Here is a 56,267-nt window from a genome sequence, read left to right as displayed (position 1 = left end):
TTTCAGCTTCGTCGGTCGTCAACGCGGCATGTTCTCCTACTCCGGCCTGACCGTTGAGCAAGTCACCCGCCTGCGCACCGAGTTCGGTATCTACGCCCTGGACACCGGCCGCATCTGCGTGGCGGCGTTGAACCAGAGCAACATCGACGCGGTGACCAAGGCCATCGTTGCGGTGATCTGAGTCGTTGCGTGATACGAAAAACGGGAAGCCTTTTGGCTTCCCGTTTTTATTTGTCGCAGATAAGTGTCAAAGCGCTATCGGCGCCCTCTAAACTCCACACAACGATGCACCTGTAGGAGCGAGGCTTGCCCGCGAAGCTTTGAGCGTCAGAGAGGACGCCTTCGCGGGCAAGCCTCGCTCCTACAGATTATGTGTACACCTGAGAATTCTGAAGAGAGCCCACATGAAAAACGATGACCTGCGCGCTGAGCGCGATGACTTGGACGACTTGAATGATTTCACCCCCCGCGCCCCGGCCAAACGCGGTAACAACCTGGTACTACAAGTGGCTGCTGGCGTATTCCTCGGCGGCCTGGCCTTGTGGCTGGTGCAACTGGCCGCCACGATGCTGTACGCCAAACTGATGCTCGCCACGGTCACGTTCGGCGGTTAAGCCAGTTCGGTGGCACGTTGAGTGGCGGCGTCGTCATAGGCGACGTAGAGCGATTCGGCGACCTGACTCTTGATCGCTTTGGCGCTTTCCAGACCGAGGACGAAACCTTCAGCCTTGCCGCCCGCGCGGTTCAAATCGTCAGCGGTGCTGGCCTGAGTGATTGCGTCGAACAGCTTCTCGGCGTGCGGGCCGACACCTTTGGGCAGGCTGATCTGAGCGATGCTCATGCGAACACCCCATTGTCTTTAGGGGTGAAGATTGGGTGATTCATGGCACGTACCTTTTCGGCGAATGGCCGGCAGCGCGTGTAACCACTTCCGGGCGGCCATGGTAGACCTCTGAGGCGATTCTGGTAACCGCCCATGGCCGATAAACCACCGTCCGTCTCGATGAATCCATCAAGTTGTTAACAGACGCTTGACTTCTCTTTTTGAATCAGTAACATACGCGCTATTCCGCGATAGCTCAGTTGGTAGAGCAAGTGACTGTTAATCACTGGGTCCCTGGTTCGAGTCCAGGTCGTGGAGCCAGACAAGGTTCCAGAGAAGGCTTTCAAAATCTCTGAAACCCCCGAAAAACCCGCCTTCTGGCGGGTTTTTTTCGTTTTGACGTTCCGTCAGAGCATCATTCGCGAGGCGAAGCGCCTCCGGCTTATCACAAACACCGAAGTCACCAGCAAACGATCCAGGCACGCAGGTATCAAGCAACATGAGTGTTCGCGGCAAGCTCATTCGCGGGCACAGGCTTGATCTTGAACCAGAGGGCGTACATCGCTGGCAGGAACACCAGGGTCAGCACGGTGCCGGCAAACGTACCGCCAATCAAGGTGTAGGCCAACGTTCCCCAGAACACCGAATGGGTCAGCGGAATGAACGCCAACATCGCCGCCAACGCAGTGAGAATCACGGGCCTCGCACGCTGCACAGTGGCTTCGACCACGGCGTTGTAAGGTGACAGGCCGGCCTGCTTATTGGAGTGAATCTGTCCGATGAGAATCAGCGTGTTGCGCATCAGAATCCCTGACAAGGCAATCAGCCCCACCAAGGCGTTGATCCCGAACGGCTGCTGGAACAGCAGCAGAATTGGCACCACACCAATCAGGCCCAAAGGCGCGGTGGCGAACACCATCATCATTGCCGACATCGAGCGCACCTGAATAATGATGGTCAGCAACATCAGCGCGATCATGATCGGGAACAACGGCAGCAATGCCTTGTTCGCTTTACCCGACTCCTCGATCGAGCCGGCAAACTCAATCCGGTAGCCCGCCGGCAGTTTTTCGATGATGGGCTGCAACTGCGTTATCAAGGCGTTGGAGACATCGGGAGGTTGAAGACCTTCAGCCACGTCACCGCGCACAGTTATCGTCGGCGTACGATCACGACGTCGCAGAATGGGCTCTTCCATGCGCACATCCACCGCCCCTACCTGGGACAGCGACACGCGCTGCCCTTGGGCGCCGGTCAGCGTGAAGGCGGCAATTTTCGACGGATCCAGACGCGTCTCTCCCGCCGAGCGAGCGACCACCTGAACCGAACGAATGTCCTCACGCACCTCGGTGACAGGCACCCCCGTGAGCAGGAATTGCAGTTGTTGTGCGACATCGTTCGAGGTCAAGCCGAATGCTTGCAGGCGATCCTGATCCAGCGTGAGATGAAGTGCCGGTGTGCGCTCGCCCAAGTCGGTGTTGACGGTCCTCATCATGGGGCTGGCGGTCATGACCTCACGCACCTGCGCGGCGATATCTCGCAACACCGCGGGGTCGGCGCCCATCACCCGAAAGGCCACCGGATACGGTGAATAAGGGCCAAATACCAACTGCGTCACCCGCACCCGGGCTTCAGGCGCCAAGCCATCGGCCGCGGCTTGCCTGAGGCGGATCTTGAGCGCCTCACGCTCTTGCTGATTTGCCGTCAGGACGACGATTTTTGCGAAGGATGGATCGGGTAGCTCAGGTGCCATCGCCAAATAGAAGCGCGGCGCGCCCTGGCCAATGTAAGCGGTGACGATCTTGGCCTCCGGCTGCTGAGCCAACCACACCTCGACCTTGGCCGCGGCCACATCAGTCTGTTCGATCGACGTGCCGTAAGGCATCTGCACCTCAACCAGCACCTCCGGCCGGTCGGACGTTGGAAAGAACTGCTTCTTGACCACGCCCATGCCCAGAATCGCAACAACAAACAAGCCAACGACGGATGTAGCCACCAGGCCTTTGCGGCGGATCACACTGCCCAGCAGGCGCCTGAAACGCTGGTAGTTCGGTGTACCGTAAATCGCCGTATGCCCGCCTTCAGGCACTTTGATCTGCGGAAGCAGCTTGACGCCCAGGTAAGGGGTGAACACCACGGCCACCACCCAGGAAGTGATCAGCGCAATACCAACGATCCAGAACATATTTGCGGTGTACTCACCGGCGGTCGACTTGGCAAAACCGTTGGGCATAAAACCGATCGCCGTCACCAACGTACCCGACAACATCGGCGCGGCTGTGTGGCTCCAGGCATAAGCGGAGGCCTTGATTCGGTCGTAGCCCTCCTCCATCTTCACCACCATCATTTCAATGGCGATAATTGCATCGTCCACCAGCAGCCCCAGCGCCAGAATCAACGAGCCCAAGGTAATTCGATCGAAGTCCTTGCCCGTGGCCGCCATGACAATGAACACGGCGGCCAGGGTCAGCGGTACCGCCGCGGCAACCACGACGCCGACACGCCAGCCCATGCTGAGAAAACACACCAGCAGCACCACGCCCAGGGCAGCGAAAAACTTCACCATGAACTCGTTGACGGAGGCACCAATGTTCACCGCCTGATCCGTGACCTTGATCAGGCTCATGCCCAAAGGCATCTGCTCGTTGATCGCTGTCGCCTCGGCCTCCAGCGACTTCCCCAGATCCAGACCGTTCCAGCCATCGCGCATGACCACGCCGAGCAACAATGCGGGCTCACCATTGTTGCGTACCAGGAACGTCGCAGGGTCCTCATAACCGCGCTTGACCTCAGCCACATCGGACAACTTGAGGGTTCTGCCCTGCACCGTCAGTGGGGTATTACGAATCTTCTGCAGGTCATCAAACGCGCCATCCAGGCGGATGAAAACCTGTGGGCCCTTCGCTTCAACTGAGCCGGCCGGCGTTATCATGTTCTGCGTGTTCAACGCACTGAAGATGTCTCGAGCGGAAATGCCCAGTGTCGCCAGACGCTCGTAGGACAGCTCGACAAAAATGCGCTCGGCCTGCTCACCGATGATGTTGACCTTCTTCACACCCGCCACATGCAGCAGACGCTGGCGCAAACTCTCGGCTTCGCGCACCAACAGACGTTGCGGCTCGCCCTTGGCCTTGAGCGCATAGAGCGCGAAAGTGACATCCGAATACTCATCATTGACCATCGGGCCGATCACCCCAGACGGCAACCCCTTCTGTTCATCCAGGATTTTCTTGCGCGCCTGGTAAAACTCCTCCTGGACGGCTGAGGGCGGCGTGCTATCGAGCAGATAAACCGTGGTGAATGCCAAGCCGGGCCGGGTAAAGGTCTCGGTCCGGTCGTACCAACGCAGTTCCTGCATGCGTTTTTCCAGCTTTTCTACTACCTGGTCCTGTATCTCCTGGGCCGTCGCCCCAGGCCAGGCGGTGACCACCGTCATTTGTTTAATGGTGAATGCGGGGTCTTCCGCACGCCCCAGTTTGAAGAAGGCGTACAACCCACCCACAGAAATCAGCAGGATCAAAAACAGGGTAATTGAGCGCTCGCGTACTGCCAGCGCCGACAGATTGAAGCCGCTCATCGACTCACCTCAACCACCGTTTTTTGCGTGGCGGCAAGTTCAGTCCTGACCTTCTCTCCCTCATTCAATAAGTGCGCACCCAATGCGACGACACGATCACCCACCTGGAGATCACCCGTCACGCGCACGCTGGCCTCGTTATTCAGGCTGAGAACCTTGATCGGGCGCCACACCACATGCTGCGGTTCTCCCTCAACTACCCAGACACCCGGGCCTTTACCCGCGTCGTAGAGGGCCCCGATGGGCACCTGCAATTCCTTGGCATCAGCAACATCCGTGTCAGCGATAACCACTGAGATCGTCGAACCCAGGGTGGCGTTGGAGAGCGCCCCCTCCAGTACATAACGCGCTTCAAACGTTCGGGTCTGTCGGTCGGCAGAGTCGGACAACTGGCGTAAACGCGCTTTACCTGCAGTCTGGTGCTGGCCGTATAGCTCAACCGTCCCCGAAGATCCCAAAGCAGGGCGTAACGTCTCGGGCAACTGGATCACCGCCTCGCGCTGCCCTGAGTGAGCAACACGCACCACCACCTGACCTGCGCCAATCACCTGCCCCGGCTCAGCCAAGGTGTCCACCACAACCCCATCAGCATCCGCCAATAACGTCGAGTAACCGGTCGCGTTTTTCGCCACATCAGCCTGGGCTTGGGCAGCGTTGAGTTGGGCCTTCGCCGAGTCGGCAGCCGCTTTGAACCCTGCGTAAGCTGAGGCAGATACCGCTCCGACGGACACCAGATCACGGTAGCGAAGCTCATCATCGGAGGCCTGTCGGGCTCGGGCCATAGCGGCCAGCACCGCTTCCTGCTGCGCCCTCGCGGTCAGCGTCAGGTCGTTGGCATCGATGCGCATGAGTGGCTGCCCACGTTTGACACTCTGCCCAGCGTCCACCAAGCGCTCCAGGACTTTCCCTGGCACCCGAAAACCGAGATCGCTCTGAACTCGAGCCGCGACGATACCGGTGAATACCCGTGCCGCAGGCGCGGAGGGTTGAACCACGCCGGTGCGCACCAAGGGCACTTGAAGACGAGGATCGGCAGGCGTGGCCTCGTTGCAGGCCGCCAGGGCAAACGGCAACAAGACAATGAAAATGAGTGACATGCGGCGGCACTGGATCATAAAGACCTCTCGGTAGCGGATGCGCCATGCTTAATCAAGTGACTAATTCTGTCAATAGTCACCACCAGGGCAAATGAACATCGCTCACTCGATCAGAGCAAAGCAGAGAGGCTTGTTATCTAGTTTTTCAGGCGCACACGCTGATACGGATGCGCAGCGCATCCGTCAGCAGAGGTTTAAGGCATCAGGCTGCGCAGAACAAGATTGGAGATGAGAGAAGGGGCTTCTTCAACGAAATCGAGGTTGTACTGCAATAGCAGAGGATTGATGAAGGGCCGCAGAGCGAGATGAATCGACTCCACCGTCTCATCCAGCGGTGTCTTGCGTTCAAATTCACCAAGCTCTCGCCCCTCACGCACGATTTGCAACACGAAGTTCTTGATCTGAGCGTCATAGACTTGCGAGCTGGGCCAGCGCTCCGACGCGGAGAACGCTGCGATGTCATAGAGTTTACGGTCGTTAAAGAACAGGCTCACACCTGTAGCGATCAAGGTTTTGACCAGGCGCCGAAAACGTTCAGTCGGCGAGATGCCGTCTACATTGATGGCCTGCTCCACTGCCGCAACGATTTCAGTCAGGCAATTTGTACAAATTGCGTTACCAATCGCCTGCTTGGATTCAAAGAACTTGTAGATGTAAGCCTTGGAAAAACCAATGGCCTTGGCTAGGTCAGAAACCGTTGTTTTGCCATAACCATACTGACTGAAATGCTCGTTGGCCGCCGCGACAATCTGGTCTCGAATGTCGTGATCGACTGGGCCTCGGGCGCTGGGCGAAGAAACTGATGGCTGATTCATGCGAGCAGCTTACTCATCCCAAAGGTGGTTGACAACTCGTGACCAAATCGTAATATCGTCACAAAACGACCCTTTCGCAGGTATCACATGCACCCTCCTCCTCGTTTCGCCGTCTTACTGTATTTGGGTATGGTTGCAGGTTGCGCAGTGGGCCCCGACTACTCAGAACCCAGTGTGGAATTGCCCGAGCATTTCTCGGCGCAAACGTCCAAGGCACGACAAGTTGGCGCCGCAAATGCCGATCTCGCCGCTTGGTGGAACGCATTTAATGACCCGATACTCAATCAGCTGATAAATCGAGCACTTGAACAGAACCTCGATTTAGCCCAGGCAGGCGCAAGGATTGAGCAGGCTCGCGCCGGTTTGGGCGCAGCTAACGCAGCCCTCCTGCCGTCGGCTACCGTCAATGGTCAAGCGGCCCGAGCCCGTCAGTCATTGGAGACTCCGTTGGGCCAAGTGCTGAATTCAGACCCTTCCTACAATCGCTACGGCAGTGCCTATGAGGCGAATTTGAATGCCGGCTGGGAGTTGGATGTGTTTGGCGGGCTGCGCCGCAGCCAAGAGGCGGCCTTCGCCGATTATCAGGCCTCACAAGCCGGGGCGATTGCCACACGCCTGGCGGTGGTCGCGCAAACAGCCGACCTTTACATCAGCATCCGTGGCCTGCAAGCACGCCTGGAAATTGCCCGGCAGCAAGTAGACACACGACAACAACTGCTCACCACCATCGAACATCTCTACGCAAGAGGCCTGGCGGCTGAACTGCAGTTGAATCAGACCCAAGGCGCGCTGAATCAAGCGCAGGCCACCGTTCCAGTACTGCAAGCAGGCATTGACGCGGCTATGAATGCGCTGGATGTCATGTTGGGCAAGGCGCCCGGCACTTATAGCGCGCAGTTGACTAAGCCGGCGCCCATCCCTGATGTGCCAGGCCTCTCGGACATGGGCGCTCCGGCCGACCTGCTGCGGCGGCGTCCAGACTTGATCGTCGCTGAGCGCCGGCTTGCGGCATCCAACGCACGCATCGGCGAAGCCATGTCCGAGTACTACCCCAAACTGTCTGTGGGGGCGCTGCTCGGCAGTGCTACCTCGGTATCCAGCGCAAACCTGTTCAGCAACGGCGCCAGTCAGGCTTCGGCGGCACTGGGATTACGCTGGAGGCTGTTCGATTTTGGCCGCATCAACGCTCAAATTGATGTGGCGAAAGGTCAAGAAGCCGAAGCCTTAGCCGCTTACCGCCAGTCCGTTCTGCGGGCCTGCGAAGATGTCGAAAGCGCTTTTTCGGCGCTAATCAACCGCGAGCAACAGTCGACACAACTCGCCCAAGGGGAGTCGGCGTATGCGAAAGCCCGAGCGACGTCGTTTGTCGCCTATGAAAAAGGCGTGGTCAGCCTGATCGAAGTACTGGATGCCGATGAACACCTTTTAGCGGCATCTGATGGCAGAGCTCAGGCACAAACTGAATCGGCTCGCGCTGCGGTGGCCACGTTCAAAGCATTGGGCGGCGGTTGGCAGCGAGACGACTCAGATGCTCGCGTTGCCTCAAAGACACGGTAGAGCTGTGACCTGTGTCATCCCTCTTAACGGGCTTCACCCTGTCCTTGAAATACAAAACGCCCGATGCGGTGCATCGGGCGTTGGGGTGAAACAGGTGTAAACCTATTTCAGGACTAGACACTGTCAGAAAATCAAAAGGCCGATCTGTCTAATCTACAGATCGGCCTTTTTTAACCCATTTACCTATCAGACATGCTCACTGCTTTTAGCATGAGCCGCTCGATGCTCGCTCGAATCATGAGCCGCTTCCTCCACCGGGATCTCATTCCCGTCGCAGTCACGCAGTTTGCCTTCGCTGAAGTAATCCCCTTCACGCAACGCTGCCAGGTCCTGGTAACGCAGAACCCGCTCAGTACCGGCCGCAAACACCGATTGCTGATCCGAGTTACCGGCGGTGAGGTGGTTGAAGGTCAGGTTGAGCACGATGGCCATGATCGCCGAGGAGCTGATGCCCGAGTGGAAGATGGTCGCGAACCAGCTGGGGAAGTGGTCGTAGAAGTTCGGTGCGGCGATCGGGATCATGCCGAACCCGATGGAGGTGGCGACGATGATCAGGTTGACGTTGTTGCGGTAATCAACCTTGGACAACGTGCGAATGCCACTGGCCGCCACGGTGCCGAACAGCACGATGCCAGCACCACCCAGTACCGAAGTCGGTACCGCGGCGATGACCCGGCCCATGAACGGCAGCAAACCGAGTATCACCAGGAACAAACCGCCGGTGGCAACCACGAAACGACTCTTGATGCCGGTCACGGCCACCAGCCCGACGTTCTGGGCGAAGGCGCTTTGGGTGAAGGAGCCGAAGATCGGCGCGATCATGCTCGACAGCATGTCGGCGCGCAGGCCGTTGCCCAAACGTTTCGAGTCAACCTTGGTGTCGATGATTTCACCGACGGCGAGGATGTCCGCCGAGGTTTCCACCAGGGTCACCATGACCACGATGCACATCGACAGGATCGCGGCAAAGTGGAACGTCGGCATGCCGAAGTGGAACGGCGTCGGGAAGCCGAACATCGGGCCTTGCGTGACCGACGAGAAGTCCGCCATGCCGAGGAACACCGCGATGATCGTGCCGATGACCATCGCCAGCAGGATCGACAATCGGGAGATGGTCGCGCTGCCGATTTTGCTCAGCAGCAGGACCAGCACCAGAGTCACCGCCGCCAGGCCGATGTTTGCCATGCTGCCGAAGTCCGGGGCATGACTGTTGCCGCCCATGGCCCAGCGTGCGGCCACTGGCATCAGCGTCAGGCCGATGGTGGTGATCACGATACCCGTCACCAGCGGCGGGAAGAACTTGGTAATTCGCGAGAACACCGGCGTGATCAGCAAACCGATCAACGATGCGGCGATCACCGCCCCGAGAATCGACTGAAAGCCGCCCTCCCCGCCGCTGCTGACAATCGCCACCATCGTCGCAACGCCCGAGAACGACACGCCCTGTACCAGCGGCAACTGACACCCGAAAAACGGTAAACCGAGGGTTTGCAGTAATGTCGCCAAGCCCCCCGCAAACAATGAAGCAGCAATCAACAAACCGATGTCCGCCGGCGAGAGCCCGGCCGCCTGGCCGATGATCAAAGGCACCGCGACGATGCCGCCGTACATGGTCAGAACATGTTGCAGGCCGTAAGCCATATTCGCGCCGACCCCGAGGCTTTCGTCCTCAGGCCGTTGGTGTGAAACATGGGGCGTTTTCATGGTTGGGGGGTTCCCTGGTTTTTTGTTATGCGCACACTGTATGCAAGACTCAGGACAAATGTCTATAGAGTTGTATACAACCAGTCAGTCAGATTATGGACATATGTCCATGCTGCCCTTTACCCGCGCGGTTTCCCCCTCAAAAAAATCTTGAAATACAACCGACCTTCGCCTTCTCCCCTGCCCGCTAGTCTTTTCCATTCCAAGCGACCGCCGGCACGGACGCCTCTCGCTTATACATATAAAGTATGCATAATGAAGTCATTCGAAATTCAGTATCACAAGGCAAAAAACGCGGCCAACAAATTAAAGCACCAAGGCATCAGCCTCGCCGAAACAGAAGCTGTGTTTTATGACGAACGAGCACTGACGATTCAGGACGACCATCATGATGAGCAGCGGTGGATCATCATGGGGATGGATGCCAAGGCTCGTTTGCTGGTCGTTGTGTACACCTATCGCGATCCGAATTTCGTTCGAATCATTTCCGCGCGTATCGCTAACAAAAACGAGCGTCGCCGCTATATGGAGGATTGACCGATGAAAGACGAATACGACTTCAGCAATGCCAAGCGTGGAGCGGTTGCCTCCAGCAAGGGTAAAACCCGAATTACCATCATGCTCGATGATGTCGTCATCGAAGCGGCACGCGCCGTGGCTGAGAGCGAGGGGTATGGCTATCAAACGGTGATCAACAACACTCTGCGCCAGGCGTTACTCAGAGAGAGAGACAAAACCGCAACAGCCGATCAGTACACCGCAGTTGCTAATGCAGGACATTTCAAAGACGGGATAACGGCTTCCGAGCTTAAAAGTCTGGAGAAAAAACTGTCAGAGGTGCTCAGCGAAATCCATCGCGTGATGAAGCCTTGAGTTTCGCCCCAGAGAAAAAAGGCAAAGCTATCAAGCCTGCCCCTTTTCTCTTTGTGTGCGACAAGACGCCTACGTCGACTCGATCAACCGCCCAAGCACTCGCCTCAACCCCGCATGCTCCGGCACCCGAATCCCGAACTCACCCTCCAGCAATCCAATCAATTCCTCCACATCGGTCACTTGCCGCCGTTCGCTCTCGGCACCCACCCGATGAATCGCAAAACTGCCGTTGTTCAACGTGCGCCTCCAGCCATCCCCGGTGCGCGCGACCATCAGTTGCTTGGCAAACGACGATTCGGGATAGGTCGAGACGTACCAGTTGCCGACGGCGTAATCGATGTCTTCCTGGCGTTGCAGGTCGAAGATGTACATCGGCCGCCACTCGCCGCTTACGTTGGCGCGCAGCGTGTAGCCGTCTCCATGCTGCTCAATCCGATACGGTTCGTGGGGCGTGAGCTGTGCGGTATCGGTGTCGAGCATGAGCGGTGCGGTGGGCACCATGCCGCCGAAGCCGACGTCGGTGATGTAGCGCACGCCGTCCAGAGTGACCAGGCTCAAGCGGTGCGTGCGGGCGGTCCATGCGCCTTCGGGATGGCCCATGACCACTCGGCCGGTGATGCCCCGTGCGTCGAAGCCCAACTCCTGGAGCAACGCCAGAAACGCGCAGTTGAGTTCGTAGCAGTAACCGCCGCGCCCCTCGTGCAGAATTTTCTGTTCGATGGAGGGCAGGTCGATGAGTACCGGTTCGCCGGACAGCGTGGTGAGGTTTTCGAACGGGAAGGCCCCGGTGTGGCGTAGCTGAAGTTGGCGCAGGGTGTCCAGGGTCGGCGCCGGGGGCGCGTCGAAACCCAGGCGTTGCAGGTATAACGCACGGTTTGTCAGGCGTGGCTCGCTCATTGCTCGGTCCTTATGCATGGGGCCGCGGATCTCTCCGCCGATGGGCGCCATGTATAAGGGATAAAGCGGTCCGACTGACAATTGATTTAGCCAATCGCCCACCCTCTGAACATCAACGCCGTTTGCGCGAACTCAGGCGAATCCACGTCGGCGCGTGATCGCTGGCATGCGGTTCATTGCGAACCCAAGCATCGACCCCGGCCTCATGCAGATATGGACTCAACGCCGGGTTGAGCAACAGATGATCGATGCGTAACCCCGAGTTTTTCTGCCAGTGCTGCCGGAAATAGTCCCAGAAGGTGTAGAGCCGATCCTCCGGGTACAGATGACGCAGGGAATCGGTCCAGCCCTGATCCAGCAAGCGTTGGTAACACTCGCGACTTTCCGGTTGCAGCAAGGCATCCTTGAGCCACGAGCGCGGGTTGTAGATGTCCAGGTCGGTGGGCACGACGTTGTAGTCGCCGGCCAGCACCACCGGGTGTTCGCTGCCTTGGAGGTCCTTGGCATAAGCAATCAGCCGCTCGAACCACGCCAGTTTGTAGTCGAACTTCGGCCCGGGCTGCGGATTGCCGTTGGGCAAATACAGGCAGCCCACCAGAACCCCGTGTACCGCGGCCTCCAAATAGCGGCTATGCGTGTCGGCGTCGTCACCCGGCAAACCGCGCCGGCTCTCCAACGGTTGCGCATCACGCGCCAGAATCGCCACCCCGTTCCACGACGACTGACCTTGCCAGATTGCGCCGTAGCCAACGGCCTCAAGCTCGGCGGCGGGGAATGCGCTGTCGACCGACTTGAGCTCCTGCAAACAGGCAATGTCCGGTTTTTCTCGCTCAAGCCACGCCAGCAAATTAGGCAGTCGGGCACGCATGCCGTTGACGTTGAAGGTGGCGATTTTCAGATTTTTCATAGGCCGAGGCTCGCAACGGATGGACGTTATCCAGTTGTGACCGGAGGGACGTCATTGCAGTTGCCACGACAGACGAAACAGGCGACTAAAGGTCCACTCCTTACACCGGATGCTCGTCATGCGATGCCTTGAGCAATGGCAACAGCGCCTGATTTTCCATGGGCCGGCTGAGGTAGAAACCCTGCACCTCATGACACTCGTCAGAGATCAGGAAATCCAGTTGCTCCAGCGTCTCGACGCCTTCTGCGGTCACGGTCAGGCCCATGGCCTTGCCCAGATTGATGATCGCCTGCACCACCGCGCGATCGTTACCGGCGCCGCTCATGGACGAGATGAAACGCTTGTCGATCTTGATCCCGTCGAACGGATACGTGCGCAGGTAACCCAGCGATGAATAACCGGTGCCGAAGTCGTCCATGTTCAGCCGCACACCCAGCTCCTTCAGTGCGTTCATGGTCGCGAGAGCGCCGTCGACGTCGTTGAGCATCACGTTCTCGGTGATCTCCAGTTCCAGACGACTGGCCGGCAAACGGCTCAGGATCAAAGCTTCCCTGACATCTTCGACCACGTCACTGCGCACGAACTGCACGGGAGACAGGTTGACCGACACCATCAGCTCACCCGGCCAGGTCAGCGCCGTCTCGCAAGCTTCACGTAAAACCCAGCGCCCCAAGGGCACGATCAGGTCGGTCTGCTCGGCCAACGGAATAAACGCATCGGGGCTCAGCAGTCCCTGCACTGGATGCTGCCAGCGCAGCAACGCTTCGACCGAGACGATCTGCTTGCCATCGACGTGATAACGGGGCTGATAGTGCATCACGAACTCGTTGTTCTTGATCGCCTGGCGCAGGTCGTTTTCGAGTTTGCGGCGATGCTGGATCTGATCGTTCATGTGCGGCGCAAAATAGCACCAGGTCTTCTTGCCATCGGATTTGGCCTGATACAGCGCGATGTCGGCACACCGAATCAGCTCCTCCGGCATGTGCCCCTGACGCCGGCTCAAGGCGATACCGATGCTCGCGCCGATGTGCAGGGTGTGATGGTCATAGTGGATCGGCTGGTGCAGGCTTTCGAGGATACGTTCGCAAATCCGGTCGATTTCCGTGTGGATGTCCATGCCATTGAGCACCAGCACAAACTCGTCGCCGCCCAGTCGTGCGACCAGATCGATGTCCCGCGTGCACTCACGCAAACGGGTGGCCACCTCCAGCAGTACCGCATCGCCGGCCGGGTGGCCGAGGGAATCATTGATCGGCTTGAAGTTGTCCAGATCGATCATCAATAACGTCAGCGGCGCCGAATGTTCCTTCAGCACCAAAGCGTCTTCGAGGTAACGCGCCAGTTTGTTGCGATTGGGCAGGCCGGTCAGCGCGTCGTGCAACGACAGATGCTGGATCTGGGCATGTGCGGCGACTTCGTCGGTGATGTCACTGGCCGTTCCACGGTAACCCAGCACCGCGCCTTTGCTGTGGATCGGTCGGGCCGACACCCGGCAGACACGTTGCTGCCCCGACTGGTCGCGATAGGAACAACGCAGATGACTGACGCTGTGTTCTTCGTCGAGCTTGTTCAGCCACAGTGACAACGGCGTGGTGTCGCAATACAACAACTGCTCGATGTCCTGCCCCAGCCATTGCTGATCGGAAAAACCGGTCACTGCACCGAAGCGCCCTGACAGGTACGTAATGCGATGCTTGTCATCGATTTCCCAGATCCAGTCGGAAGCGGCCTCGGCCACCGCACGAAAACGCTCTTCACTGGCCTCCAGCGCCTGATTCGATAAATCCAGGTTGATGTAACTGGCATCCACATGCCCCGACGTGCGCAACACATAACGAAAGAACCAAGCCGTCAACAACGCCAGAATCAACAGCGCGCCACCCAGTGGCGGCAGCAGTGACCAGAGAAGCTGATGGCCTGGCTGTTGGAGCCGCGAGACCAGGCTATAACCGGTGCCCGTGAGGGCCACCGCGGGCTGACCTGGCGCGAGGGTGTTGTCAGGCGCGAGGCTCAAGTCATGCAAACCATAATCGGCACTCAAGGCGCTGAGCTTTTCCGGGCTCAATTGATCGATGAACACCAGCACCGAGGTGCTTAGGGGATCGACCGCAGGCCTTTCGTCATTGGGCACGATCGCGGCAGCCGTCAACAGCGCGGGCTGGCCCTCGAACAGCGTGAAGCGGCTGACGGGGACGAGCAGGCTTTCCTGACCCTGAACCTCCTTGATCAATTCCGTCATCGATATCGTAAGACGGGCCGCCGCATCATCCTGCACCTGCAGGCCACGCACCGTGGCGTATTTGGTTCGCAGGTGATCGACCACAAAGACACTGTCGTAGTGGTCCATGGTGTACAAGGTTTTACCCATGTTCTGCTCGACGTAAGCCCACTGCACATCGACTTCACCGTTGAGACGGTCGTAGGCGGTGGTCCAGGTGGCATAACTGGCGACGTAATTTTTCGAGGCTGTAATGCGGTTTTCCAGCGCGCGCTGGGTGTAGAACGTGGTCTTGGCCAGATCCTGGGCGTCGAGCCGGCCAGCAATATTGAACAAGGCAACCAGGGCGATCACTACCCCCAGTACAAATACCAGCCCGACGGACCAGACCAGGCTCCGTGTAATCGGCGTATGGCGCCCGGGGGCAGCGGTGGTCGTGGCGGTCAATTCCATGCATGGGATCCTGTAATCGATTGCCTGATCGGGGGGGCATGACAGGCAAGCGTCCATTGACCATAGCAGCCATGGTCCGTCATCGCGCCACGACTATTGCCAATCGACGGCCGCTACCCTGTAATGGCGCGCATTGCCCGCGAACCTTTTTACGCCGAGAACGCCTCGCTCATGGACACCCTGGAAGGTCAACGAATCACCCTGCGCGCCCTGCAAACCGGCGATGCCGATGCGCTGGTCAACGCCGCGCGGGATGGCGAATTGTGGAACCTGACGGTCACCGTCGTGCCCTCCCCGACGACGGTCGATGGCTACTTGAAGAAAGCCCTCGACGGCCGCGATGCAGGAACGGTCATGCCCTTCGTGATCGTGCTCAAGGACACCGGCGAGGTCATTGGTTCGACACGCTTCTGGAAAATCGACCGCCTCAATCGCAAGCTTGAAATCGGCAGCAGCTGGATCTCTGCGCGCTGGCAGAAAACGTTCGTCAACACCGAGGCCAAATACCTGATGTTGCGTTACGCCTTCGACGTGCTGGACTGCGTTCGGGTGCAATTCACCACCGATGAAAACAACCAGAAGTCACGCGATGCGATCCTGCGGCTCGGCGCGCAACAGGAAGGCATCGTGCGCCACGAACGGATCATGCCGGACGGACGCAAGCGCAACTCGGTGCGGTTCAGCATCATTGATGAGGAGTGGCCGCTGGTGCGGGAGAATCTTGAGAAAAAACTGACTGAATACAGCACTCGTTAACACCACATACCACTGTGGGAGCGAGCTTGCTCGCGATGGCGGTGTGTCAGGCGACATCAATGTTGACCGATCCGCCGCCATCGCGAGCAGGCTCGCTCCCACAGTGATGGAATTGCACACACTTTCTGTGACCGGCCTAGCGACCTCGAGACCTCGAGACCAGCGCGCCATCGACCATTCGTCATCCCGCCAACACCCACCGCCCTCCCCGTCACACCATCAGCAGGTAACGACTCATCTTAGGAGACGTGCGCTGATGAACATCAAAATCACCACGCTGTTGTTGCCAGGCTTGCTGGCCGCAGCAATAGGCACCACTTTCGCGGCCTCCGGCGATAACGCTGACGCGACCGAGACCAGGTCCTGGTATGGCGGAGGCTCAAACATGGCGCCCAGTAACTATCCCGACCAACCCTCGCACCGATATACCCCCGACCGGGGCAAAGGCGGATATGGCTCATCGAGAGAGGGCAATGGTGGAAATGCCGGTGCCAGCGGTTCTGGTGCGGGCGGCGGCACGGGCGCTGCCGGCGGTGGGACCGGCGGTGCAGGAGGCGGGACGGGCAGCTGGACGCGTAGAAGCAACCAATGACGGAAAATCTTCGGCTGCTTTCTATTCAGTGTCCTTAACGTAGTTGCCTCGGACCGTCATAGTGTCGGCGCTCATCGACCCGCCGTGACCACACGGATTGCAATCTCCGGGTCGACCGGCTCGGTTCTTTTGCCGATTTGCGATAGCGGCGTCACGGTGTAGCCCGCCTGAATCCTGTTCACCGTCGCATAACCCTCCGCCCCGCTGACGTCGGTACGACCGATGACCCAGACGAAGGGCGTGGGCGCCGGCAAATGATTCAGCCCTGCCGGTACCGCTCCGGTCCATCCCGGTGGCGTCACCAGAAACTCACTGGCCTGTGTGCCCGTCGCATATCCACCCGGCAACACGAACACATCGCTCCACATGTCGAGCATTGGCAACACGTATAAATGCCCGGCGGTTTCCGGCGCGGTAATCACCAGCGGCTCCTTTGTCAAATCGAGCCAGGCGATGGAATACAGCGTGTCGACATTCGACTGCAACACGGCTTTGAAATCTTCGGACGGGTACTGCGGCACAGTCACAAAGGCGTTGGCGTCTTGCGGCGTGACTTTCGATTGAGCCTGGCTAGCCAGCGGCAAAACAACGGAAACTGCAAGGGATAGAGCAACGGCTGTCAATGCTTGAGGTATCAACATTTTGGCGATCGTCCGTGCTGTGGGGAGATCTGCCGGGTTCGACAGAGCTACCGGAACTCTAGACGATCAAAACAGACGGAACTGTCAGGGAGACAGACGGACGTTCGACTGTTGCAGGCCTGAAACAACTACACGAAATAACTCAACGATCGGAGCGCATCAGCGCCTCCACGCCGCCCTCCATCGACAACACAGCCGCACGGTTACGACCCGAATGCTTGGCCTGATACAACGCCGCATCCGCTCGTTCGATGAACACTTCGATGCTGTCACGCCCGGTCGGCACAAACGCGTAACAGCCAAGACTGACCGTCACATAACCTGTGGGGGAACCGCTGTGGGTGATGTTCTTGTCCATGACGCTGCGGCGAATCTGTTCGGCAATCACCATTGCACCGTGAAGGTCGGTGTCGGGCAGCAACACCGCAAATTCCTCACCGCCATAACGCACCGCCAGATCGGCTTTGCGATGGCAGCAACCCTTGACCGCACGCGCCACTTCAGCCAGGCAATGGTCCCCCGCCACGTGACCGTAAGCATCGTTATAGCGTTTGAAGTAATCGATATCGAGCATGATCAGGCTCAGCGAACTCGACTGCCGGGCGCCTCGGCCAAACTCGATGTCCAGCGCCTGCTCGAACAGCCGGCGATTGGCCAGGCCTGTCAGGCTGTCGTGAGTCGCGATCAGCCTCAGTGCTTCTTTCGCCTTGCGCAAATCGGCCTCGACCTGCACGCCGACGCGCACTTGGCGAACGAACACCCAACCGAACAGGCCCACACCCAACACCACCAACGCAACGATGAAGCTGGATTGAAACGCCGTCTCGTTCCATTCCTTGAGAATCGAATCCCTGGACGATGCCGCCGACACCACCAGCGGATAGGCGTCGAGCTGACGGTAGCCATACAAACGCACAACCCCATCGACCACCGAGCTGATCATCGCGTTGCCGGCGGGCGCGCCGGGCAAGTACTTCTGAAAGATTTCGCCCTTGGCCAGAGACGTGCCGATCTGCGATTCCACAAACGGCCGTCGCGCCAGCAACGTTCCGTCGGTCAACGCCAAAAACACCGAGCCGTTGTCATCAATGCTGAAGCTTTTGAAGAACTGATCGAAGTAGGCCATTTTGATTCCGGCCAACACCACGCCCTGGAAGTTGCCGTTCTTGTCGTTCACCCGTTTGGATACCGGAATGATCCACTCGCCATTCTCCCGACTGCGAAGCGCCGGCCCGATGTGCGCGAGGGTGGACGCGTTCTGCTGGTGGAACTTGAAGTACTCCCGATCCGACACACCCGGACCACGGTTCAAATCCTCGAACGAGGTCACGATCCACTGCCCTTGCTTGTCGAACAGAAATATTCCGTGCAATTGATCCAGCGCCTGCACCCGCCGGGCGAAGGTTTTCTGCAAGCGAGGCTTTTGTGCCGCGCCGTAGCCATCGGCCTGAATCCAGTCCACCAGACTGGTCAACACAAGGTCGGCTTTCATGAAGGTGTCTTCGGCCTGCTGCGCCATGGCGCGAGTCAGGTTCGACGACGAGACTTGCGCCACGTCCAGCGCGTGACGGCGCGATTGCTCCAGCTGCAGGTAAAGCAGACCACAGAGACAGAGGCACACCGTCGCGATAAACAGCACCGCTGCCTTGAGCAGAGATAACCGTTTTAAAGCGCCGCCAGGGGTTTCGTGCGGGTCTTGAGTGAGGATAGGCAAAAGCTCGTCCTGTAAGGGCAAGGCATGGGCAAAGGCCCAAAGCCCTTATATTTTGTGAGCTTAGTCTACGCGGGGGTGGGGGGCAATTGTCCTTTGGATAGCCGCCGCATCGCACTGTGCAAATGCGCCCGCGCGCTTTCGGCATCGCCCAGGCGCATTTGCTCGTAGGCCCTTTGGGCAATTTCATGGGGCACCGGCTTGAGTTCGCGCTGGGTCGCCATTGCCATCAGTTGCACTTGCGCGGCACGTTCCAGGTAATACAAATCATCCCAGGCTTCGGCGATGGTCGGCCCGGCGACGATGACGCCGTGGTTCTTGAGGAACAGGATGTCGGCGTTACCCATGACGCTGGCAATCCGGTCGCCTTCGGATTCATCGAGGGCCAGGCCGTTGTAGTCCTCGTCCACCGCCGTGCGGCCGTAAAACTTCAGCGCCGTCTGACCCAGCCACAGCAGCGGCGGCCCCTGCAGCAAGCACAACGCCGTGGCGTGAGGCATGTGGGTGTGGAACGCCACTTTCACCCTCGGCAGCTGTTTATGCAGTCGGGCATGGATGTAAAACGCGGTCGCCTCGGGCTGCCCGTCACCGTCCACGACATTGCCATGGAAGTCGCACACCAGCAGATTTTGCGCCGTCACCTCGGCGAACGCGTACCCGTAGGGATTCACAAAAAACAGATCATCCCGGCCCGGCACCATCGCCGAAAAATGGTTGCAGATGCCCTCCTCCAGACCCTGCAGCGCGGCCAGTTGAAAACACGCGGCCAACTCTGTGCGGGCAGTGATGGAGGCTTGCGAATCCAGGTTGAGGTCGGCATAACGCGCGGAACGCGAACTGCCTGCAAGGGTGTGTGCCATGGCGAAGTCTCCGTGTTTTTTACCAGCCGAGAGAAGTAAACAAGGGCACGACCTGATCCAGCGTGCTCAATATCGCATCGGGCTGATAGTCCGGCAGCAATTGCCGACCCGTGCCGCGGTCGATCCACACGCAGCGAAAGTGCATGTCCCGGGCGGCGGTGTGATCCAGCGTCGGGCTGGCGCAGATGTGGACCACTTGATCACGGCTGACACCGAGCTGTTCATGAGCGTAGTCAAACAACCGCGGATTCGGCTTGTAAGCCCCCGCCTGTTGCGCGGTGATGACCCGGTCGATATGCCCGCCGAGTTGCGCGACGTTGCCGGCGATGATGTCGTCGTCGGTGTTGGAGACGATGCACAGCTTGAAGCCCATCGCCTTGAGTTTTCCGAGTGTCTCGATCACTTCCGGAAACGGCGGCATCCGCGGAATCGCCCCGGCCAACCGCTGACTGTCTTCGGGCAGGCTCGCCAACCCCAACTCCTCCAGCGCGAGTTGCAACCCGAGCGTGCTCAGTTGGCGAAACGAGCGATGCGGCGGAATCTGCTCCAGCCGGTGTTCATGCCGGTCGTAGACCTCGATCAGGCGATCGGCTTTAACGGTGTGATCGCCCTTGTCGTTCAATATTTCGGCGACCACGGCTTTCAAGCCTTCATCCCACTGGATCAACGTACCGTAGCAATCGAAGGTCAGCCATTCGGGGCGCGAGGTGTTTTTGAGCGTCATGTTTATGTCCTCTGAAGGGTGAGCTTCAGATTACGAGCCCTTGGTGATAGTGTGAAATTAAATTAATATCGACTCGTCAGTGGCAAATCAAATATCAAGGAGACCGCCATGCTCGATCTTGAACTGCTCAAGACCTTCGTCTGCGTGGTCGATGAAGGTAGCTTCACCCGCGCCGCCGAACGCGTGCATCGAACCCAATCCACCGTGAGCCAGCAGGTTCGCAAACTGGAAGAGTTGGTCGGTCATCCCCTGCTGCTGCGCGACCGGACTGGCCAGAACATCAACGTCACCGAGCATGGCGAACTGCTGATTCACTATGCCCGACGCCTGTTGGCCCTGTCCTCTGAAGCGGTTGAAGCGCTGGCCAGCGACCTCGATCTGGAGATCCTGCGCATCGGCGTGCCGGAAGACTTCGATGCGCGGCGCATGGCCCTGATCCTTGCCGGCTTCAATCGCGCCCGCCCGGAAGCCAGGCTGGAAACCGTCAGCGGTATGAGCACTGATCTGAAGCAGAAACTCGCATCAGGTGAGATCGACATCGCCCTGGTCAAACGCGAACCGGACAGCGGCCCGTGCTGGGCGGCGTGGCCGGAAGTGCTGGTGTGGGTCAAAGGTGCGGGGGTGGACTCGGCCAACGGCGTGTTGCCATTGGCGTTGTTTCCGCAGGGATGCATTTATCGGCAGCGGGCAATCCGCTTGCTGGACGTGGCGCAGCGACCCTGGCGGGTTGCGTTTGGCAGCCACAGTTTGACCGGGATTCAGGCGGCGGTGGCTTCAGGGTTGGGGGTTTCCGTACTGCCAGTGTCGGCGGTGTTGCCCGAGTACAGCGTGTGCACTGATCTGCCGGAGTTGCCGCCGACGGAGTTGGCGTTGATCAGCCGGGAGGGAGCGTTGACCGGGTTGCAGCGGGATCTGGTGGAGTTTTTGCGGGCGGAGTTGGCGGTCTTGGGTAATTGAGTGCTGAGTAGAAATGATTTGTCACGCTTGTGTGGCCGACATGACCCAGGGCAAAGCCTGGATGGCGTTGAAGGAGCTACGATTACTCTTACATCACGACAGGGAATCGAAATGAGTAAGGCAGACGAACTCGCGGCGAAGTTGAAACAAACCCGGCCTTCCAGCGCGGATCAGATGATCGACAGCTGGCCCGGCCAAGTCTACGAGTTGTATGAGCAGATCGAGACGTGGCTGCTGCCAGTGACCGAGGTGGGCCTGGTCCTGCGGCGTAATCCCACGCATGTCTTCGAGTGCGATTCAGAGGGTGCGACTTTCGATTACGCAATCGACCAATTGCTGATCGAAGGCAATGACCACAGCATCACCTTCGACCCTGTTGCGCGCTTCACCGGTGATGGCGCTGGGCGGGTCGAGATTCACTCGAAAGGCAAAGAACTGGCGCTGCTACGCACGGTGGACGAGCATGGCGAAACGCATTGGTGGCTGCAGGCGATTGAGCAGGCCGGACAGCAACTGGATGCGGTTGCGTTGACCGAGCACAACCTGCTGGCGGTGGTGCAAGAAGGACTAGGGCTTTAGAGAGGCGGAACCAAATGGAAAGGGGACGGGCTAAATCAAGCCCACTCCCCTACTGCCGCGCCGGCCCCGCCGCCACCACCGACCCCACCGCCGTGTGCAAATCCAGCACAGGCATTTGCGAAGGCCGGTTCAAGGCCCGCAATACCGGCGCATCGTAGCCATACACATCAGGTTTGAACGCCACTCGCCCGTCACTGCCCAAATCCACCGTCCAGTACGCCAGCAACACCGGCACTTTCACAGGAAGCCGAATGTTCTCGGTCTTGCCGTTAGCCAACTGCTTCTGAATGCCTTCACTATTCCAGCGGACCGGATCGTTGAACAACAACTCCACAAGCTGCAGCGGATTCTCTACCCGTATGCAACCCGAGCTCGTCGCGCGGACGGTCTTGGCAAACAACTCGCGATGCGGTGTGTCGTGGAGGTAAATCGCGTAATCGTTGGGAAACCGGATCACCACCTGACCGAGCGAACTGTCACGCCCGGCGTCCTGGCGCAGAGTGAGGCCGCGCGGATTGGTCCAGTCGACGGTTGACGGATCAAGCACATTACCTTCCCGATCCAGCACTCGAATCCGGTTGGCCGCGAGGTAGCCGGGATTGCTCTGAACCTTCGGCAGCATATCTTCCTTAAGGATCGTCGGCGGTACGGTCCAGGTCGGGTTAAATGTGATGTAGGTAATCTGCGCCTGGAAGATCGGCGTATTGCGAGCCGTTTTACCGACCTGCACCCGGGATCGCCAGATCGGCAGGCCATCGCGGTACATGGCCACCTTGTAGCCGGCGATATCGACGATGACGAACGTGCCCTGGAGTTTGTAGAGCAGCCAACGCGCCCGCTCCATGTTCACCCGTACTTGGTCGATTCGCGCATCCACAGGCACATTCAATGCCGCCAGTGTTGTCGCCCCGGCCATGCCGTCCGCGCCAAGGTATTGCTCGTTTTGATACTTTTTCACCGCTGCGGTGACGGCGCCGTCGTACTTCGTGCCGTGGATCAATCGCGGATCGAGAAAACCCGCCGCGACCATCCGTGCGCGCAACTGCGCGACGGCCGGTTCGTCCATGCCAGGTTTGAGTGAATGGTCGACAACCACTTTCGGCCAACCGCCCCGATCCCGGATACCGCGGAGTTGCGCCAGGGCCTGACGCAAACCGACGTACACCGCTTCTTGCGGCGGCGCCTGGGCAAACGCCTTGGCCACGTCGTGATTGTCGAGCGCAGCGAAGAAGACGTTGACGTCGTCCCGTGGATCGACGCCATTCGAATCAAAATTCCAGTGAATGTCGAGCCGCGAAGGATCGACCTTGCCGCGGCGCAACTGCAGCAGCGCGGTGATGAAAGTATGCGTGGTCGCCAAATCAAACGCCGCCCGCTGCTCGGGCGTTACTGGCGTCGTCTGCATCGTGGCCCGGGAACGGATCAATTCATCGATATGAAAATCCGCCGGGGTCAGACCATCGGCCTCAGTCGCGTTCAGGCTGGCGATCAATTGCTCGACATCGCGGTCATTCGTCCACGCCGCGCGATAGGCACGATGCGTATAAAAATCCATGACCAGACGGCTGACATCCACTCGCCGGTGACGAGGTCCAGTGAGCAGCGGCGGAAACGCGGTTTTCAGCGGCTCAAGCGAGGCCTGAATCGCTTGCCCGACGTTATCGTCCGCTGCAGCCTCGATTATGGAGGTTGGCGCATTTATCGGCTCAATCGGCGACGTTTGCGCAAGCGCTGTGCCGCTGATCAGAAAGCCCATAAAAAATACGCGGCTTATGACGAATAACCTTGTTAAAAGCACCATGAATAATCCTTAATCCCCCGCATTCAATGCTTGGCTTTCAACGCACTGCTAGACTCGAACTTAACATGATGAGACATCTATATGGCGCCACTACGTTTTGGCTATCTGTTTTCGGCCCTGCTACTGACTGCAATGTCCGTACCGTCAGCCTACGCCGATTCGCTCGCGGCCGCCCTCATCAAAGCGGCTCCGAAGGCCAACGCCAACGTCATCAACCTCGCGGTTCGCGCCTCGCAATGCAGCATCGCTCAAGGCGCTGCTCCTGTCCAAAGACTTGCGGTTATTGATTATTCCCTGCCTTCGACCGAACAGCGCCTGTGGGTGTTCGATTTAAAGAAGCGCAAATTGCTGTTTCATGAACTGGTGGCTCACGGTCGAAACAGCGGCGAGAACATGGCGGTCAACTTTTCCAATCAAAACGAAAGCTTCGCTACCAGCCTCGGCTTGTACCGCACACAGTCAAGTTATGTCGGACAGAACGGTTACTCGCTGCGCATGGAAGGCCTGGAACCGGGTTTCAATGACAACGCGTTTGACCGGGCCATCGTGATTCATGGCGCGCCGTATGTGAGTCCGGTCCTGGCCCGTGCGAATGGGCGGATTGGCAGAAGCCTTGGTTGCCCAGCGGTGCGACCGGCGGTTGCTCGTCGGCTGATTGATTCGATGAAGGGTGGGCAGTTGTTGTTTTCCTACTATCCGGATCAGCGTTGGTTGAAGTCGTCTTCTTATATCAATTGTGGCAGCGGCACCGTGGCGTCGACCTCGAAAACGACTGTCCGCAAGTGAACATCGTGTGAATCTGTCAAAACTGTAATTCCCGCCTCAGACGTCTGAAAGCCAGCGCTCATTAGCCTCACCGTCAACTTCTCTCCAAGTTGACGGACCGGGTAAACGGCATGCACTCCAACACCACAAAACGCACTCTTGTTAAGGGACTGGCCGCCGGCGGGTTGCTCGCTGGCCCGGGTTTATGGCGCACGCCTGTCTGGGCCGTCACCAGCGCTGGCGAACCTCAGGTGTTGGCGAGCAGCGATTTCGATCTGTTCAGTAGCGAAATCCCGTCAACTTCACCGGTCATCCTCGCACCGCCATGACCGTCATCGGCAGCCTTCCCGGCCCCGCTGCTGCGTTGGCGAGAAGGTGACACCTAAAGGAAAGTGCGGTTGGAGTTGGTGGTGGAGGTTTGATCGTTGGGCTGGTGGCCTGGTTGGGGACGTTGAGTCCTGAAACAGAAGTAGGCGACCTATAGGGGTCGCCGATGCGTCACTTGATTTAACACTCAACGAAATGATCAGCGTTTTCGATGTACATTTCGATATTATGATAGATCCAATAACTTCCTCCTTCCTTCAAGACGCCCACATCACTTTCTTTAACCTTCCAACGTCCAAAAAACACATACTCCAAACCAACATCAATCAAGTCAGCTAATTTACTGTCTTTTAAAACTATTTGAGGAGAAGGCTTTAAAACCACATCATCCTTGTCTGGTTCAACATAGGGCGAATTTAGCTTCACAGTGTGATATTTAAATTTCTCTGACGGCAACGTGATTGCCTCAACCTTTCCGGCAATGACTATTGGCGGGGTTGATGTACCAAGACCATAAATGCCGGCAAGTTTCTCTAGATTTCCGTGATCAAAATAAAAGTCTGACCACGGCACCTTTCTTCCATCAATACTTATTACAACCTTATCGCTGATGTCCGAATTATCTTCACACAGGCTTCTCAGCTCCAAAATCTGTTTGAGCTTACGAAGATAACCACTTAACTCGCCTCGAGCTTTGTAAATCTTGTTTTTGGTTTCTTCTCGCGGCGTACGGTCTTTTTCCGAAAACTCCAATGCAGACAGCTTTTGAAACGCCTTCAGAAGTATGTGCAGTCTAAATTCGTACTTATCGTCACCCACTGAAGAAAACACATCAGACTTAGATTCTTTGGCAATAATTAAAAGCTGCCCTTTAAGATTATACTTACAGCGGTCCACATGAGTTTCTTTAGACCTAAGTCGATAGCTTGGTAAAACTTCAGTTTTACCCGAGGCAAGCTGCCTGTTGTGTCGACTGACAAATGAAAGCCTTGCGGAACACCCCGAAGTCGCGCACATCGGACTCCCAACAGGTGATTGTTCATACTCAAGCGCAGTAAGTGGCCCCTTACCCGTGATTAAAGCTCTGGAAATTTTACTACCCATGATACGTCCCTGTTTGCGGTTATTTAACTTCAGAATCCTCTTACATCTTGCTGGAAATCGCAAAGAGAATTCGGGCTGACAAGCGACTTTTTTCATCCAAAAAGGACGCTCCTTGGCATCGCCCACTCAGAAACTACGATATTGTCCAGAAGGCTCTACTACCTTAATGCAACGCAATTTGCCGCAAGCCCTTTCAACACGTTCCAAGCCTCACTCCCCGGCGAAGCCGTCATCACAAAAATCGCTTGATCAGGGTCTTCAGCACACGCCAGCATTTGCCAATCAAGCACAATCCGCCCCACTTCGGGATGCAAAAACGTCTTGCTGCCAAACGTCGGGCTGGCCACCAGATGGGTCGCCCACCAGCGCCTGAAATCCTCGTCACGCATGGAGAGTTCGCCGATCAGTGACGCAAGTCTCGGGTCGTCCGGATAGCGGGCGGTGTCCATGCGCAAAAAGGCGACGCAATTGCGGCCGTTGTTTTCCCAATCGGCGTAGAGCCTGCGAAATCTCGGGTCAAGAAATGACAATCGAATCAGGTTACGCTGTTCAATCGGGACGGTGGAAAAGTCTATGTAGATGGCCGCCGCCAAGGGGTTCCAGGCCAGCACATCCATGTACCGACCGATGACTATCGCCGGCGCTAAGTGAAGACTGTCCAGCAAGCGCTGGGTTTGTGGACCGACCTGCTGCCGTGGATGCTCGTCATGATGGGTTCTGCCCAGGCGCGCCAGGCGATAGAGGTAATTCAAGTCGTCCTCTTGCAGGCGCATGCTTCGAGCGACCGCGGCAAGCGCAGCTTTCGACGGGTAGAGCCGTCCTTGTTCCAGGCGCGTGTAGTAATCGACGCTGATACCCGCAAGCAATGCGACTTCCTCGCGACGTAAGCCGGGCACCCTGCGCGCCCGTCCTACAGCGGCGGGCAATCCAACCTGCGCTGGATCGAGCTCAGCCCGACGAGCCCTGAGGAATTCTCCGAGGTCGTTTTGTCTGGTTTCTGTATTCATGGGAGGATCATTGCGCGTTGGCGTCGTCCAGGGAAGGCACCCTTTATCATAGGAAAAACTTTCCCAGGAACCGCGCTCTCTTTTTACCGCCCCCCAACGGGACCACTCTTCACCTCGTCAGCCGCCCAGTGTGGCAATACAGCGAACCCGTGGAGCGTCCCCCATGAAGACTAACGTCAACTTCAAAAGCAACGGCCTCAAACTGGCCGGCCACCTCTACACCCCCGACGATCTGCAACCCGGCGAACAGCGCCCGGCGATCGTGGTCAGCCACCCATTTGGCGGCGTGAAAGAACAAACCGCCGGGCTGTACGCACAGAAACTGGCCGCCAAAGGCTTTATCGCCCTGGCATTCGACGCCAGTTTTCAAGGTGAAAGCGAGGGCGAGCCGCGCTACCTGGAAGACCCCTTTGCCCGCGCCGAAGACATCAAAAGCGCCGTGACTTTCCTGTCGACACTCGACGCCGCCGACCCCGAGCGCATCGGCGCGCTGGGCATCTGCGCCTCCGGTGGCTACGTGCCCTACGCCGCCCAGACCGAACGCCGCATCAAAGCCGTCGCGACCGTCAGTGGCGCCGACATGGGGTTGTTGTTCCGCGAAGGCCTGGGCGGCACCGGCAATCCGGACCAACTCAAGCAACTGTTGGCGCAAGTCGGCCAACAACGCACTCGCGAAGCTCAAGGCGAGCCGCGGCGCCTCGACCCTGTCGTGCCAAACAGCCCCGACGAAATTCCCGAAGGCACACCGACCCTTTACCGCGAAGGCTGCGACTACTACCGCACACCCCGGGCACAACACCCCAACTCGCCAAACAAGTATCTGTTTACCAGCATCGACAGAATCGCCGCCTACTCCTCCTATGATCGCGTCGACCTGATCTCGCCTCATCCCTTGCTGATGATTGCCGGCACCGAGGCCGACACTCGTTACTTCAGCGAAATGGCCATCGAGAGGGCGCTAGAGCCGAAAGAGTTGTTCCTGATTGAGGGCGCGTCGCACATCGATCTGTATGACAAAGAGCAATACGTGGGGCCGGCGGTTGAGAAATTGCAGGCATTTTTCAGACAGTATCTGTAAACAACCGAGGGTGCTCCATCGGGGCGCCCTCTTTCCATGTAGCAACGCGTGACCTGATGCCTGTGACTATCTAAACTCCCACGGATGCCAAAACACATTTGGCCCGCCCGGGAAGACACGCATGGACCTTCAACATCGCAACAACGTAAAAGTGATGGGCGACGGTCCGGCGACGCTGATCTTCTCCCATGGCTTCGGCTGCGATCAAACCATGTGGCGTTATCTCGTCGACAACTTTACCGGTCGCTTCAAAGTTGTTTTGTACGACCTGGTCGGTGCAGGGCAGTCGGATCTCAGTGCCTACGACAAAGAAAAATACAACTCACTGGCCGGGTATGCCAACGACCTGGGCGAAATCATCGATCAGTACGCCACCGGCCCGGTGATTCTGGTGGGTCACTCCGTCAGCGCCATGATCGGTGTCTTGGCGGATCGTCAGTCCCCCGACAACATCGCCGCCCACGTCATGATTGGTCCTTCGCCCTGCTACATCGATTCCGACGACTACGTAGGCGGATTCAAACTCGAAGACATCCATTCATTGCTCGACACCCTAGACAGCAACTACCTCGGCTGGTCCAGCACGATGGCCCCGGTGATCATGGGCGCGCCCGGGCAACCGGCGCTCGGCGAAGAACTCACCAACAGTTTCTGCCGCACCGAGCCCGAGATCGCCAAGCAGTTCGCGCGGGTAACGTTCATGTCGGACAACCGCAAAGACATCGCGGGCCTGACCACCCCCACCCTGATTTTGCAATCCACCGACGATCTCATCGCCCCCGTCGCCGTGGGTGAATTCCTGCACGCCGCACTCCCCAACAGCACGCTCTGCCTGGTGGCCAATGTCGGGCATTGCCCGCACATGAGCGCGCCGAGCGCCTGCTCCGAAGCCATGGACAGCTTCCTTTTGCCGTGGGTAGGCGCTGATGTCGACTGATGATCCGTCACTGCCCGACCCGCAGACGCTATTCGAAGGAGCGCCTTGCGGGTTAGTAGTGACGAAAGAGGACGGCACGATCCTGCGCAGCAATCAGACGTTCAGCAACTGGATCGGCTTCGATGTCCAAGCGTTGATCGGCCGGCGCTTTCAAGACCTGCTGACCATGGGTGGACGCATTTTTCATCAAACCCATTGGGCGCCGCTGATGAAAATGCAAGGCTCCGTAGCCGAGGTGAAACTCGATCTGGTTCACCAGGACAAACGGATCGTCACCATGCTGCTCAACGGCGTAAGGCGCGAGCACGCCAGCGGCGCGTTTTATGAACTGGCGCTGTTCGGCACCACCGACCGCGACAAGTACGAGCGCGAACTGCTCAATGCCCGAAAACTTGCGGAGGAACTGTTATCCAAGAAGATGGCCGCCGACGCCGCCCTTCTCGAGGCCCAGACCCAACTGAACCTGGCCTACGAAAAGGCCAAACGCCGCGCCTCGTTCGCCGAACAAATGGTCGCCATCGTCAGCCACGACCTGAAAAACCCGCTGACCGCGATCAAAATGGCCTCCGACATCCTCGCCCGAGGACAACGCACCGCCAAAGAAACCAAGATGCTCGGCCACATCAGCCAATCAGCGGAACGTGCGCAGCGCATGATCGCCGACCTGCTGGACTTCGCCCTGGCCAGAGTCGGACGCGGCATCGGCATTTCTCCTACATCGCTGGACTTGCATTCCTTCGTCAGCCAGAGCGTCGATGAGTTGCGTGTTGCGTTTCCTGAGGCGAAGTTGCTGCACCAGTCCATTGGCACCCGTAGCGCTCATCTGGATGCTGATCGGGTCCAACAAATCATCGGCAACCTGGTGGCTAATAGCGTGGCTTATGGCGATTTGCAGCAGCCGATTACCATTACTTCACGATTGGAAGATGATCAGGCCGTTGTGTCGGTACAAAACCACGGGCCGGTTATTCCCGAGTCGTTGATGGCGGTGCTGTTTGAGCCGATGACTCGAGGCACGGAGACGGACAGTGATGTGCGGAGCGTGGGACTGGGGTTGTTTATCGTCCGGGAAATCGCCAAGGCCCATGGCGGGGATGTTTCGGTGAGTTCGAGTCTGGAGGGCGGGACGGTGTTTAGTGTTTATTTTCCGTTGGGGGCTGTTGCGCTTTAAGCGCTGCGCCGAGAACTATCAAATCCATCATGGAAGCCGGATAACAATGAAAAGCATAAAAAGCATAATTATGTGGGCGTCAAAGTTGAATGGGTGCAGACCACCTGGAAAACCCTGATGCCCGACATGCTGGCCGGAAAGTGCGACATCGGCGTCGGCGGCATCTCGGTCACCCTGGAACGCCAGAAAAAGGCCTTCTTCAGCACCACACTGGACGTCGACGGCAAGATCCCGTTAGTGCGCTGCGAAGATCAGGCGTTGTACCAGACCGTCGAACAAATCAACCTGCCTTCGGTTCGATTGGTCGAACCGGCCGGTGGTACTAACGAAGCATTTGTCCACGCGTTTCTGCCCAAGGCGCAATTGAGCCTTCACGACAATGTGACGATCTTCCAGGAGCTGTTAGATCAGAAGGCTGACGTGATGATTACCGATGCGTCGGAGGCGCTGTATCAGCAGAAACTTAAACCCGGGTTGTGTGCGGTGAATCCGAGTCAGTTTATGCAGTACGGTGAGAAGGCCTATCTGCTGCCCCGTGACGATATGACTTGGAAGTTGTATGTCGATCAGTGGCTGCACCTGGCCAAGGTGACTGGTAACTATCAGAAAGTTTTGGGCCAGTGGATAGCAACGCCCTCCCCCAAATAGCCGGCCCATCCACGACCCGTGTAGCAGCTGGCGCAGCCTGCGTCCGTCTGCGAAGCAGTCGCAAAATCAGCACCACGGTACATGACGTGATTTGGCGCAAGCATGTTCCGCCGTCGCGTCACACCTTAGTCATCGTGCAACAACCCCGAACTGTACTCACTAAAACTGCTACCAATCGCACTCCCGCCAAGGTTCAACTTGTTGGCGCCATGGCCATCGAACGATTGGCAACCTTCTGAAAAACAGGTGCTGGTGCTGACACCTGAGCACGCGCTTAACAGCAAAGCGCTGGTGATCATCACGACTTTGAAGAGGTTTGAGATCATTTTTCAGATTCCGGTGGGCTGGACGCGTGGTGGTACGACCTTTAATCCTCATCCTAGGACGCCAATTCGTCAGACATTATGAAACTTGGCCGTGCGACAGCATTGGTTCAGCTATGGCGATTTCTTGATGCACAAACAGGGCGTTACTTAATGCACTTTTTGTGCACCCTGGTGCGTTTTGGTCAGGGTTCTACTGGGTCGACGCTGGTGGCCGAGAGGACGATCTAACAATTGGAGATTATCTAGCGTTTGAAGACCCGCGCGGCCTGATTGCGTCGACATACAATCCTGCTCTAGGAATGAGAGTCGAAGATTGCCTGACTGCCGGCTTTAGTAGTACTTGTGCAGCCAGAAGTCGAACAATCACCATGTTTCCGTTATGGCTAATGCAGTCAGTACGACGTTTATAAGGGACGAGACCGTGAATCTCTATAGCTTTTAACTTCGGCGTTCAAGAGATATCGATTTATTTGAATCGCACCTGATTTCGTAGGGCGCCTGTAACTCCGATTTATTTGATGTACCCAAAAAGACTGATTTTACGGTCATAAATATCTGACAACATTTCCAAAACAAAGCCTGTTTACCAACTGTGATCTTCAACACCCATGCTTGCAGTAGTCTATAAACATCCGTTTTCAGCATCAAAATACCTGTGATCTCGCCTCTTGCCCAACCACTTAACGGATCAATGTGTCCCAGGACAACCCCTCAAGATCCTTGACTCCCCCATATGTCTAGCTATTCAAGAAAGGGCTTGGAGGTAAGCGGGTTTGATCGCTGCATTGACAGGGGAGAATCCAGCATGCCCCGACATTGTGGCCTCACGATGACCAAATGCCCTCAAGGGCCCTCCCCAATCGAGGCTTATCGACAGCCCCCCTACGTGGCTCAGTAACGGCGCAATCCTGCTCGGGGCCGGACCGAAGAAACGTTTCGATCCTCAGTCGTCGATCGTACTGCTGTGCGTTCGATCACGTGGTCACAGAATGGACAAAACTGCCCGCGTTAACCGATGAAGCCAGATGACAGAGGAACCTCGTGCCCGTAATATAGTCGCCTTCCCGGTGTCAACCTAGTGAAGGTAATCGTGCGACACGTTGAAATCGACAAAAAAAATCAAAAAAAAATCTCAGGATTTGAGCGCATACTTCTCATATTTTGTGCTTTAGGAACGATTTCAATACTGACGTGGGTCTTGAAACTCAGTAACTATGGGATAGACTTCACAGACGAAGGCTTTTATCTAGTCTGGATAGCCAACCCTTACTTATACAGCTGGTCGGCAACTCAATTTGGGTTTGTATATCATGCCCTATATCTGTTACTGAACGGAGATATCGCCAGTCTTCGACAAGTAAACATCTTAATCACATTCGGATTATCTTGGGCTCTCTCTTTTCTCGTCCTAGGTTCGCTGAAAAACGACCCCTACGAAAAGAAAACCACACTGCATATCACAGCCTTAGGGCTAGCTACAGCATCTCTTATTGCATTTGACTATTGGCTACCCACCCCGAGTTATAATAGCTTGGCATTCCAAGCGTTGCTGGTTGCGTCCATTGGCTTGATGTTGCCTGAGAACACCAACTCTATAAAAAATTGGGCTGGCTGGATTCTGACTGGTGTCGGCGGCTGGCTTGCGTTTATGGCGAAACCTAGCACTGCACTTGCGCTGGGAATAGGCGTAATATTATATTTGATTATTTCTAGAAAATTATCACTTCGCATGTTTTTTGTTGCACTGTCAACTGCGCTCCTATTACTTCTTTCCAGCGCCTTGTTAATTGATGGATCCATTATTAACTTTACGGACAGATTGAGAACGGGGTTTCAGTTCGGGAAATTTTTAGGTGGTGGGCATACGCTTGAAAGCATCGTTCGCGTGGACACCTTTACATTGGGGGCACGCGAAATTTATGCAGTTCTTTTTTTGTCCTTCGTTTCTTTAACCTCCATATACCTTGCCTGTTCAAAAAAACTTATATTTAAAATCCTATCAATTTTATCATGCGCATTATTTTTATGTGTGACTGCATCTTTTACTCTTGGTTTAACTTCGCAAACTGCAGGATTTGGTCAATTTCAAGAACTCATCATTTGGGGAATAGTTTTTTCAATCGTCGCCGTTGGCGTAATGTCCAGCCTGAAAAAAAACCATCCCGGCATCTCCTCGGAACGATGGAGCATCGCACTACTATTTTTAGTAATGCCGTACATTTATGCATTTGGTACGAATGGCAATTATTGGCAAACCGGAGGGAACGTCGCTATTTTTTGGTTGTTTAGCGGCCTGATGTTATTAAGTCCATTTGCCCGCACTAGAACAGAGCTGCTTTTTTTAGTCCCTCTCATTCTTACCGTGCAGACTGTAACAGCAACGCTGCTGCAGAAAGGATTAGAGTTCCCATATCGACAAACACAAGCGCTTAGACTAAACGATACCTCAACTGAAATCGGTATGCCAGGTTCAAACCTTGTGTTATCTAATGGATATGCAAAGTACTTTGAAGACGCGAAAAGCGTTGCGCGGCGTGCAGGCTTCATTACAAATACGCCAGTGATTGATATGACAGGTCAATCTCCTGGAATTCTTTATGCATTACGGGCGGAAAATATCGGTCAAGCATGGACCATTGGCGGATACTCAGGCAGTTCGGAGCTCGCTAAAGCTGCTTTGAACCGTACTACCTGCGAGAAGATTGCATCCGCTTGGATATTGTTTGAATCCGATGGTCCTCGCAGCATCCCGCTCGAAGTCTTGCCGAGCTTGGGCGCTGACTTTCCAAAAAACTACACACAAATGGGATCATGGCAAACAGCCGAGGGGGCTGGGGGATACCCCACGACCCGCGTTCAAACTTTGTACGCTCCTGCAACAGTAAAAGAGACGCTTGACGCCTGTTATGCATTGCGTGAAAAGGAGACTCTTTTGAAAAAGTCCTTACCTATCAGCCAATCCTCATCAAATGGAAAGGTTGCTTCGATATGATTGCTACTATGGCTGAACTCATTTTTATAAATCACCGGCAATGTAACTGGTGCAGCCAAGACCAAAACAAGGCCCGCGAAATACAACGACTGGCGCTGTCCACAACCTATGGAAAGTAAACGCATGACATCCCCGCAGATTTCCGTCGTTATCCCGGTGTACAAGGCCGAAAATTGTCTTGACGAGCTTTATCTGCGTTTAAAGATCTCGCTGGAAACTATATCGGAAAGTTTTGAAATCGTGCTCGTCGAAGATTGTGGCGGTGACAATTCTTGGGATGTGATCGAACGACTAGCTTCAGCAGATCCACGGGTGCGTGGCATGCAGTTCAGCCGCAACTTCGGGCAGCATTACGGCATCACCGCGGGGTTAGATATTTGCCAAGGCGACTGGGTTGTCGTGATGGATTGCGACTTGCAGGATCGTCCTGAGGAGATTCCACGTCTATACGCTAAAGCACAGGAAGGCTATGACATAGTTTTGGCGCGGCGCGGCGCTCGGCGCGACCCACCACTGAAACGAATTTCCTCTTGGCTATTTTATAGAATATTCAGCTATTTAACTGACACTAAATATGATGGGGAAACCGGCAATTTTCGAATAATGTCACGCAAAGTGGTGGAAAATTTCCGTCGAATGGGAGAGCAACTGCGCTTCTTTGGTGGTTTAGTGCAGTGGATCGGTTTCCCTACCGCGAGTATTGATGTTGAGCATGCTGAGCGCTTTGAAGGAAAATCGACTTACACTTTCCGAAAGCTATGGAAGTTAGCGTCTGAAACGATCATTGCTCATTCCGACAAACCATTACGCTTAGCTACTCGCTTCGGCTTCTTGATGGCATTTTTTTCATTCTGCTATGGAACCTATATCCTGAGCCATGCGTTGATATATGGTTCATCCATACCAGGATGGAACAGCTTGTTTGTTTCACTGTATTTTATTGGTGGAATCATAATCGCAATTCTCGGAATGCTTGGAGTCTATCTCGGAAAAACTTTCGACGAGAGTAAGAAGCGCCCGCTGTACATCGTAAGACGGGTGACCTTTGATGAATAGGCGCGAAGTAGTCAAACCATCAAGCGCGTATTCGTCGCATAACTTGATAAACAATTAAGGAGGCGCGGTTTGGCATTTTTAGACGAAAAGGCATTGGCCGCTCTTGGTTTTAAATACATAGGCACCAATGTCAAAGTAAGCGACAAAGCATCAATCTATAATCCAGAACTCATGGAGATAGGTAGTGACTCACGCATTGATGATTTTTGTGTGATTTCTGGAAAAGTTACTATTGGCCAGAATGTTCATATCGCGGTGTTCTGCAATGTGGGGGGCGGTGAAGCAGGGGTCACTCTCGAAGATTTTAGTGGCTTGGCATACGGATGCCAGGTCTTCGCTCAATCAGACGATTATTCCGGTCGGACTCTCACAAATCCAACAGTCCCTGACAAATTCAAAAGTGAGACCAAGGCGCCCGTATACATTAAACGTCATTCTATCGTTGGAGTCTCATCGATTATTTTCCCTGGCGTCACATTGGAAGAGGGAACTTCCGTGGGCGCAATGAGCTTAGTTACGAAGTCTACCGAAGCGTGGTCTGTTTACTTTGGAGTTCCAGCCAGGCGCTTAAAGACACGCAAGCGAAACCTCCTTGAGCTTGAAAAAGATTACATTTTGGAAAAAAATCATGACAAAAAATAATCTGAAGGCTACGTTATTCCATCAATCAGCTCATTTGCTAGAGCATGATTTATTGACGCCTAGCGCTTTTTGCACCTTTTGTGAATCAACGCAAAGAACACCTGTAGCAAATTTGCAAGAAAGCCCTGATGTGGTCCTTTTGCATTGCCAAAAATGCCATGCGTCGTCTGCTTCGAGAATGCCCAAACCAGAAACACTGAGTAAATACTACTCTCGATACTATGACTCATTCGATGACAAAGATGAAAAAATCACATTAGATGCGCCTGACCGTATGGCATGCCATATAGTCCGACATGCAAAACCTGCACTCGGCAAACTGACAGGGCGAGACATTTCAATTCTCGATTACGGCGGGGGTGACGGTTCAATTTCAGCGAAGATTGCCCACGAACTAATAGTGCTCGGAGCCGCAAAAGTTAGTATTGCGCTCATTGATTACAATACAAGCACAATTGAACCCTCTGATAATCGGATAAAGATATATCGCCCGAACGACCTCAAAGAAATCAGCGATAAAACAATGCACCTTGTAGTTGCCAGCGCGGTTCTGGAGCACATTCCTGAACCACGTGAAATTTTGGCCAGGCTTCTAGCATCGCTGAAACCAGACGGTGTATTTTACGCAAGGACACCTTATGTCACGCCTTTGTCAAAGATAGCAAAAGCCGTAAATATCAATTTCGACTTTACTTACCCTGCTCACGTTCACGACCTAGGCGCAAAGTTTTGGAACAACGTCATCCATATTTTACCACTAGAGGGCCAGTTCAGTGTATTTCGCTCAACCCCTTCAATCGTCGAAACGACGTTTAAACAACACTTCTTGCGTACCTTAATAGCTCATACTCTAAAACTGCCGGGGTATGCATTTAAAGAAGCTTACGGATTAGTTGGGGGATGGGAAGTTTTCATCCGCCGTATGTCCTGATGTCAGGTGGGTGATTATCTGACAGTTACCATGTATCATGCTCTCCATACGGCTGCTACTGTCAGACAGATCGCCACAAATGAGTCTTGAGTTGCATATGAAGCATTTGACACGGAGAAAGTCCCTACGGCAGATATTCAGTTATATGCTAATAGGCGCATTAACCAACCTTGCGGGTTATGGATTGTATATTCTCCTGACATATTTTGGGAACACGCCGAAAATAACGATGAGTATTTTGTACTCCGCCGGCGCAATCATCGGATTTTTTGCTAATCGACGCTTCACCTTTGGGCATGATGGACATATCGGCAGTGCTGGCGTCCGCTATCTTCTGGCGCAGCTATTCGGTTATTTTTTGAATTTTGTGTTGCTAGTGATTTTTGTAGACTGGGTGGGATTTGCACATCAAATCGTCCAGGCGATAGCAATTGTCGTAGTGGCGATTTTTTTGTTTATCGTATCGCGGGCTTTTGTGTTCCCTCCGCGCACCACCGAAAACGGGAGAGCAAGGTAATGAGAAGCTGCCTGAAGTGCACACATGCTTTTTCTTCGGATGTATGGCTTTGTCCTGCATGCGGTTATGAACCCGTTCAGCTGAATGGCTTTGACGCACATGCTGAAGAGTTTGCGAATGGCGGAGGCGGCTTCAATCCCGAGTATTTTGAGGAGCTTGCAAGTTTAGAGGCTGCCAATTTTTGGTTTCGAGCGCGTAACGAACTTATTCTCTGGGCGCTGCAAACGCATAAGCCAAACGCTCATTCCTTGCTGGAAGTGGGCTGTGGCACTGGGTTTGTGTTATCTGGTATTGCCAAGCACAACCCAAGGATGGCACTTAGCGGGAGTGAAATTTTTCTCACTGGTTTATCTCATGCGGCTGCGCGAGTGCCCACAGCCCAGTTCATGCAGATGGATGCACGGCATGTGCCGTTTTTGAACGAATTCGACGCGATCGGCGCCTTCGACGTGCTTGAGCACATCGAGGAAGATGAGACTGTCCTTACACAACTGCATAAGGCTCTCAAACCCACAGGTGTTTTGTTGTTGACGATACCGCAACATCCATGGCTGTGGAGCGCCAACGATGACTATGCATGTCACGTCCGCCGATATACGGCTAAAGAGCTCCATAAAAAGGTCATTGACGCCGGCTTCCGCATAGAACGAAGTACCTCGTTTGTAAGTTTGCTACTGCCTGCAATGATGTTATCGCGCCGAACGCCAGATAATAAAATTACTGAACACGATGTTACGGCTGAGTTACGTCTTCCAGAATCACTAAATAATATTTTCCTAGGCATAATGCGTATAGAGCAGAGACTAATCAAGTTTGGCGCGAATTTCACATTCGGTGGCTCCAGATTAGTTGTAGCCAGGAAGGACATATGACTTCTAATATGAACGAATCGTTCAAGCAGCGGTTGTTGTTGATTTTTATACAGAAGCGTGAAATACCTCTCCCGTCACCATTTAGTTTTTGGTGGCAGGAACGCATCGACTTAAGGGGTTTGAGTGGTGGATAAAACAATTCAATTTAATCGACCTTATATGACGGGCAAAGAGCTTTATTACATCGCAGAGGCAAAGTTTGGCAACATGCTGGCTGGCGATGGTCCCTTTACCAAGCGTTGCCATAATTGGTTAGAGCAGAACAGTGGGTGTAGCAAGGCGTTATTGACGCATTCTTGCACCGCCGCGCTTGAAATGGCCGCCTTGCTGCTAGATATTCAGCCAGGTGACGAGATAATCATGCCGTCGTACACCTTTGTATCTACAGCCAATGCTTTTGTCCTCCGTGGTGGCGTCCCGGTGTTTGTTGATATCCGAGAAGACACGCTGAATCTGGACGAAAGGCTCATTGAGGCTGCAATCACTCCACGTACGCGTGCAATCGTGCCAGTGCACTATGCGGGAATTGCATGCGAGATGGACACAATTATGGCCGTCGCAAAAAAGCACGGTCTAAAGGTAGTTGAAGACGCGGCACAGGGAGTAATGGCAACCTACAAGGGTCGTGCGCTTGGAAGTATCGGCGACATAGGTGCCTACAGCTTTCACGAAACCAAGAACGTGATTTCCGGCGAGGGTGGTGCCTTGCTTGTCAATGATCCTAAGATGGCTCTGCGAGCAGAAATCATCCGAGAAAAAGGGACTGATCGTAGTCGGTTTTTCCGGGGTGAAGTCGATAAGTACACTTGGCAAGAGGTGGGCTCCTCATTTTTGCCGGGTGAACTGATCGCTGCTTTCTTGTGGGCACAGCTTGAGGAGGCAGATCGAATAACTGAAAACCGGCTGGATAGCTGGAAGCGCTACCACGAACTTCTCGACCCACTTGAAGCCAAAGGAGTCTTGCGCAGGCCGATCGTGCCTGGAGACTGCCAACACAATGCCCATATGTACTACGTGTTACTGGCGTCAGATATTGACAGGCAGAAGGTACTCGCTGAATTTAAGCGTAATGAAATTTTGTCGGTGTTCCACTACGTGCCCCTCCACTCTTCCCCCGCGGGTGTGCGATACGGCCGAGCACACGGCGAGCTTAGAGTAACGGTGAGCCAGTCTGAAAGATTAATCCGGTTACCACTCTGGGTTGGTTTGTCAGCGGAGCAGCAACATCGTGTGGTAGAAGTTTTGAGTAATATTAGTAGCTTGTAAATTCGACACAAAGACCTTCCTCATTCCTTGAGGAAGGTGCACCGCCAATAGGCGGCCTGAAAAGGGCCAGCAACGGTTACGTCCAGCGTAAGATATTTTGGGTGTACAGGCCCCTCAATACAGGTGGCGGAAAATGGCCACACTTTACGCCTTTTTACCGGCAACCCATCAGTATCGAAAGCGGAACCAAGCGCTGGCAATAACTCTGCTGAGAAATGTATTTCACTGCTTCGCGATGCGACAAATCGTTGCCGACCGTCTGCGCCTGCACGCCGCCGCCCTCTTTGCTCATCGTCACTGCGCGAACTCGACCAGCTTCTGACTGCCCAGTGCTAAGTCATCGAGGTCACCCAGCCATGTGTCCTTGATCGCCTTCAGTGTCGCGTTCTTGGTCTTGCCCAGCGGCCGGATCTTCTCGCACTCATCCAGGTACTGCCCGATCATCTTCTTGATTGTCACACCCTTGCGGTTCGCGCGCTCGATGGCACCCGGTTCGGCCAGCTCCTTCTCGCGACGCTTGATCCAGGCCTGAGCGACCTGCTTACGGTCGAAGGATTGGCTTTCCTGATAAACTGTCTTCCCGTCCCGATTGATCCGTATTGCGCCGTGTAGGCCGTCGAGTTGTCCTTGCACTTGCGTGATGTGATCGTGCCCATTTCCAGTTGCGACTTCGAAAAACAAGGAAAAATGGGTAAAAACCGCTGTATAAAAGATCAGTATCAATGAATTTCGAAAAACCTGAAGCCCCTGCAACTGCTAGCCCTGCCCGTTCCGAGCCGTCCCGCCGCTTCAGCGTGGCGCCGATGATGGATTGGATGTAGCAATCCACCAAAGCACCGGCCCACCTAGCTACCTCTGCTGCATCTCTTTGCTTTGTAGCAATTTCTTAGCAACCCGTAGCACATGCCAACCTATCAAGAGCTTTTTTTATTTTTTCACTGATTTTCCCAGGCAATCTGAACGAATAAAGCTACTGTTATTGAACGTTGCTCTCTGATAGGGAAGATCCTTTGGCCGTACGGCAAAGCTGGAAATGTACTTGAAGACTTTTATATAGCTAGAGATGAACAAGGTAGAAAAGCTCGAATTAAAAACCCTCTACTCACCACATCAAAAGTATAGTTAGGGTGAAAAAAAATGAATGATAAAAAAAATGAAAAAACCGGCAAATTGGCTTGGGATCCATTCTCAGGATGCAATGTAGGTCCGACCATTTCGAACGCAGGTCCTATCCACGCTCTTTATTGGCCGCAGGTCATTGCTGCAATCTACACTCTTTCACAAGCGGTTCAAACATTAGCAGCCGCGGGCAATGAGATTAGCAGGTCACTTATAGCAGTTCAGGACGCGCTCCACTCTATAAACACTCAACTAAACCAGCTATCTACCGATATATCCAAGGTAATTACCCTACTACAAAACCTTCCTAATATTATAAAGGGACAACTCACCGAGCAATCACTAACAGAAATAGTTACTCACATGCGATCTGTATCTTTGGTGGCTATCGATTATACTGATCCAAAAGCTATTACAGATGAACGTCGACAAGTCCAGCTGGCGAATATGTTGGACACATTAAATGTGACCATACACGACTACCTTCAACTCGGTGGACTAATGGGAGCAATAGCAGTGGCTCCTAGCTTCGCCATATGGGTTACTGGGGCTACGGCCCTTGAAAAAATAAGAGCGCACCAAGCAGCGTTAAATGGCAAGCACTATGATGTATTTTCGCCGTGGGCGCGGTTCTCCACTGACACAAAAAAAGAATGCTTCATCGAACTTTACAAAAATGCAAATGATCAAAAGATAGCTTTTGACCAGAAAATCATTCCTATATTCCCCAAACACAATGAACTTCTTCAAATTGGAACACTGCAGAACGGAGACCCATTTCTTGAAAGAAAACCCCACAACGGAGGAATTGGTCCAACCCCTGTTAATGGAGACGTAAAACTCGCCTGCCCCGCAACATTTAAGCCCGAAAAATTGCTAACTTACCAGCGCAGCATTAACCCTCCTAATGGACAATGGGTTGACGCGAATAGCTCTATTCAGCAGGCTGCTTTTGAAGCTTATAAAGATGCGAGAATAAAAATCACTACCTTCTTTGATTTTTACCCAAATTACATCGCCATCCAAAGCGACCTAATGAATGCATTCAATGAGCCTCAGGGATTATGGGAGTGAATTCCATGCAATTCAAAACAATCGAACACCTACTACAAACAAACACCACAGAAAACTGCTGGGGCAGTGCAGAATTCGCCGACCGGAAAGTCAAATATTGTTTGCATGACGTAAATTTAAGAATCGAAACCAGCAACAAAGCCAACAACATCGACGAAATAGACATATATCTTTACTACAACCAATCACTACTTTTCCACTTTACGCTACCTCATCCACTATCCACCAATATAACCGACATTCTGGGTAACTTTAATCGAGAGCAGACCCCGTAAACACCCTACAGATGCCCTTTAGGAGTACCACCCGAATATTGGCTCAAGCTTAATACTTTGAGAGAGATCGAACGCTGCTGAAAGTTTCAGCTGGGGCGCTCGGACAACCTTGCCGCGCTGTATTTTCCTGCGCCAGGGTGAGCTTGGTTCCGGTGATCGCACCTCCTACCTTCCTGCCATAGCGGCACTGCCCCAAAATTGACCACCGCCATATCCTTGCCCTCCTTTCGCTTCTCAATATGGCGATGATGGATTGGGCGTAGCCCCTCGTTTGCCCCCCAGCCAGCCTGGCTCATCCCTCGAATCAACTATGCTTTGTAGCAATTTCTAAGCACGCAGCAATTAGCGCCCACAAAGGGCACTACCGGTACTATGCTTTTTCTTTTTTCGAAAGGAGTCGATGCTATGGCAGACGAGTATTCGTTATCGGATGTGCTGGAGAGGATGTACCAGAATCAGCTCGGTCTGGAAGCAGCCTTGATGGAGCTAACCCTTCATGCTGAACAGCAAGGTTTGGACGAAGTCGGCGACAACGTTCGAGGGGCCTTGTGGGCGATTGGCGAGAATGCTGGATACATCAAGCAGGGACTGGCCAAGCTGAAGGGAAAGAATGCGGGCTAGGCTCGATCAGCTATAGCCGTTCCGGAACGAGCACTATTCGGCCGCCTTCGGTCTAAAACAGCATCCGGTGTATACAACGTCTAGGGGTCACTTCTCATGCCAACCCAGATAGAGAAACTCGAGGCTCACGCATCCCACTTGCTCGACGCGTTTATTAAATGTCAGTACCGATGCAAAACTGACCCACCCTACCGGTTGAAAACTGACCCACTTGGGCAAAATGCAGCTTTTGCGAGCTGCCCATGCTGTCCCAGGAGCAACACGTGGAAATCAGTGTTCTTATTCGTCAGGGTTTGTCTATTCGGGCCATCGCCCGGCAGATGGGCTGCTCTCGCAATACCATTCGACGCCACCTCAAATTACAGGCCCAGCGCCAGCCCGTCGTCTATGGCCCGCGCGCGCAGCGCGTGGGCAAGCTTGTGCCTTTCGAGGCCTATCTGCGTCAGCGCGTAGAAGCCGCTCGACCCCATTGGATTCCCGCCATCGTGCTGTTGAGGGAGATCCGCGAGCAGGGTTACGAAGGCGGATACTCAATCCTCACCAGCTTTCTGCTGACCTTGAAATCCAAGGCAAACGAAGCCGTCGTTCGCTTTGAAACCGAGCCCGGTGAGCAGATGCAGGTGGACTTCACCGTCATTCGGCGTGGCCGCGATCCGTTGTTGGCATTCGTTGCAACGTTGGGCTGGAGCCGTGCGACCTACGTCGTTTTCTCCCGTCGCGAAGACTCCGCAGCCTGGTGTTCCGGTATCGAAAAGGCGCTGCGTTTCTTCGGCGGTACGCCGCGAAAGCTACTCTTCGACAACGCCAAAACTATTATCCAGGAACGCGATGTTTATGGCCCCGGTCAGCACCGCTGGAATCCCGCGCTATTGAATTTGGCAGAGCGCTATGGCTTCACACCGAAAGTCTGCCGGCCTTATCGGGCGCAGACCAAGGGCAAGGTCGAGCGCTTCAACCACTACCTGAAAAACAGCTTCGTAGTGCCACTGGCCGCGTCACTTAACCAGGTCAGCTTGCTGTTGGACGTTGAAGTCGCGAACAGCAAGATTGGCCCTTGGTTGATGGAGGTCGCCAACGCCCGAACACATGCGACGACGGGCGAAATACCGCAACACCGACTGGATACCGAAGTGCACCACTTGTTGCCCCTGCCAGAGATCCAAGGGGTTGCGAGCAGCATGATTTCGGTCGTCCAACCCATGCCGGTGGAAAGCTTGCAGCATCCGCTCTCTGTCTATCAGGCACTGCTTGAGGTGCGTCCATGAACCTTCAACATCTGCGCATCGAGTCTCTTTGCCAACAGTTCAAGCTGGACACTTTTGCGACGGACTGGCCGGCTCTGGCCCAGCAAGCGGCCGAAAAAGAAACGAGCTATGCCGACTTCCTGGAACAGCTTCTGCTGAGCGAGGATCGCGCTCGAAACGAGCGTCGGCGGCAAGCGCTGCTGCAACAGTCCGGGCTGCCGGCGGTGAAAACGGTTGAACAATACGACTTCAAATTCGCCAGCGGCGCGCCGCAAAGCCAGATCCTGGAACTGGCCGGGCTGGCCTTCATCGAGCGTAAGGAAAACGTCGTACTGCTGGGGCCTTCGGGCGTTGGCAAAACACACTTGGCCAGCGCTCTGGCTCATCGGGCGATAATGGCAGGCATTTCCACCCGATTTATCTCTGCCGCCGACCTGACTTTGCAACTCGTCGCCGCGCACCATCAAGGGCGCCTGGCCCAGTATTTCAGTCGCGTTGTTCAACGCTCGAAACTGCTGGTGATTGATGAGATCGGCTATTTGCCTTTTGGCCGTGACGAAGCCAACTTGTTCTTCAACGTGATCGCCAAGCGGTACGAACATGGCAGCTTGGTGCTGACCAGCAACTTGCCGTTCAGCCAGTGGGCAACGACCTTCGCCGACGACTCAACACTGACCGCTGCGCTGCTGGATCGGCTTCTGCACCATGCGCATATCGTCCAGGTCAGCGGACAAAGTTATCGACTGAAGGACAAGCTGAAATCAGGTCAGGTGGTGCCGAGAGAAACGGCCTCGCCACAAAAATAAACAGACCTCAAACACCGCCGGGGTGGGTCAGTTTTACTTCGGTAGGGTGGGTCAGTTTTCAACCGGTGTTGACAATTAAACTGCGTCAGAGGTACTCGATCCTCGAACCGATGCTCTTCGACAAAACTGTAGTGGCCAAAGTTGGCTCCGGAAAGCGAGCTATGGGTTTTAACATTCTCAAAGACTCTCTGTTCCTCTCATGCGCGCAGGACATAGCAAAACTGACGCTCGATGACGACCCGCGAACTCCTAGTCTAAACAATATTATTCGAGTACTAGCCGACGACGCGCTTCGACGCACACTGCGTGATCAGTTCGTTACATGGGAAATCCCTCTGGGTGACGATGAAACTGACTCTGAGACACTTGAGGCGCTTAAACGCATTGAACTGCGAGAGGAGGCTCAACGTGGAGCCCAATTCGATGATTTGTATTGCGAGGCCACCGCCCTGTGGTCAGCTTTATCCACCAGCTCAACGATTAAGTCATTCAGAACCATTCGTGACAAAGTATCCGCCCATACCGAAGTGCGGTTGGTCGTAGACAAATACAAGCTTGTTGATATCGGCACACTGGGCATTAAATGGGGCGACATCAAAGCAACCCTAGAGCATATGCAACGGCTTGTAGAGATCAGCGGGATGCTGATCCGCAATGCAGGGTTCGCATGGGAATCTCTCGATGCGCATCTGAAGCGCGCGAGCGTGGGCTTTTGGGACGTCGACGAAGTAGGTAGCTAACCGAGCCATTCAAATTGTTTTGAACGCCATGTGTTCACTATTAGCCAATAGCTGCTCATCAAGAATGGCAGCTATTGATCCATTGCAGCGCTCGATCGTACGGGATAGGGATTCGAACCCCTTCGATCCAACCCACAGGCCGCCAGAGGCCAACGAATGGGAGAAAATATGCAAGATCACACGGCATGAAGCGGTCCGTTGCAGCCTCGGATCTGCCCTAAAAACGCCCTAAAATGTCTTGCAATGCTCCCGCTGATTAAATCTGCCATCATCACCCACACAGAAAATGCTTTCCAAGGAATGGCACATGAAGTACGTAACCCCCTCAACGAACGAAACTGCTTTCAACTGCCCTCATTGTGGAGCATTGACTAAGCAGTTTTGGCATGATCTGACCGCGTGTGTTAGGAGTGAAAAGCACCCACGCCCTACAATTGTCGGGGAGACTGGTGCTGACGAATACGATCATTTCAAGGACATCAAGGATCCAGACTCCCAAAAAGCCCTGATTGACTGGGCCAATAAAATGGCAAAAGGCCAGCCATTTTTTGACAAGCCCGACAAAGAACCATGGAATCCCAAATTTGTTTGGAATGTGAGCCTTTCCACCTGCTTCAACTGCGAAAAACTCTCTGTTTGGATCTATGACAGGTTAGTTTATCCATCGGCAGGGCATGCACCTCCCGCGAATCCTGATATGTCTGATGACATTCGCAGAGATTACGATGAAGCCAGCGCAATTCTTGAGTTATCACCTCGTGGTGCCGCCGCGTTGATCCGCCTGGGAATTCAAAAACTTTGTAAAGAGCTTGGTCAACCAGGCGAGAACATCAATCAGGATATTGGTGCGCTCGTAGCTGGAGGTCTTGATGTACGTCTTCAACAGGCACTCGACGCCGTCAGGGTTATAGGGAACAACGCTGTCCATCCTGGTCAGATAGACCTTCGAGACGATCGCGCGACAGCCGAAATGCTATTTAAATTGCTGAATTTGATTGTCGAAAAGCTTATATCTGAACCGAAACACATTGCCGAAATATATGGTTCTCTGCCTCAAGCAGCACTTGCCGCAATCGAAAAAAGGGACACCAAATCGATAAAATAACATACCCCGATTGTGCTGGAGTATTTCGGCAGCTAAGCCCCATCCCCCATGTTTGCAGGGGCTCAGCGCATATCACCACTGTATGCACAAACGCTTGATATGCATTGAATGGCATGGATTGGCGTATGGTTTGCCCCATTTTTGCCCCATCCTCGTCCTCGCTGTGGCACCTGCAGGGAGTGCAGAAAAAGCGCCCTATTTAGCCCGCAGGCGTGGCGGGGGGACGACGGCGCGCGCCAAGTCAAAACACCACCAGATGCTGGTAGTTCTGCCAAATAATGATCTGAGGGATCCTAACTGTTATTTAGAGATGGAGAGCTTGAGCCTGGATACGGGGCTCACTCATTAAGCTTTCACAACTCAAAGCTGATCTAGCCGTGTGGTGTAGCTCTGACTCATCAAGTCACGCCGCATAGCCCATTCAGGGTCGGCAGGCACACTGTCCGAACGTAGCGTGCCACGCCCCAGCGGCCGTTGATTTCATCCAGGACGCCCATCAGCTTGTTGGCTTTCACAGGCTATAGCTCTGCGAAAGCAGCGTAGACTACCTGCGTGAATAGTAACATCCGATATAAAGAGCGCTTACATGAAATTTTAGACTGATATAAGGAGGGTTAAATATGGCTAAAAAAAGTAAAACGCGATTTACCTATATGTACGAAGGTGCGCGTTATGAAATTTTATCAGTATGTGAAGATGGAGAAGGTGGGCTCTCCATATATATAAAGCCAGACCAGAGGCTTGTGGACTCAACCACGCATTACGAAGAGGGAATTAAAGAGGATCGGTTTTCAGTGCATGCAAGTTCCAAGTCATCCGGTACTCTCATAAAAAAATCTGTCGTGCATGAGAGTGGAAAAAAAATCACGCTTGCTCAATTTATTCATAGTTCGAAAGAGAATCTTTTAGCTCCAGTATATGTAAAGTGCCACGCAAAGCCCACTGTTCACCAGCTTTGTAATCCTAAAGGCAAGGACGAGTTGATAACCGTCGGCGAATTTGGATTGGCTGACATGACTACATTAGTAGTTGCTGTCTTTGTAACAAATAGAAAGCAGTGCCTTCCATCATTTAGTGGTTATACAAAGTTTGGAAAGGCTTTTTCAAACTATCGCATATGGATTTATAAAAGCTACTTAAACATCGGTGCACTAAATGATTCAGCAACGCTTAGCCTGGGGACATCTCCAATGCAAATAGATGGGATAATGGTTAATCCGTTTACTCCTGCACCTAAAGCGTCGAACAACATTGATGACCTCGAAGGCACCATCCTCATGTACAAAGAATGGTGTGCGGCCCAGCTTATGACAGGACTAATTAATCGTGGGAAACTGCCTCAGCACTTCGAAAACCTGCCATTGTGGTTCCATCCCAATCCTCAGGACCTAAGTTTGGGGAGGAAAGAACGTGGTGAGCCTGTATTTATAATGCCGGACCATTTCATGTAGGTCGGGACAGACCAAGCTTTATACGAAATTTCGACAAACCCAATCCAGATTTCAGAGCACATCATGAATTTCGTGTAGGAGCGCGGTTTTGAGGTCAGTTTTCGACTGTCTCCGCGTTCAAAAACGTTTTCACACAGCCTAGGGTCGATAGCGGCTTCCGGCGAATAGACTTTATGAGGGAACTTCTAAGGCGAAATGCCCCGAAAATCGCGAAAACGTTAGTAGATATTTTTCTATAATAATCAGCGGCTTATGACTTTCTAACAATTAGTACCATTCAGATACAACGATGGGGCCGTCATGATGCCCAGCGGTTGAGGGCTGATTGACAGCGGCGAAGGCTTCGACCAAGCCCTCGCGCTGGCAGAGAGAGATACGGCTTGGACGGTCCGTTACCGGAAAGCCCGCACCTTGTAGATCGCTGCCTACAATTAACGTTTACTACGCACAAATCACGCAGAGGCACTCATGGATCCAGGGAACGTTTCAGCAATTATTTCGGCTGTGGCAGGTATCAGCGGCGTTTTGCTTGGCAACTCCTTCGTCCTGATTAAAGAATGGTGGGTCAAACGTAAGACGGTTAACCAGGCCACAACGTATCTAGGGATTATTGTTGTTTCCCATTTGGATCGATTCGCAAGTGAATGCTTCGACTGCTGCAAAGACGATGGCACCTGGCAGGGTCAACCAGCGGGCCAAGATGGTTACTACCAAACCACGACCTCAGACCCAGTATTTCGCCCGTTAGAGCTTGACGTTGATTGGAGGCTGTTACCCAAAGATTTGATGTATTTGATTCTTCGGATTCCCGATCAACAGGACCAGCTTCATGGAAAGCTTCGAGGAATCCAGGATTTCAACTACGATCCGCCGGATCACCCCGAATATTTCTGGTCGAGGAGGCGGGGGAATGCTGTATTAGGGTTGCAGGCGTCTGACATAGTGAAAAAACTTCGTTCACATGCAGGGCTACCTGCTGACGAACCTCTACCAGGTGAATGGGATCGAGATAAAGACATGAGGGACGTGATAGCCCATTTAGATGAGCTGGAAAGGAAAAGTCGCTTGGGGAACATGACTCCGGGAGAAGTCGAATAAGCTACCAGTTAAGATAAAAGGAACCAACCATGAGTGAGCCGAACAATCCCGCCACCCTGAACCGTGCCCAGCAGCAGATTGCCAAGATCGCCGGCGCCGAATCGCATACCTCTGTTGATCTGCTTAATCTCTGGGCGCGGGGGTACGTGGAAGCGTTATACGCCGAAGGGCTGATCGACTGGGCCGAGTATGGGCGTCTGAACAATTCGGTTGACCTGCAGCGCAACCAGCGCAAGGCCGAATTGAAGGCCGCCGCGAACGAACGACCCATTAGCTCTTAAATGCAGCCACTTGCAGGGGAGCTAACTTAATCAGCAAATCCCCCGCTCTATCAGCCAAGGCCTCAATCTCTTCGAAATTATCGGCCACAAGACGCTCAAGGCGTTCAATCTCAGCAGCCAGGGGGATCGGAAACAGGTGGCTGGCTTCGTGCGTCAACTCGCTGAGGCCATCACTGTAATTTTCGACAATGCTCTGCATGGCCACCCGTATTATGTCCGTTTGCTGGGACACCAGCAGCAGCCGATAGGTCAGCTCCGTGCGCTGATCGCCACTCGCATTAGCCTCCGCAATCTGCCGAGCCAAAAGCCAATCCAGCGCAACCTCTGGCTTTTTTTTCTTCCAAAACATACCCACTCTCCCAGGCAATCGAACCGACAGTGTGGCAGATGCCCAAGACTGCGCGTAACGGCGTTTATGTTCAACAGGCCCCCACACTGGAGACAGGTGTGGGGGCCTTTTTTATTCGCCCTGGAAACCAGCACCGCCAGGACTGGTCTACCATCCCCTGATGGCCTGGTTTCACCTAGAGACCGCCACTGACTTGAACCGGAATCCTGCTCATGTCCTACGCCTATGAAGGTTTGGCCACCGTCGCCGTGTTGGCCCTTTACCGGGGACAGCCGCCGAATGAACTGACCACCTTGGAATTAAATGTTCGGGTGCTCAACATCGACCCGAAGCGCTTTCGCCTTGAATTTGACCATTACCTGCAAGGCCCCAAGAAAGCCAATGCGCTGCGCGTGGTACTGCCGGGCGGGCTGATGCTGCAAGGCTCGATTGTCGACGGCAGCAACGAACCGGCCGGCGGCTGGCTGCTGATCGACGTCGGGCAGGACGAACTGCCGCTCCAACCGCCGGCCAACCGCAACGGCTGGCAATGGGAGTAAGCATGGACGACGCATTGGCGGCGCTGCATCTGCCGCCCGCGGTGAAAGCGCAGACCCTCAAACTCCTGGCGCAGATTGTCCAGGCGCGCACGGCGGAGGACCTGTTTCGCGCCAGTGACCGTGCCGAAGGTTTTGTCTTGGGCCTGGAAACGGTCAACGCGCTGAACGCCGCAAGTATCGAAGGGTTGTATGTGGCCTTTGAACAGGCGGCGACGGCGCGCCGCCTGGAGCACGAACAATGATCGGCGACGGCATTCACGAGGAGGTGTTGCGCGCCTTGGTCGAACAGCACGCGGTGCGCGAGTGCCTGGTGGCCAAGGTCAACGGCGGCCCCGCCTGGGGCCTGTCGATCCGCCTGGGCGGCAGCGGAGCGCGCTGGGTGCCGGTGCGCTCGCGGCGTGAGCGCCTGCGCACCTGGGCCAGCTTGACCGCCGTGGGACGTTTTGCCGAAAGCGTGGGCATCAGCGGATTCACCGTCGAGTTGTGAGCGCTAGGCGCCCATAGCGTGCGCCGCCGGTTCCACGAAGTGGACAATCAGCACCGCCCTGACATATAGCGACTGCTCGTCGCCTCCCCCTCGCCTGAGTCTCGCCGCTAGATTACTGTACATGCAACCAGTATTTGTACAGCGAATCCGTTCCCATGAATTTCGACCAGGCCAAAGCGCTGAGACTTCAGCAGTGGCGCTCGACCCTCGATAACCACGAATTCCGGCTGCAGAACCCGGAGGCACACCGCCAGACCCTGCATGCCATGAGCGACACCTTGGCCGCCGAGGGTCTGGTCGATCCGCTCGAACAGTTCGACATGAATGAGCTGGCGAACGCCGCGTACTGGCACGCCGTGGAAGAGCTGATTGACGCGCCACCGCGCTACTGCGGGGCGTCTTCCTATGATGTGGTGTTACGCGGGACCACCGACTTATTCGGTCGCATCGGCCGCTCCATTTTTTATGACGCCCGTTCGCTCGCGGATCCTCGCCGATCAGGCTATGACGGCAAGATTTACCCGGATGCCAGCGGCGCGAACCTGGTGTTTAATGCCTCCGGCACCAGCGCGAGAATCACCGGGCTCACACTGAATATGCCCGACGGGCGACGGTATGACCTGATCGAGACTCAGCGTGTGGTCGAGGGGGTGACCTACCAGCCGATCGACGATCCTGACCTGTACCGCGTGCTGGTCGATACGGCGCAGCTCGCCCAGGAGAGCCACAACCTGCGCGCCTTCGAAAAGGCCCGGCCACTACTTGAACTGGCGAACTTCTGCACCTGCCCGACCTGCCTCGATCACTTCGGTCAGCGCGACGACTGTCCGACCTGCTGCGGAAGCGGGTTTGTAACGAAGCAGACGGTGGCAGGTCTACGCTGAACGCACGCCGTGAGGACGCGGCAATGTGCGGACGACTTTCCCAGTACACCCAACCGAAATCGATCATCTATCATTGAAAATGTGACTCTAGTCTAGAAAACAGTCATTTTTTGTCATAATTTGATGCGACTCTCAGTAGAAGTCGCGCATTGGATCCCCCCTACTATGGACGGTATATTTTGAACAATCTCGTTGCTGCTTCGCTTGTGCTCGTCTGCGCCACGGCTCATGGCTCAGGGTTAGCCGAAGACTCAATCACGTTGGTCACTCCAACCACAATCGTCTCCGCCGACCGGTCAGATCAGAACCCAGTAATCATCGCGGAGCAAATATACAATTCCTTTAAAGCCTACACTAAATGGGAATTTAACTGCACGGACTCCACTGTTCGCTACCTCGGTGCAAGTAACACTGCTAACGCGTTTAAGCCTAATCAAGAGGATCAGGACTTTAGCAGCGCGCGCGGCAACCCCTCCACTAGGAATATGCTCAAAGACGTCTGTAACCCTGCCGCAGTGTCTATGACCTCGAGCCAGTAAACTTGCGCGCCCGAAAACCGATTATCTATTCTCGGAATTGAGCGCATTGACGTACGCCTGACATGCTGCCAGTGCGATCAGTCCCCGATTACCTTCATCGGTGATGGCGATAATTCGTTGAGCATGCGCTGGGTCAAGTTCGGCTCGAACGGCTCCATGAACCACGCCGCCGGCACCGGCGGTGGCAGGCACTGAACAGCGACCGGCTGAACCTTGGTCAAGGAGGACTGACAGCCGCAAATCAGAAGTGGCAAGGCGATCGCGCAGACGAGCCTGGTCTTTTTGAGCATTGGTCAATGTCTCGTGGTGGGATTGGTCGCTGGCCCATAACCGTTGTTCGAGCGCCAAGCGCTTGTCCTGCTCGGCCTTCTGCGCAGCGGAGCCGAGCATGGCCAGTTGATTGAGGGTGTCGGTGTGCAACCGCGATTGTTCGGTTAACTGTGCCCTGTATCGCCACCCCTGAACCTTCCAGGCACTGATTGCGCCGACCAGGACCAGCGCGAGCGCCCCGGCAACCTTCCATGCCGCCAGGCTCACGGCACATCCTTGAAGAAGACGTGACCGCCGAGTTTCAGCGTCTGCTTCGCCTTCGCTGCCCAGGCCGGCGGCGTTTTCATGGCGATCGTGTAGTAGTGCGTAGCTCCGCCGGTAGAATCGGGCGCCTTGCCGTCGATCACTTGGTCAGCAGCGATGCGCGCCTGAACCAATTTCGCGGAACGGGATCTGCTTCACACCGATCAGGAATTGGTCGTCCGGGATACTCCCCATGGTGATCAGAACAATCCACCCAGTGCGGCTGGCTCCCAATTCATGATCACCAGTTCGCCGCTGACTTCGGCCTTTCCCTGACGCTGGTTGGTTGTGGTATAGCGAATATCCAGGGTCTCGAAGTGAAAGCCTTCGAACACACGCCGGATGTCCGGGTGATCGTTGATGCTCACCATCACCTTGCCTTTGCAGCGGCGCATGAAATCGGCCATCCGTTCGTAGTTCTCAAACGGGAAGTCCACGCCGTAACCGGCGGTCTGCCAGTAAGGCGGATCCATGTAGTGGAAGGTGTGGGCACGATCGTAGCGTTCGGCGCATTCAAGCCAAGGGAGGTTTTCAACGTAGGTGCCAGACAGTCGCTGCCAAGCGGCCGAGAGGTTTTCCTCGATCCGCAGCAGGTTGATCGCCGGGCCGGTGGTCGCGGTACCGAATGTCTGCCCGGTGACCTTGCCGGCAAAGGCGTGGTGCTGCAGGTAGAAAAATCGGGCGGCGCGCTGGATGTCGGTGAGGGTTTCGGGGCGGGTCATTTTCTGCCACTCGAACACCTGGCGAGAGCTGAGCGCCCATTTGAATTGGCGCACGAATTCTTCCAGATGGTTCTGCACGACGCGGTACAGCGTGACCAGGTCGCCGTTGATGTCGTTGAGAACTTCAACGGGCGCGGCCTGGGGTCGCATGAAGTAGAGCGCGGCACCGCCGGCAAAGACTTCCACGTAGCAGTCGTGAGGCGGGAAAAGCGGGATGAGGCGGTCGGCCAGGCGGCGTTTGCCGCCCATCCAAGGGATGATGGGTGTAGACATAGAGAGCAAGACCTTTACTGTATGGATAAACAGGTGCTAGGCTCGCCGCGCTTCGTGCACGGAGTAAGAGCCTTGGCTGGACTTGCAGGGACGATCTGCAGGGACGGCGGTCGGGTTGGATGTTGACGCATCCACCCCGGCCGCTCTTTTTCACTTCGCTGTTGAGACTTCTTTGGCGTAGGCCTGACAGGCCGCCAAAGCAATCAATCCTTGGTCGCCGGCATCGGTGATGCCGATAATTCGTTGAGCATGCGCTGGGTCAAGTTGGGCTCTTGTGATTCCATGAACTACGCCGCCGGTGGCGGTGGTGGCTGGCATCGATCCAATGGCATCGCCTGCGGTGGCGTCGAGTAAGACTGACAAGCGCAGATCAGCAGTGGCAAGGCGGTCGCGCAGGCGACTTTGATCACGTTGGGCATCGCTCAAAACTCGGTAGTGGGTTTGTTCACTGACGGAAAGCCGCTGCTCGAGCGCCAGGCGCTTGTCCTGCTCGACGCGTTGTTGCGCGGCCGCGGCCAACGTCAGTTGATTGAGAGTGTCGGTGTGCAGCCTGGCTTGCTCCGCCAATTGCCGACCGTAACGCCAGTCCTGGATCTGCCAGGACAACACGGCAGTACCAGCGACCACCGCGACCAGCAACACACCCATAGAGCTCAGCCGATACGGTAGAGGGATCAGGTCGACGAGACGCATAGCACCGCCCTCGCCCGCTCCCACAGCTGCAATCGATCCGCCAAGCCATTGAGGCCGCCGTTGATCTTGCGGGTGATCGCGTTGAATTCGTTTTGATCCGCCAGCGCGTTCAACCCATTCACCGACCAGAACCACGCGGCCGACTCAGCAGCCCATTGCGGCAATTCCAGCAGCTCTGGTGTGCGCAACAGTCGCTCATCACCAAACAACGCCAAGCTGCAGCGCAGGTAATTGTTGTGGCCGGTGATCTGAATCAAACCGCGACCGCGATAGCGCTGGCCATCGCCGTCCGCGTCAGGCGTGTTGCCCAGTTTTACCGCAAGATTGCCGGTGTCGTATTTGCTCAGGTACTGCTCACCGCCCAGTTCACGGACGTACTGCAGCTGGCCCGACTCGTGCCCGACTTGGGCCAGGAACGCCGCTTGGCGCTTCGGCATGTTGATCTGCCGGTGCGCCATGGCGGTGTTGAGGGCGGATACAAATACGCCCGCTTGGCGGCGGGCGTTCGGCATGATGCGTTGTAGCTGTTGCTCGGTGATGGACATACAAACTCCAGGCATAAAAAAACCGCACGCGGCGGATTGGGATGCGCGAATGCGCGGTTACAGGGTGACGATCTTGAGCGGCTTCGCTGGCTTCTTTGGCTTCTTACCCTTGGCATTGGCCTTGCCGCTCTTGCCACCGTTGCACTCGACGGTGGTCGACCAGCCGGCTTGGGTGTAGACCTGCTCGACGGAGTCCGTCAGGTACTCCCCATCCAGGCCAACCTTGAAGCCTTGGGCAATGATCGAGCGTTCAGCGAACAGGTCCGTGCGGCCGGGCATCTCGAAGCGCACCCCGGCGCTTGATCGGTTGAACGCCGCCAAGCGTGCCTTGGCGGCGGACTCGGCGGCGGTTTTATTGGGGTAAATATGCCGATCGGTATGCACTGCCGGCAGGCCGTCTGGCAGGTCGTCATTGTCCAAGGACACGACCACCAGCTTTCCGGTTTTCTTGTCCTGATGCTTGGCGCCTACGGACTTGTGCGTGTTGCGATCGCCGAAGTTGAACTGCCAGCGGCTGACGTCGCTGCGTGTCAGGGTGATCGCGCCGAAGGCCTTGCCGCTGGCGGTCTGCCCGCCTTGTCGTGCCATCACCAGCAGTTTGCCGTCCGCCACCTTGGCCGTACAGTCGTACTGCTTAGCCAAGCGCGTGATGAAATTGAAGTCGGACTCATTGAGCTGGTCTGCCCGGGCGACCTTCGTCGACACCGGGCACACCGCCTGCCAGCCGTTTCGCGCGGCGATATCACCGACGATTTTCGACAGCGCCACGTCTTCCCAGCTTCCGCTGCGAATGGTCTTGCCACTGCCGCGCATGTCGCTGGCCTTACCCTTAATCACGATCGTATCCGGCGGGCCGGACACCGTGACTTCATCGACGACATAGCGGCCCTGCCGCGCCAAGCCCGTCTCGGCATAACCCAGGTAAACCTCGATCCCGATTCCGCGCCGGGGCAGCGTCACCAGACCCTCTCGATCATCAATGCGCAGTTCGAACGTGTCCGATTCCATGCCCGGCTTGTCGGTGGTACTGAGCTGAATCAGCCGATCGTTGATCAGGCCGGTGATATCGGCGCCATCGGCCACGATGCGAAACATGGGGGTCATGGATTTTTGTCCAAAAAAAACCCGCACAAGGCGGGTTAGAAAGTAAGGAGTTTTGAGTGATGAACAACACGAGTGTAGTTCATCAATCCCACAGCGTTACCTGCTCCTGGGCGGGCGCCGAAAGATCCGGCAACGTGATCAGCACCCCGGCCCGATACGGCTGCGGCTCATCGGCCAGCCCCTGATTGGCATCAAGGACCGCCTCGACGCTGCCACTGAGATGGCCATAGTAGTTGTGACAGATGGTGTCCAGCAGGTCCCCATCAGACGTTCTGCATGTCGTCGCCATAGCGCACAAATTCCAGAGTGAACCCTTGTTTACGCGGGATGCCGCCTTGCATCAGCGCGCTTTGTTCTTCCTCGACGCTTTTCAGGCACCAGGTGCCGAGCGCATCGCCGTAGCCCGTGGTCAGCGTCAGCGGCTTAAGCTGGGCTCCGAGCGCGCGTAGCGTGTCGAGCTGCTTCAGGCCGCCTTTGAACCCGGGAAAGATTGCGCCCTTGAGCGTGATCTTTTCGTCACCCATGCCCACGCCTTGCTGCGCCGGTCGACGCGACAGGCGCTCC

Annotated in this window: 56 protein-coding genes, 1 tRNA gene and 5 pseudogenes (2 of these 62 only partly in view); 35 read left to right on the top strand and 27 right to left on the bottom strand. The window is 55.2% G+C overall.

Annotation, left to right across the window (positions count from 1 at the left end; translation table 11 throughout):
* Together ACYZT6_RS08655 and ACYZT6_RS08650 are read left to right on the top strand one after the other, a co-directional pair.
* Positions 1–181: the final stretch of an amino acid aminotransferase gene (locus tag ACYZT6_RS08655; RefSeq protein ID WP_462026518.1), read on the top strand. Its footprint begins 1,016 nt before the window's first position; only the last 181 of its 1,197 coding nucleotides appear in the window; its start codon lies off the left edge, out of view; its stop codon occupies positions 179–181.
* A 223-nt stretch (positions 182–404) separates the two neighbouring features.
* Positions 405–614 (top strand): hypothetical protein, encoded by a 210-nt coding sequence (locus ACYZT6_RS08650; protein ID WP_462026517.1) that lies wholly within the window; start codon positions 405–407, stop codon positions 612–614.
* Here ACYZT6_RS08650 and ACYZT6_RS08645 read toward each other — a convergent pair.
* Positions 611–841 (bottom strand): hypothetical protein, encoded by a 231-nt coding sequence (locus ACYZT6_RS08645; RefSeq protein ID WP_131059524.1) that lies wholly within the window; start codon positions 839–841, stop codon positions 611–613. The two genes, ACYZT6_RS08650 and ACYZT6_RS08645, sit on opposite strands and share 4 nt — an antisense overlap.
* Before the next feature lie 227 nt (positions 842–1,068).
* On the opposite strand from ACYZT6_RS08645, the gene ACYZT6_RS08640 reads away from it, so the two are divergent.
* Positions 1,069–1,144: transfer RNA gene (locus tag ACYZT6_RS08640), tRNA-Asn, on the top strand.
* A 169-nt stretch (positions 1,145–1,313) separates the two neighbouring features.
* On the opposite strand, the gene ACYZT6_RS08635 is transcribed toward ACYZT6_RS08640, so the two are convergent.
* The 3 genes from ACYZT6_RS08635 to ACYZT6_RS08625 all read right to left on the bottom strand — a co-directional run bounded on the left by ACYZT6_RS08635 (position 1,314) and on the right by ACYZT6_RS08625 (position 6,312).
* A complete protein-coding gene (locus ACYZT6_RS08635; protein ID WP_462026516.1) occupies positions 1,314–4,400 on the bottom strand; it encodes an efflux RND transporter permease subunit in 3,087 nt (1,028 codons plus the stop codon).
* Positions 4,397–5,515, bottom strand: coding sequence for an efflux RND transporter periplasmic adaptor subunit (locus ACYZT6_RS08630; RefSeq protein WP_462026515.1), 1,119 nt, complete (start codon positions 5,513–5,515; stop codon positions 4,397–4,399). The genes ACYZT6_RS08635 and ACYZT6_RS08630 overlap by 4 nt, the downstream gene beginning before the upstream one ends.
* 176 nt (positions 5,516–5,691) lie before the next feature.
* Positions 5,692–6,312, bottom strand: coding sequence for a TetR/AcrR family transcriptional regulator (locus ACYZT6_RS08625; protein WP_462026514.1), 621 nt, complete (start codon positions 6,310–6,312; stop codon positions 5,692–5,694).
* A gap of 87 nt (positions 6,313–6,399) precedes the next feature.
* On the opposite strand from ACYZT6_RS08625, the gene ACYZT6_RS08620 reads away from it, so the two are divergent.
* Positions 6,400–7,869: an efflux transporter outer membrane subunit gene (locus ACYZT6_RS08620; protein ID WP_462026513.1), complete on the top strand. Its 1,470-nt coding sequence runs from the start codon at positions 6,400–6,402 to the stop codon at positions 7,867–7,869.
* 186 nt (positions 7,870–8,055) lie between these two features.
* Here the strand turns inward: ACYZT6_RS08620 and ACYZT6_RS08615 are convergent, their stop codons facing one another.
* Positions 8,056–9,573 (bottom strand): nucleobase:cation symporter-2 family protein, encoded by a 1,518-nt coding sequence (locus ACYZT6_RS08615; RefSeq protein WP_462026512.1) that lies wholly within the window; start codon positions 9,571–9,573, stop codon positions 8,056–8,058.
* A gap of 255 nt (positions 9,574–9,828) precedes the next feature.
* Here ACYZT6_RS08615 and ACYZT6_RS08610 point away from each other — a divergent pair, with 255 nt between their 5' ends.
* Together ACYZT6_RS08610 and ACYZT6_RS08605 are read left to right on the top strand one after the other, a co-directional pair.
* Positions 9,829–10,110, top strand: coding sequence for a BrnT family toxin (locus ACYZT6_RS08610; protein ID WP_462026511.1), 282 nt, complete (start codon positions 9,829–9,831; stop codon positions 10,108–10,110).
* Positions 10,111–10,113: 3 nt separating this feature from the next.
* Positions 10,114–10,446: a BrnA antitoxin family protein gene (locus ACYZT6_RS08605; RefSeq protein ID WP_462026510.1), complete on the top strand. Its 333-nt coding sequence runs from the start codon at positions 10,114–10,116 to the stop codon at positions 10,444–10,446.
* 69 nt (positions 10,447–10,515) lie between these two features.
* Here the strand turns inward: ACYZT6_RS08605 and ACYZT6_RS08600 are convergent, their stop codons facing one another.
* From ACYZT6_RS08600 to ACYZT6_RS08590, 3 genes are all read right to left on the bottom strand, one after another.
* Positions 10,516–11,343 carry an arylamine N-acetyltransferase family protein gene (locus tag ACYZT6_RS08600; RefSeq protein WP_462026509.1) on the bottom strand — a complete coding sequence of 276 codons (828 nt, stop codon included), beginning with the start codon at positions 11,341–11,343 and terminating at the stop codon, positions 10,516–10,518.
* A 112-nt stretch (positions 11,344–11,455) separates the two neighbouring features.
* Positions 11,456–12,250 carry an exodeoxyribonuclease III gene (locus tag ACYZT6_RS08595; RefSeq protein WP_462026508.1) on the bottom strand — a complete coding sequence of 265 codons (795 nt, stop codon included), beginning with the start codon at positions 12,248–12,250 and terminating at the stop codon, positions 11,456–11,458.
* A 100-nt stretch (positions 12,251–12,350) separates the two neighbouring features.
* A complete protein-coding gene (locus tag ACYZT6_RS08590; RefSeq protein ID WP_462026507.1) occupies positions 12,351–14,921 on the bottom strand; it encodes a bifunctional diguanylate cyclase/phosphodiesterase in 2,571 nt (856 codons plus the stop codon).
* Between the two features lie 171 nt (positions 14,922–15,092).
* Here ACYZT6_RS08590 and ACYZT6_RS08585 point away from each other — a divergent pair, with 171 nt between their 5' ends.
* Positions 15,093–15,677, top strand: a complete 585-nt coding sequence (locus ACYZT6_RS08585) for a GNAT family N-acetyltransferase (RefSeq protein WP_462029919.1) — start codon at positions 15,093–15,095, stop codon at positions 15,675–15,677.
* Between the two features lie 663 nt (positions 15,678–16,340).
* Here the strand turns inward: ACYZT6_RS08585 and ACYZT6_RS08580 are convergent.
* The 4 genes from ACYZT6_RS08580 to ACYZT6_RS08565 form a co-directional block, all read right to left on the bottom strand.
* Positions 16,341–16,910 (bottom strand): DUF1254 domain-containing protein, encoded by a 570-nt coding sequence (locus tag ACYZT6_RS08580; protein ID WP_462026506.1) that lies wholly within the window; start codon positions 16,908–16,910, stop codon positions 16,341–16,343.
* Positions 16,911–17,052: 142 nt separating this feature from the next.
* Positions 17,053–18,624 carry a sensor domain-containing diguanylate cyclase gene (locus ACYZT6_RS08575; protein ID WP_462026505.1) on the bottom strand — a complete coding sequence of 524 codons (1,572 nt, stop codon included), beginning with the start codon at positions 18,622–18,624 and terminating at the stop codon, positions 17,053–17,055.
* Between the two features lie 65 nt (positions 18,625–18,689).
* Positions 18,690–19,481 (bottom strand): aldolase, encoded by a 792-nt coding sequence (locus tag ACYZT6_RS08570; RefSeq protein ID WP_462026504.1) that lies wholly within the window; start codon positions 19,479–19,481, stop codon positions 18,690–18,692.
* Between the two features lie 19 nt (positions 19,482–19,500).
* The gene (locus ACYZT6_RS08565) at positions 19,501–20,205 is read right to left on the bottom strand and encodes a haloacid dehalogenase type II (RefSeq protein ID WP_462026503.1); all 705 of its coding nucleotides are present in this window, start codon (positions 20,203–20,205) and stop codon (positions 19,501–19,503) included.
* Positions 20,206–20,313: 108 nt separating this feature from the next.
* On the opposite strand from ACYZT6_RS08565, the gene ACYZT6_RS08560 reads away from it, so the two are divergent.
* Both ACYZT6_RS08560 and ACYZT6_RS08555 read left to right on the top strand, forming a co-directional pair.
* Positions 20,314–21,162: a LysR substrate-binding domain-containing protein gene (locus ACYZT6_RS08560; protein ID WP_462026502.1), complete on the top strand. Its 849-nt coding sequence runs from the start codon at positions 20,314–20,316 to the stop codon at positions 21,160–21,162.
* Positions 21,163–21,273: 111 nt separating this feature from the next.
* On the top strand, positions 21,274–21,741 hold the full coding sequence (locus ACYZT6_RS08555; RefSeq protein WP_462026501.1) for a hypothetical protein: 468 nt from the start codon (positions 21,274–21,276) through the stop codon (positions 21,739–21,741).
* Between the two features lie 49 nt (positions 21,742–21,790).
* On the opposite strand, the gene ACYZT6_RS08550 is transcribed toward ACYZT6_RS08555, so the two are convergent.
* Positions 21,791–23,542 (bottom strand): L,D-transpeptidase family protein, encoded by a 1,752-nt coding sequence (locus tag ACYZT6_RS08550; RefSeq protein ID WP_462026500.1) that lies wholly within the window; start codon positions 23,540–23,542, stop codon positions 21,791–21,793.
* 81 nt (positions 23,543–23,623) lie between these two features.
* Here ACYZT6_RS08550 and ACYZT6_RS08545 point away from each other — a divergent pair, with 81 nt between their 5' ends.
* Both ACYZT6_RS08545 and ACYZT6_RS08540 read left to right on the top strand, forming a co-directional pair.
* Entirely contained in the window at positions 23,624–24,328 is a 705-nt protein-coding gene (locus tag ACYZT6_RS08545) for a murein L,D-transpeptidase catalytic domain family protein (RefSeq protein WP_462026499.1), read from the top strand.
* A gap of 110 nt (positions 24,329–24,438) precedes the next feature.
* Positions 24,439–24,690 (top strand): annotated as a pseudogene (locus ACYZT6_RS08540) (copper oxidase); the annotation flags it as partial.
* Between the two features lie 124 nt (positions 24,691–24,814).
* Here the strand turns inward: ACYZT6_RS08540 and ACYZT6_RS08535 are convergent.
* Complete coding sequence (locus ACYZT6_RS08535) at positions 24,815–25,834, bottom strand: hypothetical protein (RefSeq protein WP_462026498.1); 1,020 nt, start codon at positions 25,832–25,834, stop codon at positions 24,815–24,817.
* A gap of 62 nt (positions 25,835–25,896) precedes the next feature.
* On the bottom strand, positions 25,897–26,745 hold the full coding sequence (locus ACYZT6_RS08530) for a helix-turn-helix domain-containing protein (protein ID WP_462026497.1): 849 nt from the start codon (positions 26,743–26,745) through the stop codon (positions 25,897–25,899).
* Positions 26,746–26,908: 163 nt separating this feature from the next.
* On the opposite strand from ACYZT6_RS08530, the gene ACYZT6_RS08525 reads away from it, so the two are divergent.
* From ACYZT6_RS08525 to ACYZT6_RS08510, 4 genes and pseudogenes are all read left to right on the top strand, one after another.
* The gene (locus tag ACYZT6_RS08525; RefSeq protein WP_462026496.1) at positions 26,909–27,823 is read left to right on the top strand and encodes an alpha/beta hydrolase; all 915 of its coding nucleotides are present in this window, start codon (positions 26,909–26,911) and stop codon (positions 27,821–27,823) included.
* Positions 27,824–27,944: 121 nt separating this feature from the next.
* The gene (locus tag ACYZT6_RS08520; RefSeq protein WP_462026495.1) at positions 27,945–28,760 is read left to right on the top strand and encodes an alpha/beta fold hydrolase; all 816 of its coding nucleotides are present in this window, start codon (positions 27,945–27,947) and stop codon (positions 28,758–28,760) included.
* Positions 28,750–29,931 carry a PAS domain-containing sensor histidine kinase gene (locus ACYZT6_RS08515; protein ID WP_462026494.1) on the top strand — a complete coding sequence of 394 codons (1,182 nt, stop codon included), beginning with the start codon at positions 28,750–28,752 and terminating at the stop codon, positions 29,929–29,931. The genes ACYZT6_RS08520 and ACYZT6_RS08515 overlap by 11 nt, the downstream gene beginning before the upstream one ends.
* Positions 29,932–30,003: 72 nt before the next feature.
* Positions 30,004–30,579, top strand: a pseudogene (locus tag ACYZT6_RS08510) (transporter substrate-binding domain-containing protein); the annotation flags it as partial.
* A gap of 125 nt (positions 30,580–30,704) precedes the next feature.
* Here ACYZT6_RS08510 and ACYZT6_RS08505 read toward each other — a convergent pair.
* Entirely contained in the window at positions 30,705–30,905 is a 201-nt protein-coding gene (locus ACYZT6_RS08505; protein WP_462026493.1) for a hypothetical protein, read from the bottom strand.
* Positions 30,906–31,983: 1,078 nt separating this feature from the next.
* Between ACYZT6_RS08505 and ACYZT6_RS08500 the strand changes: the two genes are divergently transcribed.
* The 7 genes from ACYZT6_RS08500 to rffA all read left to right on the top strand — a co-directional run bounded on the left by ACYZT6_RS08500 (position 31,984) and on the right by rffA (position 39,181).
* Positions 31,984–33,897, top strand: a complete 1,914-nt coding sequence (locus ACYZT6_RS08500) for a hypothetical protein (protein ID WP_462026492.1) — start codon at positions 31,984–31,986, stop codon at positions 33,895–33,897.
* 123 nt (positions 33,898–34,020) lie between these two features.
* The gene (locus tag ACYZT6_RS08495) at positions 34,021–34,953 is read left to right on the top strand and encodes a glycosyltransferase family 2 protein (RefSeq protein WP_462026491.1); all 933 of its coding nucleotides are present in this window, start codon (positions 34,021–34,023) and stop codon (positions 34,951–34,953) included.
* A gap of 69 nt (positions 34,954–35,022) precedes the next feature.
* Positions 35,023–35,595 carry an acyltransferase gene (locus ACYZT6_RS08490; protein WP_462026490.1) on the top strand — a complete coding sequence of 191 codons (573 nt, stop codon included), beginning with the start codon at positions 35,023–35,025 and terminating at the stop codon, positions 35,593–35,595.
* Complete coding sequence (locus ACYZT6_RS08485) at positions 35,546–36,526, top strand: class I SAM-dependent methyltransferase (RefSeq protein ID WP_462026489.1); 981 nt, start codon at positions 35,546–35,548, stop codon at positions 36,524–36,526. The genes ACYZT6_RS08490 and ACYZT6_RS08485 overlap by 50 nt, the downstream gene beginning before the upstream one ends.
* Before the next feature lie 79 nt (positions 36,527–36,605).
* Positions 36,606–37,043, top strand: a complete 438-nt coding sequence (locus ACYZT6_RS08480) for a GtrA family protein (protein ID WP_462026488.1) — start codon at positions 36,606–36,608, stop codon at positions 37,041–37,043.
* Entirely contained in the window at positions 37,043–37,915 is an 873-nt protein-coding gene (locus ACYZT6_RS08475) for a class I SAM-dependent methyltransferase (protein ID WP_462026487.1), read from the top strand. Before ACYZT6_RS08480 ends, ACYZT6_RS08475 begins: the two co-directional genes overlap by 1 nt.
* 126 nt (positions 37,916–38,041) lie before the next feature.
* Entirely contained in the window at positions 38,042–39,181 is a 1,140-nt protein-coding gene (gene rffA, locus ACYZT6_RS08470) for a dTDP-4-amino-4,6-dideoxygalactose transaminase (RefSeq protein ID WP_462026486.1), read from the top strand.
* 181 nt (positions 39,182–39,362) lie between these two features.
* On the opposite strand, the pseudogene ACYZT6_RS08465 reads toward rffA, so the two are convergent.
* Positions 39,363–39,837: pseudogene (locus tag ACYZT6_RS08465) on the bottom strand (site-specific integrase); the annotation flags it as partial.
* Between the two features lie 481 nt (positions 39,838–40,318).
* On the opposite strand from ACYZT6_RS08465, the gene ACYZT6_RS08460 reads away from it, so the two are divergent.
* From ACYZT6_RS08460 to ACYZT6_RS08435, 6 genes are all read left to right on the top strand, one after another.
* Complete coding sequence (locus ACYZT6_RS08460) at positions 40,319–41,374, top strand: hypothetical protein (protein WP_462026485.1); 1,056 nt, start codon at positions 40,319–40,321, stop codon at positions 41,372–41,374.
* 680 nt (positions 41,375–42,054) lie between these two features.
* Entirely contained in the window at positions 42,055–42,270 is a 216-nt protein-coding gene (locus tag ACYZT6_RS08455) for a hypothetical protein (RefSeq protein WP_462026484.1), read from the top strand.
* 242 nt (positions 42,271–42,512) lie between these two features.
* Positions 42,513–43,535: an IS21 family transposase gene (gene istA / locus ACYZT6_RS08450; protein ID WP_462025424.1), complete on the top strand. Its 1,023-nt coding sequence runs from the start codon at positions 42,513–42,515 to the stop codon at positions 43,533–43,535.
* Entirely contained in the window at positions 43,532–44,320 is a 789-nt protein-coding gene (gene istB / locus ACYZT6_RS08445) for an IS21-like element helper ATPase IstB (RefSeq protein WP_461987631.1), read from the top strand. The genes istA and istB overlap by 4 nt, the downstream gene beginning before the upstream one ends.
* Positions 44,321–44,385: 65 nt before the next feature.
* The gene (locus ACYZT6_RS08440) at positions 44,386–45,060 is read left to right on the top strand and encodes an AbiU2 domain-containing protein (protein ID WP_462026483.1); all 675 of its coding nucleotides are present in this window, start codon (positions 44,386–44,388) and stop codon (positions 45,058–45,060) included.
* A 307-nt stretch (positions 45,061–45,367) separates the two neighbouring features.
* Positions 45,368–46,165 carry a DUF4145 domain-containing protein gene (locus ACYZT6_RS08435; RefSeq protein ID WP_462026482.1) on the top strand — a complete coding sequence of 266 codons (798 nt, stop codon included), beginning with the start codon at positions 45,368–45,370 and terminating at the stop codon, positions 46,163–46,165.
* A gap of 360 nt (positions 46,166–46,525) precedes the next feature.
* Here ACYZT6_RS08435 and ACYZT6_RS08430 read toward each other — a convergent pair.
* Positions 46,526–46,668 (bottom strand): annotated as a pseudogene (locus ACYZT6_RS08430) (DUF4113 domain-containing protein); the annotation flags it as partial.
* Between the two features lie 117 nt (positions 46,669–46,785).
* Here ACYZT6_RS08430 and ACYZT6_RS08425 point away from each other — a divergent pair.
* The 3 genes from ACYZT6_RS08425 to ACYZT6_RS08415 all read left to right on the top strand — a co-directional run bounded on the left by ACYZT6_RS08425 (position 46,786) and on the right by ACYZT6_RS08415 (position 48,995).
* Positions 46,786–47,616 (top strand): hypothetical protein, encoded by an 831-nt coding sequence (locus tag ACYZT6_RS08425; protein WP_462026481.1) that lies wholly within the window; start codon positions 46,786–46,788, stop codon positions 47,614–47,616.
* Between the two features lie 468 nt (positions 47,617–48,084).
* Positions 48,085–48,714, top strand: coding sequence for a hypothetical protein (locus ACYZT6_RS08420; protein WP_462026480.1), 630 nt, complete (start codon positions 48,085–48,087; stop codon positions 48,712–48,714).
* Positions 48,715–48,743: 29 nt separating this feature from the next.
* The gene (locus tag ACYZT6_RS08415; RefSeq protein ID WP_462026479.1) at positions 48,744–48,995 is read left to right on the top strand and encodes a hypothetical protein; all 252 of its coding nucleotides are present in this window, start codon (positions 48,744–48,746) and stop codon (positions 48,993–48,995) included.
* Here the strand turns inward: ACYZT6_RS08415 and ACYZT6_RS08410 are convergent.
* The gene (locus ACYZT6_RS08410; protein ID WP_462026478.1) at positions 48,985–49,344 is read right to left on the bottom strand and encodes a hypothetical protein; all 360 of its coding nucleotides are present in this window, start codon (positions 49,342–49,344) and stop codon (positions 48,985–48,987) included. The two genes, ACYZT6_RS08415 and ACYZT6_RS08410, sit on opposite strands and share 11 nt — an antisense overlap.
* 212 nt (positions 49,345–49,556) lie before the next feature.
* Between ACYZT6_RS08410 and ACYZT6_RS08405 the strand changes: the two genes are divergently transcribed.
* From ACYZT6_RS08405 to ACYZT6_RS08390, 4 genes are all read left to right on the top strand, one after another.
* Complete coding sequence (locus ACYZT6_RS08405; protein ID WP_462026477.1) at positions 49,557–49,883, top strand: hypothetical protein; 327 nt, start codon at positions 49,557–49,559, stop codon at positions 49,881–49,883.
* Between the two features lie 2 nt (positions 49,884–49,885).
* Positions 49,886–50,125 carry a hypothetical protein gene (locus ACYZT6_RS08400; protein ID WP_462026476.1) on the top strand — a complete coding sequence of 80 codons (240 nt, stop codon included), beginning with the start codon at positions 49,886–49,888 and terminating at the stop codon, positions 50,123–50,125.
* Positions 50,122–50,370, top strand: coding sequence for a hypothetical protein (locus ACYZT6_RS08395; protein WP_462026475.1), 249 nt, complete (start codon positions 50,122–50,124; stop codon positions 50,368–50,370). Before ACYZT6_RS08400 ends, ACYZT6_RS08395 begins: the two co-directional genes overlap by 4 nt.
* Positions 50,371–50,525: 155 nt before the next feature.
* Entirely contained in the window at positions 50,526–51,254 is a 729-nt protein-coding gene (locus tag ACYZT6_RS08390) for a hypothetical protein (RefSeq protein WP_462026474.1), read from the top strand.
* 560 nt (positions 51,255–51,814) lie between these two features.
* Here ACYZT6_RS08390 and ACYZT6_RS08385 read toward each other — a convergent pair.
* From ACYZT6_RS08385 to ACYZT6_RS08350, 8 genes and pseudogenes are all read right to left on the bottom strand, one after another.
* Complete coding sequence (locus ACYZT6_RS08385) at positions 51,815–52,330, bottom strand: lysis protein (protein ID WP_462026473.1); 516 nt, start codon at positions 52,328–52,330, stop codon at positions 51,815–51,817.
* Positions 52,327–52,549: pseudogene (locus ACYZT6_RS08380) on the bottom strand (cell wall hydrolase); the annotation flags it as partial. The pseudogene ACYZT6_RS08380 and the gene ACYZT6_RS08385, both read right to left, overlap by 4 nt.
* A gap of 17 nt (positions 52,550–52,566) precedes the next feature.
* Complete coding sequence (locus ACYZT6_RS08375; RefSeq protein WP_462026472.1) at positions 52,567–53,361, bottom strand: DNA adenine methylase; 795 nt, start codon at positions 53,359–53,361, stop codon at positions 52,567–52,569.
* A 150-nt stretch (positions 53,362–53,511) separates the two neighbouring features.
* Positions 53,512–54,054, bottom strand: a complete 543-nt coding sequence (locus ACYZT6_RS08370) for a lysis protein (RefSeq protein WP_462026471.1) — start codon at positions 54,052–54,054, stop codon at positions 53,512–53,514.
* The gene (locus tag ACYZT6_RS08365; protein ID WP_462026470.1) at positions 54,036–54,599 is read right to left on the bottom strand and encodes a glycoside hydrolase family 19 protein; all 564 of its coding nucleotides are present in this window, start codon (positions 54,597–54,599) and stop codon (positions 54,036–54,038) included. Before ACYZT6_RS08365 ends, ACYZT6_RS08370 begins: the two co-directional genes overlap by 19 nt.
* Positions 54,600–54,656: 57 nt before the next feature.
* Positions 54,657–55,703: a phage late control D family protein gene (locus ACYZT6_RS08360; protein WP_462026469.1), complete on the bottom strand. Its 1,047-nt coding sequence runs from the start codon at positions 55,701–55,703 to the stop codon at positions 54,657–54,659.
* An 82-nt stretch (positions 55,704–55,785) separates the two neighbouring features.
* Positions 55,786–55,992 carry a tail protein X gene (locus tag ACYZT6_RS08355; RefSeq protein ID WP_462026468.1) on the bottom strand — a complete coding sequence of 69 codons (207 nt, stop codon included), beginning with the start codon at positions 55,990–55,992 and terminating at the stop codon, positions 55,786–55,788.
* Positions 55,967–56,267, bottom strand: partial view of a phage tail protein gene (locus ACYZT6_RS08350; RefSeq protein ID WP_462026467.1) — the final stretch only. The gene runs 560 nt beyond the window's last position; 301 of the gene's 861 nt are visible here — the last part of the coding sequence; its start codon lies off the right edge, out of view — the gene reads right to left on this strand; its stop codon occupies positions 55,967–55,969. The genes ACYZT6_RS08355 and ACYZT6_RS08350 overlap by 26 nt, the downstream gene beginning before the upstream one ends.

The organism is Pseudomonas sp. RT6P73 (genome assembly GCF_054897715.1).
This window is presented reverse-complemented; position numbering and strand designations above follow the sequence as displayed.

Coding starts and splice junctions, on each gene's coding strand:
- ACYZT6_RS08650 (WP_462026517.1), top strand. CDS start 405: ATGAAAAACGATGACCTGCGCGCTGAGCGCGATGACTTGGACGACTTG.
- ACYZT6_RS08645 (WP_131059524.1), bottom strand. CDS start 841: ATGAGCATCGCTCAGATCAGCCTGCCCAAAGGTGTCGGCCCGCACGCC.
- ACYZT6_RS08635 (WP_462026516.1), bottom strand. CDS start 4,400: ATGAGCGGCTTCAATCTGTCGGCGCTGGCAGTACGCGAGCGCTCAATT.
- ACYZT6_RS08630 (WP_462026515.1), bottom strand. CDS start 5,515: ATGATCCAGTGCCGCCGCATGTCACTCATTTTCATTGTCTTGTTGCCG.
- ACYZT6_RS08625 (WP_462026514.1), bottom strand. CDS start 6,312: ATGAATCAGCCATCAGTTTCTTCGCCCAGCGCCCGAGGCCCAGTCGAT.
- ACYZT6_RS08620 (WP_462026513.1), top strand. CDS start 6,400: ATGCACCCTCCTCCTCGTTTCGCCGTCTTACTGTATTTGGGTATGGTT.
- ACYZT6_RS08615 (WP_462026512.1), bottom strand. CDS start 9,573: ATGAAAACGCCCCATGTTTCACACCAACGGCCTGAGGACGAAAGCCTC.
- ACYZT6_RS08610 (WP_462026511.1), top strand. CDS start 9,829: ATGAAGTCATTCGAAATTCAGTATCACAAGGCAAAAAACGCGGCCAAC.
- ACYZT6_RS08605 (WP_462026510.1), top strand. CDS start 10,114: ATGAAAGACGAATACGACTTCAGCAATGCCAAGCGTGGAGCGGTTGCC.
- ACYZT6_RS08600 (WP_462026509.1), bottom strand. CDS start 11,343: ATGAGCGAGCCACGCCTGACAAACCGTGCGTTATACCTGCAACGCCTG.
- ACYZT6_RS08595 (WP_462026508.1), bottom strand. CDS start 12,250: ATGAAAAATCTGAAAATCGCCACCTTCAACGTCAACGGCATGCGTGCC.
- ACYZT6_RS08590 (WP_462026507.1), bottom strand. CDS start 14,921: ATGGAATTGACCGCCACGACCACCGCTGCCCCCGGGCGCCATACGCCG.
- ACYZT6_RS08585 (WP_462029919.1), top strand. CDS start 15,093: ATGGACACCCTGGAAGGTCAACGAATCACCCTGCGCGCCCTGCAAACC.
- ACYZT6_RS08580 (WP_462026506.1), bottom strand. CDS start 16,910: ATGTTGATACCTCAAGCATTGACAGCCGTTGCTCTATCCCTTGCAGTT.
- ACYZT6_RS08570 (WP_462026504.1), bottom strand. CDS start 19,481: ATGGCACACACCCTTGCAGGCAGTTCGCGTTCCGCGCGTTATGCCGAC.
- ACYZT6_RS08565 (WP_462026503.1), bottom strand. CDS start 20,205: ATGACGCTCAAAAACACCTCGCGCCCCGAATGGCTGACCTTCGATTGC.
- ACYZT6_RS08560 (WP_462026502.1), top strand. CDS start 20,314: ATGCTCGATCTTGAACTGCTCAAGACCTTCGTCTGCGTGGTCGATGAA.
- ACYZT6_RS08555 (WP_462026501.1), top strand. CDS start 21,274: ATGAGTAAGGCAGACGAACTCGCGGCGAAGTTGAAACAAACCCGGCCT.
- ACYZT6_RS08550 (WP_462026500.1), bottom strand. CDS start 23,542: ATGGTGCTTTTAACAAGGTTATTCGTCATAAGCCGCGTATTTTTTATG.
- ACYZT6_RS08545 (WP_462026499.1), top strand. CDS start 23,624: ATGGCGCCACTACGTTTTGGCTATCTGTTTTCGGCCCTGCTACTGACT.
- ACYZT6_RS08535 (WP_462026498.1), bottom strand. CDS start 25,834: ATGAAAAAAGTCGCTTGTCAGCCCGAATTCTCTTTGCGATTTCCAGCA.
- ACYZT6_RS08530 (WP_462026497.1), bottom strand. CDS start 26,745: ATGAATACAGAAACCAGACAAAACGACCTCGGAGAATTCCTCAGGGCT.
- ACYZT6_RS08525 (WP_462026496.1), top strand. CDS start 26,909: ATGAAGACTAACGTCAACTTCAAAAGCAACGGCCTCAAACTGGCCGGC.
- ACYZT6_RS08520 (WP_462026495.1), top strand. CDS start 27,945: ATGGACCTTCAACATCGCAACAACGTAAAAGTGATGGGCGACGGTCCG.
- ACYZT6_RS08515 (WP_462026494.1), top strand. CDS start 28,750: ATGTCGACTGATGATCCGTCACTGCCCGACCCGCAGACGCTATTCGAA.
- ACYZT6_RS08505 (WP_462026493.1), bottom strand. CDS start 30,905: ATGATCTCAAACCTCTTCAAAGTCGTGATGATCACCAGCGCTTTGCTG.
- ACYZT6_RS08495 (WP_462026491.1), top strand. CDS start 34,021: ATGACATCCCCGCAGATTTCCGTCGTTATCCCGGTGTACAAGGCCGAA.
- ACYZT6_RS08480 (WP_462026488.1), top strand. CDS start 36,606: ATGAGTCTTGAGTTGCATATGAAGCATTTGACACGGAGAAAGTCCCTA.
- ACYZT6_RS08475 (WP_462026487.1), top strand. CDS start 37,043: ATGAGAAGCTGCCTGAAGTGCACACATGCTTTTTCTTCGGATGTATGG.
- ACYZT6_RS08460 (WP_462026485.1), top strand. CDS start 40,319: ATGAATGATAAAAAAAATGAAAAAACCGGCAAATTGGCTTGGGATCCA.
- ACYZT6_RS08455 (WP_462026484.1), top strand. CDS start 42,055: ATGGCAGACGAGTATTCGTTATCGGATGTGCTGGAGAGGATGTACCAG.
- istA (WP_462025424.1), top strand. CDS start 42,513: ATGCTGTCCCAGGAGCAACACGTGGAAATCAGTGTTCTTATTCGTCAG.
- istB (WP_461987631.1), top strand. CDS start 43,532: ATGAACCTTCAACATCTGCGCATCGAGTCTCTTTGCCAACAGTTCAAG.
- ACYZT6_RS08435 (WP_462026482.1), top strand. CDS start 45,368: ATGAAGTACGTAACCCCCTCAACGAACGAAACTGCTTTCAACTGCCCT.
- ACYZT6_RS08425 (WP_462026481.1), top strand. CDS start 46,786: ATGGCTAAAAAAAGTAAAACGCGATTTACCTATATGTACGAAGGTGCG.
- ACYZT6_RS08420 (WP_462026480.1), top strand. CDS start 48,085: ATGGATCCAGGGAACGTTTCAGCAATTATTTCGGCTGTGGCAGGTATC.
- ACYZT6_RS08415 (WP_462026479.1), top strand. CDS start 48,744: ATGAGTGAGCCGAACAATCCCGCCACCCTGAACCGTGCCCAGCAGCAG.
- ACYZT6_RS08410 (WP_462026478.1), bottom strand. CDS start 49,344: ATGTTTTGGAAGAAAAAAAAGCCAGAGGTTGCGCTGGATTGGCTTTTG.
- ACYZT6_RS08405 (WP_462026477.1), top strand. CDS start 49,557: ATGTCCTACGCCTATGAAGGTTTGGCCACCGTCGCCGTGTTGGCCCTT.
- ACYZT6_RS08400 (WP_462026476.1), top strand. CDS start 49,886: ATGGACGACGCATTGGCGGCGCTGCATCTGCCGCCCGCGGTGAAAGCG.
- ACYZT6_RS08395 (WP_462026475.1), top strand. CDS start 50,122: ATGATCGGCGACGGCATTCACGAGGAGGTGTTGCGCGCCTTGGTCGAA.
- ACYZT6_RS08390 (WP_462026474.1), top strand. CDS start 50,526: ATGAATTTCGACCAGGCCAAAGCGCTGAGACTTCAGCAGTGGCGCTCG.
- ACYZT6_RS08375 (WP_462026472.1), bottom strand. CDS start 53,361: ATGTCTACACCCATCATCCCTTGGATGGGCGGCAAACGCCGCCTGGCC.
- ACYZT6_RS08370 (WP_462026471.1), bottom strand. CDS start 54,054: ATGCGTCTCGTCGACCTGATCCCTCTACCGTATCGGCTGAGCTCTATG.
- ACYZT6_RS08365 (WP_462026470.1), bottom strand. CDS start 54,599: ATGTCCATCACCGAGCAACAGCTACAACGCATCATGCCGAACGCCCGC.
- ACYZT6_RS08360 (WP_462026469.1), bottom strand. CDS start 55,703: ATGACCCCCATGTTTCGCATCGTGGCCGATGGCGCCGATATCACCGGC.
- ACYZT6_RS08355 (WP_462026468.1), bottom strand. CDS start 55,992: ATGGCGACGACATGCAGAACGTCTGATGGGGACCTGCTGGACACCATC.